Annotated in this window: 55 protein-coding genes (2 of these 55 cut by a window edge); 41 read left to right on the top strand and 14 right to left on the bottom strand. The window is 66.4% G+C overall.

Going from position 1 to position 55,667, the window contains the following annotated elements:
* The 3 genes from AC1ZV1_RS04550 to AC1ZV1_RS04540 form a co-directional block, all read right to left on the bottom strand.
* Positions 1 to 104: the start of a PA4780 family RIO1-like protein kinase gene (locus tag AC1ZV1_RS04550; protein ID WP_484295696.1), read on the bottom strand. 793 nt of this gene lie to the left of the window's left edge; 104 of the gene's 897 nt are visible here — the first part of the coding sequence; its start codon is at positions 102 to 104; its stop codon lies beyond the left edge, outside the window.
* Between the two features lie 72 nt (positions 105 to 176).
* A complete protein-coding gene (locus AC1ZV1_RS04545; protein ID WP_484295695.1) occupies positions 177 to 1,358 on the bottom strand; it encodes a response regulator in 1,182 nt (393 codons plus the stop codon).
* A gap of 98 nt (positions 1,359 to 1,456) precedes the next feature.
* On the bottom strand, positions 1,457 to 3,808 hold the full coding sequence (locus tag AC1ZV1_RS04540; RefSeq protein WP_484295694.1) for an ATP-binding protein: 2,352 nt from the start codon (positions 3,806 to 3,808) through the stop codon (positions 1,457 to 1,459).
* A 136-nt stretch (positions 3,809 to 3,944) separates the two neighbouring features.
* Here AC1ZV1_RS04540 and ada point away from each other — a divergent pair, with 136 nt between their 5' ends.
* Complete coding sequence (gene ada, locus AC1ZV1_RS04535) at positions 3,945 to 5,033, top strand: bifunctional DNA-binding transcriptional regulator/O6-methylguanine-DNA methyltransferase Ada (protein ID WP_484295693.1); 1,089 nt, start codon at positions 3,945 to 3,947, stop codon at positions 5,031 to 5,033.
* On the opposite strand, the gene AC1ZV1_RS04530 is transcribed toward ada, so the two are convergent.
* Positions 4,977 to 5,570 carry an MFS transporter permease gene (locus AC1ZV1_RS04530; protein WP_484295692.1) on the bottom strand — a complete coding sequence of 198 codons (594 nt, stop codon included), beginning with the start codon at positions 5,568 to 5,570 and terminating at the stop codon, positions 4,977 to 4,979. The genes ada and AC1ZV1_RS04530 overlap by 57 nt on opposite strands.
* Before the next feature lie 160 nt (positions 5,571 to 5,730).
* On the opposite strand from AC1ZV1_RS04530, the gene AC1ZV1_RS04525 reads away from it, so the two are divergent.
* The 9 genes from AC1ZV1_RS04525 (at position 5,731) to AC1ZV1_RS04485 (ending at position 14,294) form a co-directional block, all read left to right on the top strand.
* The gene (locus tag AC1ZV1_RS04525; RefSeq protein ID WP_484295691.1) at positions 5,731 to 6,345 is read left to right on the top strand and encodes a phosphatase PAP2 family protein; all 615 of its coding nucleotides are present in this window, start codon (positions 5,731 to 5,733) and stop codon (positions 6,343 to 6,345) included.
* 240 nt (positions 6,346 to 6,585) lie between these two features.
* A complete protein-coding gene (locus AC1ZV1_RS04520) occupies positions 6,586 to 7,494 on the top strand; it encodes a glutamate/aspartate ABC transporter substrate-binding protein (RefSeq protein ID WP_017521677.1) in 909 nt (302 codons plus the stop codon).
* A 194-nt stretch (positions 7,495 to 7,688) separates the two neighbouring features.
* Positions 7,689 to 8,435, top strand: a complete 747-nt coding sequence (locus AC1ZV1_RS04515) for an amino acid ABC transporter permease (RefSeq protein WP_484295690.1) — start codon at positions 7,689 to 7,691, stop codon at positions 8,433 to 8,435.
* The gene (locus AC1ZV1_RS04510; RefSeq protein WP_484295689.1) at positions 8,432 to 9,100 is read left to right on the top strand and encodes an amino acid ABC transporter permease; all 669 of its coding nucleotides are present in this window, start codon (positions 8,432 to 8,434) and stop codon (positions 9,098 to 9,100) included. Before AC1ZV1_RS04515 ends, AC1ZV1_RS04510 begins: the two co-directional genes overlap by 4 nt.
* Complete coding sequence (locus AC1ZV1_RS04505; protein WP_484295688.1) at positions 9,097 to 9,831, top strand: amino acid ABC transporter ATP-binding protein; 735 nt, start codon at positions 9,097 to 9,099, stop codon at positions 9,829 to 9,831. The genes AC1ZV1_RS04510 and AC1ZV1_RS04505 overlap by 4 nt, the downstream gene beginning before the upstream one ends.
* A gap of 81 nt (positions 9,832 to 9,912) precedes the next feature.
* Positions 9,913 to 11,811, top strand: a complete 1,899-nt coding sequence (locus AC1ZV1_RS04500) for a sensor histidine kinase (protein WP_484295687.1) — start codon at positions 9,913 to 9,915, stop codon at positions 11,809 to 11,811.
* Positions 11,808 to 13,133 (top strand): two-component response regulator AauR, encoded by a 1,326-nt coding sequence (gene aauR, locus AC1ZV1_RS04495; protein ID WP_484295686.1) that lies wholly within the window; start codon positions 11,808 to 11,810, stop codon positions 13,131 to 13,133. The genes AC1ZV1_RS04500 and aauR overlap by 4 nt, the downstream gene beginning before the upstream one ends.
* 48 nt (positions 13,134 to 13,181) lie before the next feature.
* Complete coding sequence (locus tag AC1ZV1_RS04490) at positions 13,182 to 13,721, top strand: hypothetical protein (protein ID WP_484295685.1); 540 nt, start codon at positions 13,182 to 13,184, stop codon at positions 13,719 to 13,721.
* A 123-nt stretch (positions 13,722 to 13,844) separates the two neighbouring features.
* Complete coding sequence (locus AC1ZV1_RS04485; protein WP_484295684.1) at positions 13,845 to 14,294, top strand: hypothetical protein; 450 nt, start codon at positions 13,845 to 13,847, stop codon at positions 14,292 to 14,294.
* Positions 14,295 to 14,342: 48 nt separating this feature from the next.
* Here AC1ZV1_RS04485 and AC1ZV1_RS04480 read toward each other — a convergent pair whose 3' ends face one another.
* Positions 14,343 to 15,314: an AraC family transcriptional regulator gene (locus AC1ZV1_RS04480; protein WP_484295683.1), complete on the bottom strand. Its 972-nt coding sequence runs from the start codon at positions 15,312 to 15,314 to the stop codon at positions 14,343 to 14,345.
* Positions 15,315 to 15,482: 168 nt separating this feature from the next.
* On the opposite strand from AC1ZV1_RS04480, the gene AC1ZV1_RS04475 reads away from it, so the two are divergent.
* From AC1ZV1_RS04475 to AC1ZV1_RS04465, 3 genes are all read left to right on the top strand, one after another.
* Positions 15,483 to 16,376: an NmrA family NAD(P)-binding protein gene (locus AC1ZV1_RS04475; protein ID WP_484295682.1), complete on the top strand. Its 894-nt coding sequence runs from the start codon at positions 15,483 to 15,485 to the stop codon at positions 16,374 to 16,376.
* Positions 16,377 to 16,494: 118 nt separating this feature from the next.
* Entirely contained in the window at positions 16,495 to 16,737 is a 243-nt protein-coding gene (locus AC1ZV1_RS04470) for a hypothetical protein (protein ID WP_484295681.1), read from the top strand.
* Between the two features lie 108 nt (positions 16,738 to 16,845).
* Positions 16,846 to 17,103, top strand: coding sequence for a hypothetical protein (locus AC1ZV1_RS04465; protein ID WP_484295680.1), 258 nt, complete (start codon positions 16,846 to 16,848; stop codon positions 17,101 to 17,103).
* Here the strand turns inward: AC1ZV1_RS04465 and AC1ZV1_RS04460 are convergent.
* Positions 17,082 to 17,693 carry a class I SAM-dependent methyltransferase gene (locus AC1ZV1_RS04460; protein ID WP_484295679.1) on the bottom strand — a complete coding sequence of 204 codons (612 nt, stop codon included), beginning with the start codon at positions 17,691 to 17,693 and terminating at the stop codon, positions 17,082 to 17,084. The two genes, AC1ZV1_RS04465 and AC1ZV1_RS04460, sit on opposite strands and share 22 nt — an antisense overlap.
* A 231-nt stretch (positions 17,694 to 17,924) precedes the next feature.
* On the opposite strand from AC1ZV1_RS04460, the gene AC1ZV1_RS04455 reads away from it, so the two are divergent.
* The 5 genes from AC1ZV1_RS04455 (at position 17,925) to prpF (ending at position 24,916) form a co-directional block, all read left to right on the top strand.
* Positions 17,925 to 18,647, top strand: coding sequence for a GntR family transcriptional regulator (locus AC1ZV1_RS04455; RefSeq protein ID WP_081517269.1), 723 nt, complete (start codon positions 17,925 to 17,927; stop codon positions 18,645 to 18,647).
* Positions 18,644 to 19,531 (top strand): methylisocitrate lyase, encoded by an 888-nt coding sequence (gene prpB, locus AC1ZV1_RS04450; RefSeq protein WP_416745912.1) that lies wholly within the window; start codon positions 18,644 to 18,646, stop codon positions 19,529 to 19,531. The genes AC1ZV1_RS04455 and prpB overlap by 4 nt, the downstream gene beginning before the upstream one ends.
* A gap of 193 nt (positions 19,532 to 19,724) precedes the next feature.
* The gene (gene prpC / locus AC1ZV1_RS04445) at positions 19,725 to 20,885 is read left to right on the top strand and encodes a bifunctional 2-methylcitrate synthase/citrate synthase (RefSeq protein ID WP_484295678.1); all 1,161 of its coding nucleotides are present in this window, start codon (positions 19,725 to 19,727) and stop codon (positions 20,883 to 20,885) included.
* A 29-nt stretch (positions 20,886 to 20,914) separates the two neighbouring features.
* Positions 20,915 to 23,524, top strand: coding sequence for a Fe/S-dependent 2-methylisocitrate dehydratase AcnD (gene acnD / locus AC1ZV1_RS04440; RefSeq protein ID WP_484295677.1), 2,610 nt, complete (start codon positions 20,915 to 20,917; stop codon positions 23,522 to 23,524).
* Between the two features lie 204 nt (positions 23,525 to 23,728).
* Positions 23,729 to 24,916 (top strand): 2-methylaconitate cis-trans isomerase PrpF, encoded by a 1,188-nt coding sequence (gene prpF, locus AC1ZV1_RS04435; protein ID WP_484295676.1) that lies wholly within the window; start codon positions 23,729 to 23,731, stop codon positions 24,914 to 24,916.
* A 112-nt stretch (positions 24,917 to 25,028) separates the two neighbouring features.
* Here prpF and AC1ZV1_RS04430 read toward each other — a convergent pair whose 3' ends face one another.
* Genes AC1ZV1_RS04430 through AC1ZV1_RS04420 form a run of 3 tightly spaced genes read right to left on the bottom strand, consistent with a single transcriptional unit; the run spans position 25,029 to position 26,714 of the window.
* Complete coding sequence (locus tag AC1ZV1_RS04430) at positions 25,029 to 25,619, bottom strand: LON peptidase substrate-binding domain-containing protein (protein ID WP_484295675.1); 591 nt, start codon at positions 25,617 to 25,619, stop codon at positions 25,029 to 25,031.
* A 19-nt stretch (positions 25,620 to 25,638) separates the two neighbouring features.
* Positions 25,639 to 26,352, bottom strand: coding sequence for an LrgB family protein (locus AC1ZV1_RS04425; protein ID WP_484295674.1), 714 nt, complete (start codon positions 26,350 to 26,352; stop codon positions 25,639 to 25,641).
* Positions 26,352 to 26,714, bottom strand: a complete 363-nt coding sequence (locus tag AC1ZV1_RS04420) for a CidA/LrgA family protein (RefSeq protein WP_447753499.1) — start codon at positions 26,712 to 26,714, stop codon at positions 26,352 to 26,354. The genes AC1ZV1_RS04425 and AC1ZV1_RS04420 overlap by 1 nt, the downstream gene beginning before the upstream one ends.
* Positions 26,715 to 26,892: 178 nt before the next feature.
* On the opposite strand from AC1ZV1_RS04420, the gene AC1ZV1_RS04415 reads away from it, so the two are divergent.
* The 3 genes from AC1ZV1_RS04415 to AC1ZV1_RS04405 all read left to right on the top strand — a co-directional run bounded on the left by AC1ZV1_RS04415 (position 26,893) and on the right by AC1ZV1_RS04405 (position 29,855).
* Entirely contained in the window at positions 26,893 to 27,348 is a 456-nt protein-coding gene (locus tag AC1ZV1_RS04415) for a MaoC family dehydratase (RefSeq protein ID WP_045217066.1), read from the top strand.
* Positions 27,349 to 27,452: 104 nt separating this feature from the next.
* On the top strand, positions 27,453 to 29,183 hold the full coding sequence (locus AC1ZV1_RS04410; protein ID WP_484295673.1) for a C13 family peptidase: 1,731 nt from the start codon (positions 27,453 to 27,455) through the stop codon (positions 29,181 to 29,183).
* Between the two features lie 30 nt (positions 29,184 to 29,213).
* Positions 29,214 to 29,855, top strand: coding sequence for an oxidoreductase (locus AC1ZV1_RS04405; RefSeq protein WP_484295672.1), 642 nt, complete (start codon positions 29,214 to 29,216; stop codon positions 29,853 to 29,855).
* 154 nt (positions 29,856 to 30,009) lie between these two features.
* On the opposite strand, the gene AC1ZV1_RS04400 is transcribed toward AC1ZV1_RS04405, so the two are convergent.
* From AC1ZV1_RS04400 to AC1ZV1_RS04385, 4 genes are all read right to left on the bottom strand, one after another.
* On the bottom strand, positions 30,010 to 30,297 hold the full coding sequence (locus AC1ZV1_RS04400; RefSeq protein ID WP_484295671.1) for a YceK/YidQ family lipoprotein: 288 nt from the start codon (positions 30,295 to 30,297) through the stop codon (positions 30,010 to 30,012).
* On the bottom strand, positions 30,287 to 30,916 hold the full coding sequence (ubiX, locus tag AC1ZV1_RS04395; protein ID WP_484295670.1) for a flavin prenyltransferase UbiX: 630 nt from the start codon (positions 30,914 to 30,916) through the stop codon (positions 30,287 to 30,289). The genes AC1ZV1_RS04400 and ubiX overlap by 11 nt, the downstream gene beginning before the upstream one ends.
* Positions 30,917 to 30,918: 2 nt before the next feature.
* Positions 30,919 to 32,271, bottom strand: coding sequence for a UDP-N-acetylmuramate:L-alanyl-gamma-D-glutamyl-meso-diaminopimelate ligase (gene mpl, locus AC1ZV1_RS04390; RefSeq protein WP_484295669.1), 1,353 nt, complete (start codon positions 32,269 to 32,271; stop codon positions 30,919 to 30,921).
* Positions 32,272 to 32,406: 135 nt separating this feature from the next.
* Positions 32,407 to 34,329, bottom strand: coding sequence for a sigma-54-dependent Fis family transcriptional regulator (locus AC1ZV1_RS04385; RefSeq protein ID WP_484295668.1), 1,923 nt, complete (start codon positions 34,327 to 34,329; stop codon positions 32,407 to 32,409).
* A gap of 324 nt (positions 34,330 to 34,653) precedes the next feature.
* On the opposite strand from AC1ZV1_RS04385, the gene exaC reads away from it, so the two are divergent.
* On the top strand, positions 34,654 to 36,174 hold the full coding sequence (gene exaC / locus AC1ZV1_RS04380; protein ID WP_045217053.1) for an acetaldehyde dehydrogenase ExaC: 1,521 nt from the start codon (positions 34,654 to 34,656) through the stop codon (positions 36,172 to 36,174).
* 294 nt (positions 36,175 to 36,468) lie between these two features.
* On the opposite strand, the gene qhpR is transcribed toward exaC, so the two are convergent.
* Positions 36,469 to 37,521 (bottom strand): AraC-like transcriptional regulator QhpR, encoded by a 1,053-nt coding sequence (qhpR, locus tag AC1ZV1_RS04375; RefSeq protein WP_484295667.1) that lies wholly within the window; start codon positions 37,519 to 37,521, stop codon positions 36,469 to 36,471.
* Positions 37,522 to 37,858: 337 nt separating this feature from the next.
* Here qhpR and eat point away from each other — a divergent pair, with 337 nt between their 5' ends.
* The 19 genes from eat to AC1ZV1_RS04280 all read left to right on the top strand — a co-directional run.
* Positions 37,859 to 39,223 carry an ethanolamine permease gene (gene eat, locus AC1ZV1_RS04370; protein ID WP_484295666.1) on the top strand — a complete coding sequence of 455 codons (1,365 nt, stop codon included), beginning with the start codon at positions 37,859 to 37,861 and terminating at the stop codon, positions 39,221 to 39,223.
* An 11-nt stretch (positions 39,224 to 39,234) separates the two neighbouring features.
* The gene (locus tag AC1ZV1_RS04365) at positions 39,235 to 40,629 is read left to right on the top strand and encodes an ethanolamine ammonia-lyase subunit EutB (protein ID WP_484295665.1); all 1,395 of its coding nucleotides are present in this window, start codon (positions 39,235 to 39,237) and stop codon (positions 40,627 to 40,629) included.
* A 15-nt stretch (positions 40,630 to 40,644) separates the two neighbouring features.
* Positions 40,645 to 41,451, top strand: a complete 807-nt coding sequence (eutC, locus tag AC1ZV1_RS04360; protein WP_484295664.1) for an ethanolamine ammonia-lyase subunit EutC — start codon at positions 40,645 to 40,647, stop codon at positions 41,449 to 41,451.
* Between the two features lie 198 nt (positions 41,452 to 41,649).
* Entirely contained in the window at positions 41,650 to 42,168 is a 519-nt protein-coding gene (locus AC1ZV1_RS04355) for a GspH/FimT family pseudopilin (protein WP_484295663.1), read from the top strand.
* On the top strand, positions 42,159 to 42,764 hold the full coding sequence (pilV, locus tag AC1ZV1_RS04350) for a type IV pilus modification protein PilV (protein ID WP_484295662.1): 606 nt from the start codon (positions 42,159 to 42,161) through the stop codon (positions 42,762 to 42,764). Before AC1ZV1_RS04355 ends, pilV begins: the two co-directional genes overlap by 10 nt.
* On the top strand, positions 42,761 to 43,507 hold the full coding sequence (locus tag AC1ZV1_RS04345) for a PilW family protein (RefSeq protein WP_484295661.1): 747 nt from the start codon (positions 42,761 to 42,763) through the stop codon (positions 43,505 to 43,507). Before pilV ends, AC1ZV1_RS04345 begins: the two co-directional genes overlap by 4 nt.
* Positions 43,504 to 44,049 (top strand): hypothetical protein, encoded by a 546-nt coding sequence (locus AC1ZV1_RS04340; RefSeq protein WP_484295660.1) that lies wholly within the window; start codon positions 43,504 to 43,506, stop codon positions 44,047 to 44,049. Before AC1ZV1_RS04345 ends, AC1ZV1_RS04340 begins: the two co-directional genes overlap by 4 nt.
* Complete coding sequence (locus tag AC1ZV1_RS04335) at positions 44,036 to 47,473, top strand: pilus assembly protein (RefSeq protein WP_484295659.1); 3,438 nt, start codon at positions 44,036 to 44,038, stop codon at positions 47,471 to 47,473. Before AC1ZV1_RS04340 ends, AC1ZV1_RS04335 begins: the two co-directional genes overlap by 14 nt.
* Positions 47,470 to 47,931, top strand: a complete 462-nt coding sequence (locus AC1ZV1_RS04330) for a type IV pilin protein (protein ID WP_484295658.1) — start codon at positions 47,470 to 47,472, stop codon at positions 47,929 to 47,931. The genes AC1ZV1_RS04335 and AC1ZV1_RS04330 overlap by 4 nt, the downstream gene beginning before the upstream one ends.
* 122 nt (positions 47,932 to 48,053) lie before the next feature.
* On the top strand, positions 48,054 to 48,518 hold the full coding sequence (locus tag AC1ZV1_RS04325; protein ID WP_081517245.1) for a GNAT family N-acetyltransferase: 465 nt from the start codon (positions 48,054 to 48,056) through the stop codon (positions 48,516 to 48,518).
* Positions 48,519 to 48,619: 101 nt separating this feature from the next.
* On the top strand, positions 48,620 to 49,504 hold the full coding sequence (locus AC1ZV1_RS04320; RefSeq protein ID WP_484295657.1) for a substrate-binding periplasmic protein: 885 nt from the start codon (positions 48,620 to 48,622) through the stop codon (positions 49,502 to 49,504).
* Between the two features lie 198 nt (positions 49,505 to 49,702).
* Positions 49,703 to 50,362, top strand: a complete 660-nt coding sequence (locus AC1ZV1_RS04315) for a DedA family protein (protein WP_484295656.1) — start codon at positions 49,703 to 49,705, stop codon at positions 50,360 to 50,362.
* Between the two features lie 7 nt (positions 50,363 to 50,369).
* The gene (locus AC1ZV1_RS04310) at positions 50,370 to 51,188 is read left to right on the top strand and encodes a M90 family metallopeptidase (RefSeq protein ID WP_484295655.1); all 819 of its coding nucleotides are present in this window, start codon (positions 50,370 to 50,372) and stop codon (positions 51,186 to 51,188) included.
* An 80-nt stretch (positions 51,189 to 51,268) separates the two neighbouring features.
* The gene (gene ppa, locus AC1ZV1_RS04305) at positions 51,269 to 51,799 is read left to right on the top strand and encodes an inorganic diphosphatase (RefSeq protein WP_484295654.1); all 531 of its coding nucleotides are present in this window, start codon (positions 51,269 to 51,271) and stop codon (positions 51,797 to 51,799) included.
* A 323-nt stretch (positions 51,800 to 52,122) separates the two neighbouring features.
* Entirely contained in the window at positions 52,123 to 52,752 is a 630-nt protein-coding gene (locus AC1ZV1_RS04300) for an START domain-containing protein (protein WP_484295653.1), read from the top strand.
* Between the two features lie 127 nt (positions 52,753 to 52,879).
* Positions 52,880 to 53,125 carry an exodeoxyribonuclease VII small subunit gene (locus AC1ZV1_RS04295; protein ID WP_024764669.1) on the top strand — a complete coding sequence of 82 codons (246 nt, stop codon included), beginning with the start codon at positions 52,880 to 52,882 and terminating at the stop codon, positions 53,123 to 53,125.
* Positions 53,122 to 54,009 (top strand): (2E,6E)-farnesyl diphosphate synthase, encoded by an 888-nt coding sequence (ispA, locus tag AC1ZV1_RS04290; RefSeq protein ID WP_484295652.1) that lies wholly within the window; start codon positions 53,122 to 53,124, stop codon positions 54,007 to 54,009. Before AC1ZV1_RS04295 ends, ispA begins: the two co-directional genes overlap by 4 nt.
* A gap of 130 nt (positions 54,010 to 54,139) precedes the next feature.
* Positions 54,140 to 54,814 (top strand): GntR family transcriptional regulator, encoded by a 675-nt coding sequence (locus tag AC1ZV1_RS04285; protein WP_169942045.1) that lies wholly within the window; start codon positions 54,140 to 54,142, stop codon positions 54,812 to 54,814.
* Positions 54,815 to 55,178: 364 nt separating this feature from the next.
* Positions 55,179 to 55,667 carry the 5' portion of a 4-hydroxyproline epimerase gene (locus AC1ZV1_RS04280; RefSeq protein WP_484295651.1) on the top strand. Its footprint extends 456 nt past the window's final position, so the window shows 489 of its 945 coding nt (coding positions 1-489); it begins with the start codon at positions 55,179 to 55,181; the stop codon falls past the right edge of the window.

Raw genomic sequence — 55,667 nt, 5'->3', positions numbered from 1 at the left:
CGCACCACATAGACCGCTGCTTCCTTGCCGCTCATCAGCGGACGCAATACTTCATCGATCAGGCCGTCTTCGATCAACGGCTCCAGGCGTTTCGGGGTTTTCATCAGGCTTCCTGGCGTACCTCTCTGGGGCGCTGCGCTCCTTATACGGCAATCCTCGACAACCGCCCAGCGCGATCAGGGTTCAGGGGGAGTCAGCTCGATACTTTCCACCACGGCATCCTCCAGCCGCTGCAGCTCCAGCCCCAGCGCCTCGTCGCTGTCGGCGTAGCGCTGGGCGATGTTGGCGAAGCCCTCGGCGACTTCGGTGAAGGCTTCCACCACGCGCGGATCGAACTGGTAGCCGGCACCGGCCTTGATACGTTCGGCGGCCTCGGCCGGGGTCAGCGAGGAGCGGTAGGCGTGGCGGCAGGTGAGTTCGTCGTAGCCGTCGATCAGCGACAGCATCCGTGCGCCCAGGGGAATCTGCTCACCAGCCAGGCCCGCGGGGAAGCCGCTGCCATCCCAGTGTTCGTGATGGCTGTAGGCGATTTCCTTGGCGAAGCGCAGGAACTCTGCCGGAGAGCCCAGCTTGCGCTCGGCCGCCGCCAGCGCATCGCGACCGACCGTGGTGTGGCTTTCCAGGATCAACCGGTCGGCTTCTTCCAGTTGCCCGGGGCTGTGCAGGATGCGGTCGGGCACGGCGACCTTGCCGATGTCGTGCAGTTGCGCCGAGCGCACCAGCAGCTCGATGTTCTCCACCGACAGCTCGGCGGCGAATTCGTCGTGCAGCGACAGCGCGCTGCCCAGCAGGCGCATGTAGTGCTCGATGCGCACCAGGTGGTTGCTGTGGGGGTTGTCGCGCAGGTCGCAGAGCGTCGCCATGGCTTCCAGGGTGGCGTCCTGGATGGCCTGCAGCTCGCGGGCGCGGCGGCGCACCTCCAGTTCCAGGTATTCGCTCTTGTCGCGCAGGAAGTCGGCGTTGGCTTTCAGGTTCAGGTGGGCGCGGATGCGCGCCAGGGTCACCGGCGGGCTGATCGGCTTGGTCAGGTAGTCCACGGCGCCCAGGTCCAGGCCCTTCTGCTCATCCGCGGCGCTGACCATGCCGGTGAGGAAGATCACGGGGATGTCCCGGGTCAGCGGGTCGGCCTTGAGCTGGCGGCAGACTTCGTAGCCGTCCATCTCCGGCATCATGATGTCGAGCAATACCAGGTCAGGGCGCGGGTCGCTCTGCATCAGGCGCAGCGCCTTCGGCCCGCTGGACGCCACGCGCACCTGATAGCGGTCCATGAGCAGTTCACTCATGAGCATCAGGTTGTCGGGCTGATCGTCCACCACCAGGATCATTTCCTGTTCCGGCCGGTCCAGCATGCTGTCCATCGCAACTCCTCGCATCGGTCAGATTCGTGACATGTCATGGGGGATCGGACCACCGCCCTGTCCGCGTGTTCCTGCGCCGCGTTTCTCCATCCGCCCCTTCACATCCGGATATCGCGCTCCCTCGCGAGATTCACCAGGCTTTCCAGGGCGCGCTCGAATTCGAAGCGCCGCACGCTCGTGGCAATGCCCTCGTACCCCTCATTGAAGACGCTGCGCAGCAGGCCTGCACGTTCACCGAGCAATCGCCCGGCGCGCGGGTCGTCCGCCGCCAGCAGATGCGCCAGGCGCCGGCAGACCTGCTCGACCTCGGCGACGTTGCCGTTCTCCAGCAGCGCTGGCGCGCTCGCGGCGGTCGGCAGCAGCGGCACGGGCAGCGGTTCGTGGCTGATGGCCTGCAGGCGCAGGCTCGCCGAGTCGTCCACCCGGCCCAGCGGCAGCCGGCACCAGAACAGGCTGCCGCGGTTGGGCTCGCTTTCCACCCCGACGCGACCGCCCATTGCCTCGGCCAGCTTCTTGCAGATCGCCAGCCCCAGGCCGGAACCGCCGTAACGGCGGGTGATGGAGCTGTCCGCCTGCTGGAAGGATTCGAACAGGCGCTCCTGCTGCGCCTCGGCGATGCCGATGCCGGTATCACGGAAGGCGAAGTAGAGCTGCAGGCTGTCTTCGTCCTCGTCTTCCAGGCGGACGATCAGCACCACTTCGCCCTGCTCGGTGAATTTCAGCGCGTTGTTGCCGTAGTTCATCAGTATCTGCCGCAGGCGCAGCGAATCACCCACCACCTGGGCGGGAACCCGTGGGTCGATTTCGCAACGCACCGTCAGTCCCTTGCTCGCCGCGCGGATGTTGAACAGGTCGAAAAGTTCGCCAAGCAGGCGCTCCAGGTCGAAGCCGATGCGCTCGAACTCCAGCTTGCCGGCCTCGACGCGGGACAGGTCGAGGATGTCGCTGATCAGTTCCAGCAAGTACTGGCCCGAGCCCTGGATCTTGCCGAGGTAGTCCACCTGCTGCGGGTCCAGGGTGGTCTCCTGGAGCAGGTGCGCGAGGCCGATGATGATGTTCAGCGGCGTGCGGATCTCGTGGCTCATGTTGGCGAGGAAGTCGCTCTTGAGCTGCGCGGCCTCTTCGGCCAGGTCGCGGGCCTCGGCCAGCGCCAGTTCGGTGGACTTGCGCGCGGTGACGTCACGGCTGACGCCCACCAGGCCGAGCAGCCGGCCGTGGTCGTCGTGGAAGGCGCTGCGCAGGGTATCGAAGAGCACCCGCCGGCCATCGGGATAGACCACCCAGCCTTCACTGGCATAGGGCTCGCTCGCGGTCAGCGCCTGGCGGTCACGCTCCTGCCGGCCATCTCCCGCCGCGCGGCTGAACATCTGCTGGTCGCTGCGCCCGACGATGTCGTCCGGCGCGCGCCCCAGGCAGTCGGCGAAGGCCTGGTTGACGCCCAGGTAGCGACCTTGCGTGTCCTTGAACCAGATGGGATCGGGAATCGAGTTGATCAGCGCCAGCAGGGTGCTGCGCTGGCGGCGCTCCTCCGCTTCGGCGCGGGCGCGCTCGGCCACCTGGATCGACAGCCGGCGGTTCCATACCAGCACGAAAGTCAGCAGGGCGAGGAAGCCCACCACCCAGGGCCAGGCGATTTGCAGCAGGTTCATCCAGTCGAAGACATCCAGCGACGGCAGCCAGCGCGCCTGAATCGCCTCCTGCTCACTGCGGGTGATGTTGCCCAGGGCGCGGTCCAGCAGCGGAATCAGCGGCTCCAGCGCCTTGCGCGTGGCGAAGCGTACCTGGCTGTTGCCCAGGCCACTGTCGCCACGCACCTCCATGTTGGAAAGGCCGAGTTGCTCGATCAGGAAGGTGGTGGTGATCAGGTTGCCCACGTAGGCATCGGCGCGCCCCGTGGAGACGGCCTTGAGCGCGCTGGGGGAGTCTTCCACCCGCACGAAGTCGACTCCCGGCACCGCCTTGCTCAGCAGCTCATGGACGGCGTAGCCCTGCTCCACCGCGACCCGCCGACCGGACAGGTCGTCCAGTGTTCGGATGGTGCTGTCGCGCCGGGCGAAGATCAGGCTGCTGGTGGTGACGTAGGGCTGCGTGAAGCTCAGGAAGCGCTGGCGTTCTTCGGTGGCCGCCATGGAAGGCAGCAGGTCGACCTCGCCGGCCTTTACCGCCGCGAGCACATCTTCCCAGGTGTTGTAGAGCACCGGCTGGACCTTCATGCCCAGGCGCTCGGACAGCAATTGCAGGTAATCGGCGCTGATACCGTGGAACTGGTCGAATTCGTCGATCACCTCGAACGGCGGCCAGCCGGCGCGGAACAGGCCGACACGGATCGGCTCGTGGGCCGTGATGAAGGCCCGCTCCTGATCGCTCAGCGCCAGGCTCGCGGCACGGGTCTCGCCGCTGAGCGCGAGGAGCAGCAGAAGGCAGCACAGGCAGAATCGGCGCAAGGGCATGGGGTCTTCTTCAGGGAATACCCAGCAAGCGTAGCCCCTGCCGCCGCGCTTCGAGTTTGAAAACGCGATGCGGATTGCTGCGCGTGGTGTCGGGACGGAGAATCGCTCCAACAGCCATTGCCCCCGGAGAGCTGCCATGACGACCACCCCACTTGACCCCGAGCGCTGCTGGCGAGCGGTCTGCGAGCGCGATGCGCGCTATGAAGGGCGTTTCGTCTTCAGCGTGCGCTCCACGGGCGTCTACTGCCGGCCGAACTGCCCGGCGCGCCGGCCGTCACGGGAAAACGTGGCGTTCTACAACGCCCCCGAAGCGGCCGAAGCCGCCGGTTTCCGCCCCTGCAAGCGCTGCTCGCCGCATGGCCCGAGCCCGCGAGAACAGCTCGATGCACTGGTTGCCGCGGCCTGCGAGCTGCTCGACAAGGCCGAAAAGCCCTTGACCCTGGAGGAACTCGCCGGGCGTATCGGCCTGTCCGCCTCGCACCTGGCCCGCGCCTTCAAGGCCCGTACCGGCCTCACGCCGAGAGCGTGGGCGGAATCCCGCCGCGAACAACGGCTGGCTGCCGCCCTGCCGCAATCGCGCTCGGTGCTCGACGCCGCGCTGGAGGCTGGCTACTCCGGCACCCGCGCCCTGTATGAAAACGCTACGCCGCTGAGCCCCGCGCAGCGCCGGCAGAAAGGCGCCGGCGAACGCCTGCGCTATGCCATCGCGCCCTGTCCGCTCGGACTGATCCTGCTGGCGGCCACCGACAAGGGCGTCTGCGCCCTGCTCTTCTCCGATGACGCCGCCGAACTGGAGCGCCAGTTGGCCGAGCGCTTCGCCGCGGCCGAGCGCGTCCGTGACGACGAAGGTATGGGCGACTGGCTGCGCGAGGTGATCACCCAGCTGGAAGAGCCCGAGCAGGCCACTCACCTGCCGCTCGACCTGCACGGCAGCGCCTTCCAGCTACGCGTCTGGCGTGCGCTCACACGCATTCCGAGCGGCGAGACACGGCGCTACGGCGAGCTGGCCGAACAGCTGGGCACCCATCCGCGCGCCATTGCCCGCGCCTGCGCGAGCAATCACGTCGGCCTGCTGGTGCCCTGCCACCGGGTGGTCGGCAGCACGGGCGAAGGCGGCTATCGCTGGGGACTGCCGCGCAAGCGTGAATTGCTGCGGCGCGAAGGCGGCTCAGGCGACGCCCGCGAACTCCGCCACCGAGCCGATCACGATCAGCACCCAGAGTAGGCCGCCGAGGATCAGGAACGGCACGTTGTAGCGGGTGATCGAGGCATTGCCCTGTCCCTGCGGGTCGCCACTGGCCTCGTTGGCGCGGCGCTGGATGTTCGTCAGCGGGATGAGCGGCACCAGGCCGAGAACGATGAACGGCAGGCTGTAGTGGCTCAGTTCGGGAACGTGGCTGGTGAGCTTGTCGGCGACGTTGGAGACGATCAACAGCACGACCGCCCAGGTGGCCTCGCTGCTGTAGCGCCAGGCCCGGCGCTGATCGTCGGGCAACGCTTCGTGCACGCGGCGGGCAAGGGAATGGATGTAGAAGATCATGAACAGGCTGCGCAGCGGCGGGTTGATCTTGCCCGGCATGTGCGGCTTCTGGATCGACCAGTGCTTGTACATCCAGTAGAGGTTGAACAGGCCCAGCGTCGCCACGTACAGCACGGTCATCTTGGTGATGGAGATGACGAAGAACCGATTGGCCTGTTCGGCGCCGGCACGCGCCTCCACCAACGGGGCTTCCGGGGCGCGATAGGGGTTTTCCATTTCCATGACAGGCACTCCTTGGGGCTGAAGGCGCCATTGTCGTCCAGGCCCGGCGCCCGGGCCAAGCGGTCCACAGCGCGCAGGGGTCGCATCCTGTCGCATGGGCCGTCGGATAGCCGCGCGCTGTGCTAGCGTTGGCAACTTTCGTCGTCTGCTCCGAATGCCCATGACCTTCTGGCCCCTGATCACCCGACTGGGCGACAGCTCGCTGCTGGCGCCGGCCGCCGTATTGGTGTTCTGCTGGCTGCTATACCGCGGCGAGTCGGCCAAGGCCGGGCTGTGGCTGGTGCTGTTCGGATTCTCGACTGCCCTGGTGGTGAGCTCGAAGCTGGCCTTCATGGGCTGGGGGATCGGGATTCCGAACCTGAACTTCACCGGCATTTCCGGCCACAGCATGATGGCCGGTGCCGTGCTGCCGACCCTCGCCGCACAGCTCTTCACCTCGCGGCGCGCCAGCCTGGCCACTGCCGCATTGGCGGCGGCGATCGCCGTGCTGGTGGGCTTCTCGCGACTGGCGATCAACGTGCATTCACCGGCGGAGGTCTATGCCGGCCTGGCGTTGGGCCTGGGCACCAGCGCGGCGTTCCTCGGCGTCACTCGCATCAGCCTGCCGGTTTTCCAGCCAGCCCTCCTGCTGCTGGTCCTCGCGCTGGGCCTGGGCCAGGCGCTCTCCGGCGTGCGTGCCCCGACACACCACGTGCTGGAACGCATCGCCGCGCATCTGGCCGACCGCGACCAGCCCTTCCAGCGCGGCCAGTGGGCCGGCCAGCCGGACGTCTGAGCCTGGCATTTCGTTCGGATTTCCGAACGAAGAATCCGCAAGGAATCCGGATTGCCGAACACAGCCCGTCCCCATCACTCACACGAGATTAAAATTAATTCTTCAGATTCAATAAGTTAGAAAATATAGCAAGCTTTGGCACGGAGCCTGCTCTGCTCCTCCTCGAACATGCGACCGGCCTGGAGTGAGCCTCGCCGGCGCAGGACTGAATAACAAACACAACCAGTCGAGGTAGTCTCCATGCGTTTCGCACCCCGTGCGTTGGGCGTCGCCATTGTCGCGGCCCTGCTCGCCACTCCCGTCGTCGCCGAAGAACTGACCGGTACCCTGAAGAAGATCAAGGACTCCGGCACCATCGTCCTCGGCCACCGTGACGCCTCCATCCCCTTCTCCTACCTCGGCAGCGATCCGCGTCAACCGGAAGGTTACTCCCACGACCTGCAGATCAAGGTCGTCGAAGCCCTGAAGAAAGAGCTGAACGCTCCCGACCTGAAGGTTCGCTACAACCTGGTGACCTCCCAGACCCGTATCCCGCTGGTGCAGAACGGCACCGTGGACATCGAGTGCGGCTCCACCACCAACAACCTCGAGCGCCAGAAGCAGGTCGACTTCTCCGTCGGCATCTTCGAGGTCGGCACCCGCCTGCTGACCAAGACCAGTTCAGGCATCAACGACTTCCCGGACCTCAAGGGCAAGAACGTGGTGACCACTGCCGGCACCACCTCCGAGCGTCTGCTCAAGCAGATGAACGCCGACCAGAAGATGGGCATGAACATCATCTCGGCCAAGGACCACGGCGAGTCCTTCCTGATGCTCGAGTCCGGCCGCGCCGTGGCCTTCATGATGGACGACGCGCTGCTCTACGGCGAAATGGCCAAGGCCAAGAAGCCCGACGACTGGCACGTGGTCGGCAAGCCGCAATCCTTCGAGATCTACGCGTGCATGGTTCGCAAGGGCGACGCACCGTTCAAGAAGGTGGTCGACAAGGCCATCTCCGATACCTTCGCCTCGGGTGAGGTCAACAAGATCTACGACAAGTGGTTCATGCAGCCCATCCCGCCGAAGAACCTGAACCTCAACTTCCCGATGAGTGATGAGCTCAAGAAGCTGATCGCCAATCCGACCGACAAGTCTGCCGAGCAGATGTAACGGTCGCGCGCGGCTGCGCCCACAAGGCGTAGCCACGCGGGGGATCGGGAGCGCACGCCATGCGCTCCCGGCCCACCTTTCCTGATGACGATGCCGGAACACCCGCTACCCGCGGGTGGCGGGACGCCTTGCGCCCGCGTCCGGCACCGTGCCGTTCCAAGCAACCGTGAAACGCAATCGAGGGGAAACCCGTCATGGATTACAACTGGGACTGGGGCGTGTTCTTCAAGTCCACCGGGATCGGCGACGAGCGCTACCTGGACTGGTACATCACCGGCCTGGGCTGGACCATCGCCGTGTCGCTCGCAGCCTGGGTCATCGCCCTGGCGCTCGGCTCGCTGCTGGGCGTGATGCGTACCCTGCCCAACCGCTGGCTGTCGGGCATCGCCACGGCCTATGTGGAGCTGTTCCGCAATGTGCCGCTGCTGGTGCAGCTGTTCCTCTGGTACTTCTTCGTGCCGGACTACCTGCCGCAGCCGATCCAGGACTGGTTCAAGCTGGGCATCGCCCCGGAAACCTCGGCCTTCATCAGCGTCGTCGTGTGCCTGGGCCTGTTCACCGCCGCGCGGGTCTGCGAGCAGGTGCGCACCGGCATCCAGGCACTGCCCAAGGGCCAACTGGCCGCCGCCAGCGCCGTGGGCTTCCGCCTCCCGGCGATCTACCGCCACGTGCTGCTGCCGCAAGCCTTCCGGATCATCATTCCACCGCTGACCTCGGAATTTCTCAACGTCTTCAAGAACTCTTCGGTGGCCTCGCTGATCGGCCTCATGGAGCTGCTGGCGCAGACCAAGCAGACCGCCGAATTCAGCGCCAACCTGTTCGAGGCCTTCACCCTCGCCACGGCGATCTACTTCACCCTGAACATGAGCCTGATGCTGATCATGCGCTTCGTCGAGCGCAAGGTAGCGGTGCCCGGTCTGATCTCCGTGGGAGGTAAATGATGGACTTCAGCCAGATCGTCCCCGCCCTCCCCGGCCTGTGGGAAGGCATGCTCACCACCCTGCAGCTGATGGCGCTGGGTGTATTGGGCGGCGTGGTGCTGGGCACCCTCCTCGCGCTGATGCGGCTGTCCAACAGCAAGCTGCTGTCGAACATCGCCGGCTTCTACGTGAACTACTTCCGCTCGATTCCGCTGCTGCTGGTGATCACCTGGTTCTACTTCGCGGTGCCGTTCATCCTGCGCTGGATCACCGGCCAGGACACCCCCGTGGGCGCGTTCACCTCGTGCCTGGTGGCCTTCATGATGTTCGAGGCGGCGTACTACTGCGAAATCGTCCGCGCCGGCATCCAGGCCATCCCGAAGGGGCAGATCGGCGCGTCCTACGCGCTGGGCATGACCTACGGCCAGTCCATGCGCCTGATCATCCTGCCCCAGGCGTTCCGCAAGATGACCCCGCTGCTGCTGCAGCAGAGCATCATCCTGTTCCAGGACACCTCGCTGGTCTACAGCGTCGGCCTGATGGACTTCCTCAACGCCGCCCGCTCGCGTGGCGACATCATCGGCCAGCCCCATGAGTTCCTGATCTTCGCCGGTCTCGTCTACTTCGTCATCAGCTTCGCCGCGTCCCTGGGCGTGAAGCGCCTGCAGAAAAGGTTAACCGTATGATCTCCATCGATAACGTCAGCAAATGGTATGGCGACTTCCAGGTGCTCACCGACTGCAACACCCAGGTCGCCAAGGGTGAGGTGGTGGTGGTCTGCGGGCCGTCCGGCTCGGGCAAGTCGACCCTGATCAAGTGCGTCAACGCGCTGGAGCCCTTCCAGAAGGGCGACATCACCGTCGACGGCACCTCCATCGCCAACCCGAAGACCGACCTGCCGAAATTGCGCTCGCGCGTCGGCATGGTGTTCCAGCACTTCGAGCTGTTCCCGCACCTGACCATCACCGAGAACCTCACCATCGCCCAGCGCAAGGTGCTGGGGCGGAGCAAGGACGAGGCGATGGACAAGGGCCTGGCGCTGCTCGACCGCGTCGGCCTCAAGGCCCATGCGCACAAGCACCCCGGCCAGCTTTCCGGCGGCCAGCAGCAGCGCGTCGCCATTGCCCGCGCCCTGGCCATGGACCCGATCGTCATGCTGTTCGACGAACCGACCTCGGCGCTCGACCCGGAGATGGTCAACGAGGTGCTCGACGTGATGGTCCAGCTCGCCCACGAAGGCATGACCATGATGTGCGTGACCCACGAGATGGGCTTTGCACGCAAGGTCGCCGACCGGGTGATTTTCATGGACCGCGGACAGATCGTCGAAGACTGTCCGAAGGAAGAGTTCTTCGGCGACCTGCAGAACCGCGCCGAGCGAACCCAGCAGTTCCTCGCCAAGATCCTCCCGCACTAAACCGGGGGACGGCGCACCGTGTGGTACCCGAGCCAGTCCCTCGTCGCCCCCCGGCGTTGGGCTGGTTCGGCCCGGACGACTGTGCTGCAATGCGCTTCCAGCCCATTGCCGTCGCCGCTCACCGTGAAGCCACGCCTCGTGCGCAACTACCTGCTGCCCCTCCTGCTGCTCCTGCTCACGCTGGGCTTCGGCTATGGCGGCTACCTGATCAGCGAAGGCGCCGGCACCCGCAGCCTGATCGAGACCGGCGAACGCCAGCTCGAACTGCACGCCCGCGGCGTGGAAAGCGAGATCAGCCGCTACACCTACCTGCCCAGCCTGCTGGAACTCGAAGGCAGTGTCAGCCGCCTGCTGGTCGACCCGACACCGCTGCACCGCGACCGCGTCAACCACTACCTCGAAGGCCTCAACCGCCGCGCCGGCAGCCGTGCCGTGTACCTGCTGGACACCGCCGGTCGCGTGCAGGCCACCAGCAACTGGCAGGACGCCGACAGCTACCTGGGCGAAGACCTGTCCTTCCGCGCCTATTTCCAGGAAGCGGTGAACGGCCGCCCCGGCCGCTTCTACGGCATCGGCAGCACCACCGGCGAGCCCGGCTACTACCTCGCCCACGGGCTGGTCCACGGCGGCAGGATCGTCGGCGTGGCCGTGGTGAAGGTACGCATGGAGTCCCTTGAAGAGCGCTGGGAGAAGGCACGCCTGCAGGCCTTCGTCAGTGACGAGAACGGCATCATCATCCTCTCCAGCGACCCGTCCCTGCGCCTGAAAGCGGTGCGCCCGCTCAGCGAGCAGGACAAGGAACGCCTCGCCCGCAGCCTGCAGTACTACTGGTGGGCGCTCAACGAATGGCAGCCGCTGTCGCGCCACCCGCTCGGCGACGGCGTCGAGGAGATCAGCTTCCCCACGCAGACCGGCGACGGCCGCGCCGACAGCCACAAGCCGCTCGGCTACCTGATGCAGACGCGCCAGCTCAGCGACACTTCGTGGAACTTCACACTGCTCACGCCGCTGGCCGACCTGCGCCGCGAAGCCATGATCCACGGCATGCTCGCCGCCCTGGGCTTCGCCCTGTTCGCCTTCCTGCTGATCGCCTGGAACGAGCGGCGCAAGGTCATCGCGACCCGCCTCGCCGCCCGCGAGGCGCTGGAGCAGGCCAACAACGCCCTGGAGCGGCGTATCGCCGACCGTACCGCCGACTTGCGCGCCAGCAACCAGCACCTGCGCGAGCAGATCCGCGAACGTCGCCAGGCCGAAGACACCCTGCGCAAGGCCCAGGACCGCCTGGTGCAGGCCGGCAAGCTGGCGGTGATCGGGCAGATGTCCACCAGCATCGCCCACGAACTCAACCAGCCGCTGGCGGCGCTGCGCACCCTGTCGAGCAACAGCGTGCGCTTCCTCGAGCGCGGCAAGCTGGACATCGCCAGCAGCAACCTCGAAGCCATCGCCGAGATGGTCGACCGCATGGGCCGTATCACCGCCAGCCTGCGGGCCTTCGCCCGGCGCGCCGACGACCACGGCCAGGCGACCCTGAGCAAAGCGGTGGACGCCGCGGTGATGGTGCTGCAGGTCCGCCTGGCCGCCGTCCCGGTGACCCTGCACCGCGACTATGCAGACGCCCAGCTGGCTATCGACCAGACACGCCTGGAACAGATCCTGGTCAACCTGATCGCCAACGCCCTCGACGCCATGGGCCCGCAGGACGACCGCCAGCTCTGGCTGGAAGGCCACAAGGAAGGCGACGCCTACCGCCTGGTGGTCCGCGACAACGGCCCGGGCATCCCGCAGGACCAGCGCCAGCACCTGTTCGAACCTTTCTTCACCACCAAGCCCGGCGAACTCGGCCTGGGCCTGGGCCTGACCCTCTCGGCCAGCCTTGCCACCGCCGCCGGCGGCAGCCTCGGTGTGGCCTACCCGGAGGCCGGCGGCACCGCCTTCGAGTTGCACCTGCCGCTGCTACCCGCCATGGAGACACCCGCATGAGCGACCCATCCCTGCGCGTCCTGATCGTCGAGGACGACCCTCACGTCCGTCTCGGCTGCCAGCAGGCGCTGGCCCTGGAAGACATCGAGACCGACAGCGTGGGCAGCGCCGAGGAAGCGCTGAAGAAGGTCGGTGCCGACTTCCCCGGCATCGTCGTCAGCGACATCCGCATGCCCGGCATGGACGGCCTGCAACTGCTGGAGAAACTCAAGGCGCTCGATCCCAGCCTGCCGGTGGTGCTGATCACCGGCCACGGCGACATCGCCATGGCGGTCAAGGCCATGCGCGACGGCGCCTATGACTTCATGGAAAAACCCTTCTCCCCCGAGAAGCTGGTGGACACCGCGCGCCGCGCCCTGGCCCAGCGCGCCCTGACCCGCGAAGTCAGCCAGTTGCGTCGCCAGCTCGCCGGCAAGCAGGCCCTGGAAAGCCGCCTGATCGGCCGCTCACCGGCCATGCAAGCGCTACGCGAACTGATCGCCAATGTTGCCGACACCTCCGCCAACGTGCTCATCGAAGGCGAGACCGGCACCGGCAAGGAACTGGTTGCGCGTTGCCTGCACGACTACAGCCGGCGCCAGCCCAAGCCCTTCGTCGCACTCAATTGCGGCGGCCTGCCGGAGAGCCTGATCGACAGCGAGATCTTCGGCCACGAAGCCCATGCCTTCACCGGCGCCGGCAAGCGCCGGATCGGCAAGATCGAGCACGCCGACGGCGGCAGCCTGTTCCTCGACGAGATCGAGAGCATGCCGCTGAACCTGCAGATCAAGCTGCTGCGCGTGCTGCAGGAACAGCAGCTGGAACGCCTGGGCTCCAACGAACTGATCCGCGTCGATTGCCGGGTGATCGCCGCGACCAAGTCCGACCTCGCCGCCATGGGCCGTGAGGGCACCTTCCGCAGCGACCTCTATTACCGCCTCAACGTCATCACCCTGAACCTGCCGCCGCTGCGCGAGCGACGCGAAGATATCCTGATGCTCTTCGAGCACTTCCTGCAGCAATCCTCGCTACGCTTCGACCGCCCGGCACCGGCCATCGACAACGCCACCGCCGCCACCCTGATGGCCCACGACTGGCCGGGCAACGTGCGCGAGCTGCGCAACGTCGCCGAACGCTTCGCCCTTGGCCTGCCGGTGCTGGCCGGCGGCAACCTCGGCCCGGACGCTGGCGAGCCACGCTTCGCCGAGGCCGTGGAAGCCTTCGAGAAGAGCCTGTTGTCCACCGCCCTCGAACGCCACGCCGGCAACCTCAGCCAGGCCGCGCACGCACTGGGCATGGCCAAGACCACGCTGTTCGACAAGGTGAAGAAGTACGGCCTGTAGCGACAAGCTTCCCCCTGCCCCTGACAGTCACTCGGAAAAGGATTGGCAATGACTGAAGACGCTCTGCTGAAAGACATCTGGAAGATTCTCGAGCCCGTCCAGATCGAACACTTCGAGGTGGTGGCCGGCAAGGGCGAACCGGCTGCCCTGGAACGCTACGAACAGGAACTGGGTTTCGCCCTGCCGGAGATATTCCGCCTGCTGACGCTGTCGAAACTGGGCGGCCTCTACATCACCGCCCGCGACGAGTTCTGGCCGCCCGCCAAGGCCTATGACGTGGGCCCTGCCTGGACCTTCTGGCGCGGGCTGCTGGTGTTCGGGTTGGCCGAGGATATCCCCGACTGGCTGAGCCTGAGCCTGCAGCTCGCCGAAGTCCGCAGCCAGGGTATCGACGACTTCGCCCCGGTGCTCAAGGTCGAGAGCGATCCCCAGCGCTACGGCTTTCGCGCCGACGGCAGCCTCGCGCTGTTCGACGGCTACGAGGTGGTCGACTGTGAAGCAACCGACTTCCTCGACCTCCTCAAGCAACAGGTCGACAGCCTGATCGAGCGCATGGAGCAGATGCGCGCCCGCATCAGCGCGCGCTGAGCGGATCGCCAGGCGTCAGCGCGGCCGCGGCACCGCCGGTCACGCTGACGCAGGTCGTTGATCTCTGCGGCAGCCTCCCGGACACTATCGCCCTTCGAACCGACCGCACGAGCGGGAGCCATCATGTCCACCCAAGCCGAAACCCTCTGGAACCAGCTCTGCGCCGACGCTGGCGTCGATCCGCAGCAGCGCATGGCCTCCCGCCAGGCCATCCTCGCCGACAGCCACGCGCTGGACGCCACCGTCTACCGCCCGGACGACAATGACCCGGACGCCGAAGAACTGGACATGGGCGACGCCAAGATCCTCTTCCTCGGCCCGTTCGAAGCACCGGTCGAATGGGACGCCGCCGAACGCGAGGACTTCTTCGACGACGCCGACCCGGCGCTGTTCTTCAGCGTCCGCATCGAGTGCGAAGCCCAGCCGGGCAGCTCGGGCTTCTTCGTCCCCGAAGTGGGCGACTACCTGGCGGTGATGGACGGCGGCAAGATCCAGATGTACTTCCTCCACGACTGGCGCGAAGACGAAGACGGCTGCACCTGCGTACTGATCCGCGACGACATCCAGCTCTGAACCTGGCCGGCTTCCGCAATCCTGGGGCCGGTTCTGCCACTTCCGCGTCTATGACAGGCTGCGCCGCACGCTGCCCGGCGACACACCGATACAACGCTTGAACGCCCGGCTGAACGCCGCCTCGGACTGGTAGCCGAGGCGCTCGGCCAGCTCGGCGACGGTGATCTCCCGCTCCTGCAGCCAGCTCAGCGCCACGTGCATGCGCCAGCGGGTGACGTAGTGCATGGCCGGCATGCCGACCTTTTCGGCGAAGCGCGCTGCGAACGCGGAACGCGACATGGCCGCCGCGCCGGCCAGCGAAGCCAGGCTCCAGTCCCGCGCCGGGTCGCGGTGGATCAGGCTCAGTGCACGCCCCAGTTGACGGTCCTGCAGCGCACCGAGCCAACCGCTCTGGGCTGCCGGGTCCTGCTCGATCCAGGCGCGGATGGCCTGGATCACCAGGATGTCGGCCAACCGGGTGATCACCGTTTCGCCGCCGGGGCGCATGGCCCGTGCCTCGCTCTCCATCAACCGCAGGGTACTCATCAGCCACTCGCGCTGGCCGGGGTCGCGCACCTGCGCCTCCAGCACACGGGGTAGCAATCGCACCAGTTGCAACGCCGCCGGATGATCAAAGCGCACCGCGCCGCAGATCATCGCTGTCGACTCGCCAGCACCGCCCTGGCGCAGCACTTCGTAGCGGTCACTGGCGTAGGCGCGTGGCAGATCGAACAACCCCGCCGCCGACTCACCCGGCGCACTCACCAGCCGGTGGCCCTCGCCGTGGGGCACCAGCACCAGGTCGCCCGGCGCCAGGCGACGTGGCTCGTCACCCGCGGCTTCCAGCCAGCACTCGCCGACGGTCAGCACATGGAACATCAGGCACTGCGGCATGGCCGGCAGGTCCAGCCCCCAAGGTGCGGTGAACTCCGAACGGCAATAGAAGGTGCCGCTCATGCGCAAGAAATGCAGGGCCTCGCCCAGGGGATCGGTGGAAGCCCAGGCATCGGTCAGGTCCGGCGTGGCGGCAGGCGCGTTCATGGACTCGAGACTGCTCCGGCCGTGCGCCAACGTCCAGCACCTCTGGACGAATGAGCATGAAGTCTCGACTTGCAGGCATTAACCGTCCAGCCATTCAGCGAGAGACTGAATCCAGGCCAACGAATCCACGGCGGGCGCCGCGGGACGGCCAGCAGCGAGGACACCGTCATGATCACCGTAATGGGAGCCACCGGCCGTACCGGTTCGAGAATCTGCCAGAGCCTGCTGAACGCGGGCATCCCCGTCCGCGCCCTCGGGCGCAGCGCCGAACGCCTGGCGCCGCTGGCCACTGCCGGTGCACAGGTTGCCGTGGGTGAGCCGCATGACGCCGCCTTTCTCAGCGAGGCCTTCCGGGGCGCGGAAGCGGTCTACACCCTGCTCGCCTACGGCCCTGACACCGAGGACTACCGGCACCAGCAGGCCGCTCAGGGCGAGGCGATCCTCGCCGCGATCCGCGGCAGCGGCGTGCGCCGGGTGGTGTTCCTGAGCAGCGTCGGCGCGGAGGTTCCCTCCGGCACCGGGCCGATCATCAGCATGCACGACCAGGAACAGCGTCTTCGCCAGCTGCCACCGGAGGTAAGCCTGCTGATGCTGCGTTCCGGCGCACTGTTCGAGAACCTGTACGGCGCGCTGGAGATCGTCCGCACCTACGACTGCTACAGCGATGCCGTGGCGCCGGATGTACCGGTGCCGATGGTCGCCACCCGGGATGTCGCCGACGCCGCCACACGCGCCCTGCTGGACCGCGACTGGCAAGGCGTGGTGACCCGCGAAGTGCTCGGCCAGCGTGATATCAGCTACGCCGAGGCAACCCGGCTGCTGGGAGCGGCCATTGGCCGTCCGGACCTGCCTTACGTGCCGGTAACCCCGCAGGAACTGGCCGCCGCACTCCAGGAAGCCGGCTACTCCGCGAGCGTCGCCACCTGCTATGCGGAGCTGGGCGAGGCGATCAGCAGCGGGCGGGTTCATGCTCAGGAGGTGCGCTCGCCGCTGAACACCACGGCGACGCGCTTCGAAGACTTCGCCCAGACCTGGGCGGAGGCTTACCGGGCCCTGCCGTGAGGGACTGTTCCAGCCAGCCAACAGAACGTCGTACACATATCCCGGGAGCTGCTGGTGAACTTGGCGTGGGTCCGCTGTCTAGAGTACTCACTCATTTCCAAACGGCCGGACCACCGCCATGAGCCACGCTCCCGACAATCTCTGGGTCGATGTGGAGACCTGGTCTCCCTATCACCCGCAACGCATTCTCCATGGTCGCATCAGCCGCGCGGACTACCTCGCCCTGTGCGCCGGCCGCGCGCCCTTCGAGGTGCGTCTGGGCGACTGCCAGAGTCGCCACTGCCCTGCCGGTCCGGTGCTGGACCTGTTTCTCAGCGGCTCGCACATCCTCAATGTCACCGTGGCCGAGCAGGTGGCCTGACGTTCAACGGGATAGTCGCACAGGCCATTCAGAGGAACCTGACAGAGCCTGGGAAGAACGGACGCTAAGGTTCGCCACCTCTTCTCACCTCAGTCAGGCGACGTGGCAATGGACAGACATCTCAAGGTCGAAGTCGTGGTTCGAGCGCACCACCGCGAATCCTCCGTGCTCCAGGGCTGGATCAGCAGCGGCGATTACATCGCCCTGCGCGACGGCCCTGCGCCCGCGATCGTGCGCCTGAACGACTGTCAGTCCGACTCAGGGCTGGTTCAGCATCCGGAGGATCTGTTCCTGCGCAGCGCCTACATCCTCAGCATCGAGGTGATCGACCGCCTGCCCACACCTCAGTCGGCCATGCCGCGGTAGACATAAGTCATCGGTCGCGGGCCCGGCAGGTAGTCCTGGATCAGTTCGCGAAGGTGGAAACCGCCGGACTCGATCAGCGCCGGCATATCGCGATCCAGGTGGCAGCCGCCGGCCAGCGGTCTCCACACCGGTGTCAGCCGGTGTTGCCAGGCGCGCACGCCGGCATCCGGCGCCAGCCCGTGCTCACAGAAGAGGAATTCCCCGCCGGGCTTGAGTACCCGGCGCATTTCCTTCAGCGCCGAAACCGCATCGGGAATGCTGCAGAGGGTGAAGGTGCAGACGATGCTGTCGAAGCTGCCGGCATCGGCGCGGATCTGTCCCAGCTCCAGCGCCACCATGTCCACCGGGATACCGATTGCCTCGGCACGGCTGCGGGCAAGCTTCTGCATCTGCGCCGCCGGGTCGACGCCGACGATTGTCGACACTTTCGCCGGATCGTAGAACGACAGGTTCAGGCCGGTCCCCATGCCGATCTCCAGTACTCGCCCCCGCGCGCGAGGGACCAGCAGCGAGCGCTGCTTCATTACATCACCCATGCCGCAGGCGAAATCGATCAGTCGGGGCAGCACATAGCGGTCATAGAGTTGCATGGGCGATTCTTCCGTGGTTTCCGCCGATCCTAGCGGGCCTGCAGCGCGCCGGCACAGAGGCCGACAAGGGGATATCGGCCATTCTCGCGCACTGCCGGGTTGATCAACCTTCCCGCTCAGGCATAACTGCGGGGGCCCATTAGACGATTGTCGACAATTCATCAGATCTTGATTGACCAAAGGCTTTTCGGGGGGTAGCTTTCGCCGCACATCAAGAAGATTGTCGACACCATGAGCGATAGCCTGATTCTGCCCACCCCTGCCAGCGACGACGGCGAGACCCTGTCGGAACACGTGTTCCGCAAGATCCAGTCGGCCATCGTCAAGGGCGAAATAGCCCCCGGCAGCAAGATTTCCGAGCCGGAGCTGGCGCGCACCTATGGCATCAGCCGTGGCCCGCTGCGCGAGGCAATCCACCGCCTGGAGGGCCAGAAACTGCTGGTGCGCGTCCCGCACGTCGGCGCGCGGGTCGTCTCGCTCAGCCATGAAGAGCTGCTGGAACTCTACGAGATCCGCGAATCCCTCGAAGGCATGGCCTGCCGCCTGGCCGCCGAGCGCATGAGCCAGGCCGAGATCGACGAGCTGCGCCGGGTGCTCGACACCCACGAGCGCGACGAAGCGTTCCAGGCCGGACGCGGCTACTACCAGCAGGAAGGCGACTACGACTTCCACTACCGGATCATCCAGGGCAGCGGCAACCGCACCCTCACCCGCATGCTCTGCGGCGAGCTGTACCAGCTCGTGCGCATGTACCGCCTGCAGTTCTCGGCGACGCCCAACCGCCCGCGCCAGGCTTTCTCCGAGCATCACCGGATTCTCGATGCCATCGCCGACCGTGACGGCGAACTGGCCGAGTTGCTGATGCGCCGTCACATCGGCGCCTCGAAACGCAATATGGAACGTCACTACCTGGACGCCCAAGCCAAGACAGCCAACGAACGAGGTGAACAATGAGCTACAAGACCGCCGGCCAACGTTTCCGTGAAGCCCTTGCCGAAGAAAAGCCGCTGCAGGTGATCGGCGCGATCAACGCCAACCACGCGCTGCTGGCCAAGCGCGCCGGCTTCAAGGCCATCTACCTCTCCGGTGGCGGCGTGGCAGCGGGCTCCCTCGGCCTGCCGGACCTGGGCATCAACACCCTGGACGACGTGCTCACCGACGTTCGCCGCATCACCGACGTCTGCGACCTGCCGCTACTGGTCGACATCGACACCGGCTTCGGCCCCAGCGCCTTCAACATCGAGCGCACCGTGAAAAGCCTGATCAAGGCCGGTGCCGCTGCTGCCCACATCGAGGACCAGGTGGGCGCCAAGCGCTGCGGTCACCGTCCGGGCAAGGAAATCGTCTCCGTGGACGAAATGGCTGACCGCGTGAAAGCCGCCGCCGACGCCAAGACCGACCCGAACTTCTTCCTGATCGCCCGCACCGACGCCATCCAGGCCGAGGGCGTGGACGCCGCCATCGAGCGCTGCCTGCGCTACGTCGAGGCCGGCGCCGATGCGATCTTCGCCGAAGCCGCCTACGACCTGCCGACCTACAAGCGCTTCGTCGATGCGCTGAACGTGCCGATCCTGGCCAACATCACCGAGTTCGGCGCCACCCCGCTGTTCACCCGTGACGAGCTGGCCTCGGTCGGCGTGGCCATCCAGCTGTATCCGCTGTCCGCCTTCCGCGCTGCCAACAAGGCCGCCGAAGCCGTGTACACCGCGATCCGCCAGGAAGGCCACCAGCAGAACGTGATCGAACTGATGCAGACCCGTGCCGAGCTGTACGACCGCATCGGCTACCACGCCTTCGAGCAGAAACTCGACGCGCTGTTCGCTGCCGGCAAGAAGTAATGAACGAGCTCGTTCGGGCCGCGCGGCCCGAACGATCCGCAGGGTACGAATCGTCTCGAAGGTGACTCACCCTGCAGCAGAAGCACCCCAGGTAATCCGACGCCAAGGCGTCGGCCGCCGACCAGATTCGAACCGATATCCCGGCCGCGCCGGGAACAAGAACAAGCAACCGGATTTGATGAGGAGACACGCGATGAGCGCTACCGCAGAAACCACCACCGGCTTCAAGCCGAAGAAGTCCGTGGCCCTGAGTGGCACCGCCGCTGGCAACACCGCCCTGTGCACCGTCGGCCGCACCGGGAACGACCTGCACTACCGCGGCTACGACGTCCTGGACTTCGCCAACCGCTGCGACTTCGAGGAAATCGCCCACCTGCTGGTCCACGGCAAGCTGCCCAATGTTGCCGAACTGGCCGGCTACAAGGCCAAGCTGAAAGCCCTGCGCGGGCTGCCGGCCGGCGTGAAAGCCGCCCTGGAAACCCTGCCGCCCTCGGCCCACCCGATGGACGTGATGCGCACCGCCGTGTCCGTGCTCGGCTGCCTGTCGCCGGAGAAGGACGACCACAACCACCCGGGCGCCCGTGACATCGCCGACAAGCTGATGGCTTCGCTGGGCTCGGCCCTGCTGTATTGGTATCACTTCAGCCACAACGGCAAGCGCATCGACGTCGAGACCGACGACGACTCCATCGGCGGCCACTTCCTGCACCTGCTGCATGGGCAGAAGCCCCGCGAGTCCTGGGTGCGCGCCATGCACACCTCGCTCAACCTGTACGCCGAGCACGAGTTCAACGCCTCCACCTTCACCTCTCGCGTGATCGCCGGCACCGGTTCGGACATGTACTCCTGCATCGCCGGCGCCATCGGCGCCCTGCGCGGCCCGAAACACGGCGGCGCCAACGAGGTCGCCTTCGAGATCCAGAAGCGCTACGACAACCCGGACGAAGCCGAGGCCGACATCCGCGCCCGCGTCGAGCGCAAGGAAGTGGTGATCGGTTTCGGCCACCCGGTCTACACCGTGTCCGACCCGCGCAACAAGGTGATCAAGGAAGTCGCCCAGCAGCTGTCGAACGAGCAGTCGAACACCAAGATGTATGACATCGCCGAGCGCCTGGAAACCATCATGTGGGACATCAAGAAGATGTTCCCCAACCTCGATTGGTTCAGCGCCGTGAGCTACCACATGATGGGCGTGCCCACCGCGATGTTCACCCCGCTGTTCGTCATCGCCCGCACCGCCGGCTGGTCCGCCCACGTCATCGAGCAACGGATCGACGGCAAGATCATCCGCCCGAGCGCCAACTATACCGGTCCCGAAGACCTGAAGTTCGTGCCGCTCAAGGACCGTAAATAGCCTTCGTGGATAAAAAAATGACTTCCTCCGTGAACAGCCAATTCCGCAAACGCCTGCCCGGCACCGCGCTGGATTACTTCGACGCCCGCGAAGCGGTCGAAGCGATCCAGGTCGGCGCCTGGGACAAGCTCCCCTATACCTCCCGCGTGCTGGCCGAACAGCTGGTGCGCCGCTGCGAACCGGCCGACCTGACCGCCTCGCTGGAGCAACTGGTCTACCGCAAGCGCGACCTCGACTTCCCCTGGTACCCGGCCCGCGTGGTCTGCCACGACATCCTCGGCCAGACCGCGCTGGTCGACCTCGCCGGCCTGCGTGACGCCATCGCCGAGAAAGGCGGCGACCCGTCCAAGGTCAACCCGGTGGTGCCGACCCAGCTGATCGTCGACCACTCGCTGGCCGTCGAAGCCGCGGGCTTCGACCCGGACGCCTTCGAGAAGAACCGCGCCATCGAAGATCGCCGCAACGAGGATCGCTTCCACTTCATCGACTGGACCAGGACCGCGTTCAAGAACGTCGACGTGATCCCGGCCGGCAACGGCATCATGCACCAGATCAACCTGGAGAAAATGAGCCCGGTGATCCAGGCGCGCGGCGGCATCGCGTTCCCCGACACCTGCGTCGGCACCGACTCGCACACCCCGCACGTGGACGCCCTGGGCGTGATCGCCATCGGCGTCGGCGGCCTCGAAGCCGAGACCGTGATGCTCGGCCACCCGTCGATGATGCGCCTGCCCGACATCGTCGGCGTGAAGCTCACCGGCAAGCGCAAGCCGGGCATCACCGCCACCGACATCGTCCTGGCGATCACCGAGTTCCTGCGCAAGGAACGTGTGGTCGGCGCCTACGTCGAGTTCTTCGGCGAGGGTGCGGACAGCCTGTCCATCGGCGACCGCGCAACCATCTCCAACATGTGCCCGGAATACGGCGCCACCGCCTCGATGTTCTACATCGACGGCCAGACCATCGACTACCTCAAGCTCACCGGCCGCGAGCCCGAGCAGGTGGAGCTGGTGGAGAACTACGCGAAGACCCTCGGCCTGTGGAGCACCGCGCTGGAAACCGCCGAGTACGAACGCGTGCTGGAGTTCGACCTGGGCAGCGTCGTCCGTAACATGGCCGGCCCGTCCAACCCGCACCGTCGCCTGCCGACCTCGGCGCTGGCCGAGCGCGGCATCGCCGACGAAGCCAAGCTGCAGGAAGGCAAAGGGGAAGAAGCCCAGGGCCTGATGCCCGACGGCGCGGTGATCATCGCCGCCATCACCAGCTGCACCAACACCTCCAACCCGCGCAACGTCATCGCCGCCGGCCTGGTGGCGAAGAAAGCCAACGCGCTGGGCATGGTCCGCAAGCCGTGGGTGAAGACCTCCTTCGCGCCGGGCTCGAAGGTCGCCAAGCTGTACCTGGAAGAAGCCGGCCTGCTGCCGGAGCTGGAGAAGCTCGGCTTCGGCATCGTCGCCTATGCCTGCACCACCTGCAACGGCATGTCCGGCGCGCTGGACCCGGTGATCCAGAAAGAGATCATCGACCGCGACCTGTACGCCACCGCCGTGCTCTCGGGCAACCGCAACTTCGACGGCCGCATCCACCCCTATGCCAAGCAGGCCTTCCTCGCCTCGCCGCCGCTGGTGGTCGCCTACGCCATCGCCGGCACCGTGCGCTTCGACATCGAGCAGGACCCGCTGGGCACCGACAGTCAAGGCAACCCGGTCACCCTGAAGGACCTCTGGCCGTCCGACGAAGAGATCGACGCCATCGTCGCGGCGAGCGTGAAGCCCGAGCAGTTCAAGCAGGTCTACATCCCGATGTTCGACCTGGGCAGCGTGCAGGAAGCGGAAAGCCCGCTGTACGACTGGCGCCCGATGTCCACCTACATCCGCCGTCCACCGTACTGGGAAGGCGCGCTGGCCGGCGAGCGCACGCTCAAGGGCATGCGTCCGCTGGCGATCCTGCCGGACAACATCACCACCGATCACCTGTCGCCGTCCAACGCCATCCTGGCGGACTCGGCTGCCGGCGAGTACCTGGCGAAAATGGGCCTGCCGGAGGAGGACTTCAACTCCTACGCCACCCACCGCGGCGACCACCTGACCGCCCAGCGCGCCACCTTCGCCAATCCGCAACTGGTCAACGAAATGGCCGTGGTCAACGGGGAAGTGAAGAAGGGTTCGCTGGCCCGCGTGGAGCCCGAAGGCCAGGTGATGCGCATGTGGGAAGCCATCGAAACCTACATGAACCGCAAGCAGAACCTGATCATCGTGGCCGGCGCCGACTACGGCCAGGGTTCGTCCCGCGATTGGGCAGCCAAGGGCGTTCGCCTGGCGGGCGTGGAAGTGATCGTGGCCGAAGGCTTCGAGCGCATCCACCGCACCAACCTGGTGGGCATGGGCGTGCTGCCGGTGGAGTTCAAGCCGGGCACCACCCGCCTGACCCTCGGCCTGGACGGCACCGAGACCTACGACATCAAGGGCGACATCTCGCCGCGCAGCGACCTGACCCTGGTGGTCCATCGCCGCAACGGTGACGTGCTCGAAGTGCCGGTCACCTGCCGCCTGGACACCGCCGCCGAAGTGAAGGTGTACAACGCCGGCGGCGTACTGCAGCGCTTCGCCAAGGACTTCCTCGAGTCGTCCGTGGCGTGATGTAACGGCTCCGGCCTGCCTAGTGCGGGCCGGGTTGAAAGCCCCTCTCCCTAACCCTGGCTACGCGCCCCGCTCCGAAGGGAGAGGGGACCGTTCGGTGCAGGATGACACCACTGCGTCAGCCGGTACGGTCAGCGCCCTCTCCCTTCAGGGAGAGGGCGGGGGAGAGGGCAGCCCACCACCGAATTCCCAGGGACCCGACCCATGCCCCACGTACCCCAAGTGAAGATCCCCGCCACCTACATCCGCGGCGGCACCAGCAAGGGCGTGTTCTTCCGCCTGCAGGACCTGCCCGAGCGCTGCCAGGTGCCCGGCGAAGCACGCGACAAGCTGTTCATGCGCGTGATCGGCAGCCCCGATCCGTACAGCGCGCACATCGACGGCATGGGCGGCGCGACCTCCAGCACCAGCAAGTGCGTGATCCTGTCGAAAAGCACCCAGCCGGACCACGACGTCGACTACCTCTACGGGCAGATTTCCATCGACAAGGCTTTCGTCGACTGGAGCGGCAACTGCGGCAACCTCTCCACCGCCGCCGGCTCCTTCGCCATCCACGCCGGCCTGGTCGATCCGTCGCGCATCCCGGACAACGGCACCTGCGTGGTGCGCATCTGGCAGGCCAACATCCAGAAGACCATCATCGCCCACGTACCGGTCACCAACGGCCAGGTCCAGGAAACCGGCGACTTCGAACTGGACGGCGTGACTTTCCCCGCCGCCGAGATCGTGCTGGAGTTCCTCGATCCGTCCGACGACGGTGAAGACGGCGGCGCCATGTTCCCCACCGGCAACCTGGTGGACGACCTGGAAGTCCCCGGCATCGGCACCTTCAAGGCAACCATGATCACCGCCGGCATCCCGACCATCTTCGTCAACGCCGAGGACATCGGCTACACCGGCACCGAACTGCGCGAAGCGATCAATGGAGACCCCGAACAACTGGCGCGCTTCGAGAAATTCCGCATTGCCGGCGCCCTGCGCATGGGCCTGATCAAGACCCCGGAAGAAGCCGCCACTCGCCAGCACACGCCGAAGATCGCCTTCGTCGCGCCGGCGAAGAACTACGTCACCGCCAGCGGCAAGGAAGTCCAGGCCGGCGACGTCGACCTGCTGGTGCGCGCGCTGTCCATGGGCAAGCTGCACCACGCCATGATGGGCACCGCCGCCGTGGCCATCGGCACCGCGGCTGCCATTCCCGGTACCCTGGTGAACCTCGCCGCCGGCGGTGGCGAGCGCAGTGCCGTGCGCTTCGGCCACCCCTCCGGCACCCTGCGCGTGGGTGCCGAGGCCAGGCAGGTGAACGGCGAATGGACCGTGACCAAGGCCATCATGAGCCGCAGTTCGCGCATTCTCATGGAAGGTTGGGTACGAGTGCCGGGGGATTCGTTCTGAGCGCTCGCCGCCCGTAACCGCACAAGGCCCGCATTCGCGGGCCTTGTCGTTTTTCATGGGCAGATCATGTCTCGGCTCTCCCCCAGCGGACCAACCAGCATGAATCGGCGTGTCAGGCGACAAAGTCGCCCTGCAGCTGCTCCAGCAATACCTGGATGCGCGCCAGGCGCACGGTCGGGTCGTCCATCTCCAGCAGCACCTGCTTCTGGTCGCGTTCGAAGGGCAGCAGGTAGGCGAGCTGGCAAGCCAGTGCCTGCTGGCCGTTGACTTCCCCGCCCATCTCCAGCGCGGAAACCATCGGGTGCATGGACAGCGCTTCGAGCAGAGCGGCGAGGTCGTCGTGCTCCTTGGTCAGCGGCTGGTCGGGTTGCTCGTCCAGCCACTCCACATCGGCCACCGTCAGCTGGTCCGTCTGCACGTTGGCGGAGAGCACGCGGAAGCGCCGGCCGCCTTCGACACGGATACCCAGCAGGCCGTTGGACTGCTGCTTCCAGTCCTTGATGTGCGCTTCGCAGCCGACCAGGCTGTAGCGCTCCGGCGCCTCGCCGACTTCCTCGCCCTCGACGATGGCCACCACACCGAATCCGCCGCCCTGCTTCATGCAGCGGCCGATCATGTCCAGGTAGCGCGCCTCGAAGATCTGCAGGTCGAGGCGGCAACCGGGGAACAGCACAGTATTGAGGGGGAACAGCGGAAAACTCATGGTTACTCCATTGGGCAATTCAGGCGATCAGCGCTACCGCCAACGGTAGCAGCACCGCGGTAGCCACGCCCATCAGGCTCATCGCCAGGGCGGCGAAGGCACCGCACTCCTCGCCCTCCTGCAGAGCGCGGGAAGTGCCCACGGCGTGGGCGGTCATGCCCAGCGCCATGCCCTGCGCAGCCGGGTGATGCACACCGAAGCGGCGCAGCAGTTCCGGGCCGAGGATGGCGCCGAGCACACCGGTGATCAGCACGAACACCGCCGCCAGCGCGGCCACGCCGCCGATCTGGCTGGCCACCAGCATGGCGATGGGCGAGGTCACCGACTTGGGCGCCAGGCTCATGAGCATTTCGTGGTCAACGCCGAACAGCCAGCCCAGGCCGATGCCCAGGGCCGTAGCAAAGAGCCCGGCCACCACCAGGGTGATCAACGTCGGCCAGAACAGTTGGCGGATGCGTTTCAGGTTGAGGAACAGCGGCACCGCCAGCGCCACGGTGGCGGGGCCCAGGAGGATGGTCAGCACCTTGGCGCTGTTGCTGTATTCCGTGTAGTCGATGCCGCAGGCCAGCAGCACCGCGATGACGATCAGCATCGACACCAGCACCGGCTGCAGGAACACCCAGCGCGTGCGCTCGTAGGCGGCCAGCGCCAGCTGGTAGGCACCCAGGGTGACGCCGACGCAGAACAGCGGGTGGTGGATGACGGCGTTCACCGCGCCTTGCCAGTCGAACATCACGCCCCCTCCTTCTGCTTGCGCTGGCGATCGATGAGCTTCTGCATCAGCCAGCCGGCGAACACGAAGGACACCAGCAGCGAAAGCGCCAGCGCCCCGACGATGGCCCAGAAGTCCGCGGCGATCTGCCGGGCGTAGGCCATCACGCCTACCGCCGCCGGCACCAGCAGCAACGGCAGGTAGCGCAGCAGCGAGGCGGCCGCCTCGTTCACCGGCTTGCTCACCTCGCCATTCCACACCAGGAAGGCGAACAGCAGCACCAGCCCAATGATCGGGCCGGGAATCATGTGCAGGATGAGAGCATTCAGGCCCGTGCCGAGCAGTTGGAACAGCACCAGCCAGGTCAGGCCTCGTAACAACATCAGGGGCATCTCCAGCGCAACGAGGCGCCATTATGCCCGCCCGGCGCCCGCTATGGCTCGGCATTCGCCCAAAGCATGAATGCCGCTGCGGCTTGACCGGTCGCGGACCCCATGCTGATCTGTTGGCGGACTCTTACGCAGGCCGCACTAGAAGAACAACGAAATCCCCGGAGGAAACATGGCATTCGTACCCGTAAGCGCACTGAAGGATTACATCGGCAAGGACCTGGGCCATTCGCAGTGGATCACCGTCGATCAACAGCGCATCAACCAGTTCGCCGAGTGCACCGAGGACCACCAGTTCATCCACGTCGACCCGGAGAAGGCGAAGAAGACGCCCTTCGGCGGCACCATCGCCCACGGCTTCCTGTCGCTGTCGCTGATCCCCAAGCTCTGCGAGGGCCTCCTGGTCCTGCCGGAGAACCCCAAGATGGTGGTCAACTACGGGCTGGACAGCGTGCGCTTCATCCAGCCGGTGCCGGTGGATTCGCGCGTTCGACTGCAGGTGACCATCACCGACATCACCGAGAAGAACCCCGGTCAGTGGCTGATCAAGGCGCGCTGCACCCTGGAGATCGAAGGCCTGCCCAAGCCGGCCTACATCGCCGAATCCCTGAGCCTGTGCTTCGTCTGACAGCTCGTCATCGGCGTGCAATGCACGTCTGAGAAAAAAGCCCGCGTCCGCGGGCTTTTTTACGTCACACTCAATCAGCGTCCCACCGTCGATTCGAGAACCCCATGCCACGCCGCCTCCTGCCCCTGAGCCTCGCCCTGCTCCTCGCCGCCTGTGGCGAAGGCGAGCCGCTGACGCCCCCGGACTCCCGCCTGCCCGACGGCGCGCGCTACCGTGGCGAGCTGGTGAACGGTCAACTGCAGGGTCCGGGCCGGCTCGACTACAGCAACGGTGCCTGGTACGAGGGCAACTTCGACAAAGGCCTGCAGAGCGGCCAGGGCACCTGGAGCGACGGCAACGGCACGCGCTACGAAGGCGAGTTCCGCGACGGTCTGTTCGACGGCCGCGGACGCCTGCAGTACGCCGACGGCAGCCTCTACGAGGGCCAGTTCAAGCGCGGCGAGTTCGACGGCGAGGGCCGTCTTTCCCAGGGCGGCACCACCTACAGCGGTGGCTTCCGCAAGGGTCGCTACGAGGGCCTTGGCAGCCTCGAACAGGCCGACGGCACCCGCCACCAAGGCGCCTTCGCCAGGGGCGAGGCCAATGGTGAAGGCGCCCGCCGGGACAGCCTGGGCAACCAGTACAGCGGCCCGTTCAAGAACGGCGTGCTCGAAGGCAAGGGCATTTTCCGCGACGACGCGGGCGACCAGTACAGCGGCGAATTCCGCAACGACCAGTTCGACGGTACCGGGCGCTTCCAGAATGCCGACGGCGACGTCTGGTTCGGCCGCTTCAAGGCCGGCTCGCTCAGCGGCCCCGGAGAGTTCATCGGGGCCGACGGCAGCCGCTACAAAGGCGAATTCCGCTTCTGGCGCTTCGACGGCAAAGGCACGCTGACCCGTGCCGATGGCCAGGCCTACACCGGCGGCTTTGCCCGTGGCGAGTATTCGGGAGAAGGCACCCTCACCCACCGCGACGGCAGTGTGCAGAAAGGCACCTGGAGTGCCGGCCAATTGCGCCAGGATGCCACCGGCAAGCGGCTGCCCAATCCCCTGGAAGTGGGCCTGCTGGAGCAAGGCGCGCTGCTGGACAAGGCGCTGTCGGCCATTCCCGCGTCCACGCCGGCGATCGAGCTCTACGGCGTCAGCCTGGGCGGTGATGGCAAGCAGAGCGTGTTCCTGCGCGAGGCCGACTACGTCGCCAACCTGCTCGGTGATCGCTTCGGCGCGCGTGGCGTGGTGCGCCTGGTCAACCACCGCGACCACCTCACCGACCGCCCCATGGCGACCCGCGAAACACTCGCCCGCACCCTGCGCACCCTCGCCGAACGCAGCGGCCCGGAAGACCTGGTGTTCATCTACCTGACCAGCCACGGTTCCCACGATCACCAACTGGTGCTGGACATGCCCGGCCTGAAGCTCGACGACCTGCCGGCCAGCGAACTGGCCACCCTGCTCGCCCCCCTCAAGGACCGCTACAAGGTACTGGTGATTTCCGCCTGCTACAGCGGCGGTTTCATCCCCGCGCTCAAGGACGACAAGACCCTGATCATGACCGCCGCGCGCAGCGACCGGGTATCCTTCGGCTGCTCCGAGGAAGCCGACTTCACCTACTTCGGCGATGCACTGTTCGCCAAGGCCTTCCAGCAGACTGACGACCTCAAGCTGGCATTCGCACGGGCCAGCGCGACGGTCGCCAAGCGCGAGAAGGAAGAAGAGTTCGAACCGTCGGAGCCGCAACTCTGGGCGCCTGAAGCGGTCATTACTCGCTGGCAGGCCCTGCGTGCGCAACAGACGCACGGCGCCTTGGCGCTCGGCAGCAACGATGCGCAGGCAAAAGGACAGGGCGACAACTAAGCTGGAACGTGTGTCAGAGGGGAAACACAGATGTACTCGAAACCGACGAATATCCTGCTGGCTGGCGCCACCGGCCTGACCGGTGAGCACCTGCTCGACCGCATGCTCAACGAGCCCACGGTCCAGCGCGTCATTGCTCCGGCCCGAAGAAAGCTGGCGGAACACCCGCGCCTGGAAAACCCGATCGGCCCGCTGGCCGAGCTCATCCCGCACCTGACCAAACCGGTGGACACCGTATTCTGCTGCCTGGGCACCACGATCAAGGAAGCCGGCTCCGAGGAGGCCTTCCGCAGCGTCGATTTCGACCTGCCGCTGGCCCTCGGCGAGCGCGGCCTGGCCCTGGGCGCCCGGCACTACATCGTCGTCAGCGCCCTGGGCGCCGACAGCAAATCGTCGATCTTCTACAGCCGGACCAAGGGTGAGCTGGAAGATGCCCTGCGCCAGCAAGGCTGGCCGCAACTGACCATCGCGCGGCCGTCGCTGCTGCTGGGGCAGCGCGAGGAAGTCCGCCTGGCCGAACTGCTCGCCGCGCCGTTCTCGCGCATCCTGCCGGGCAAGCTCCACGGCATCGAAGCCATCGCCCTGGCCCGCGCCCTCTGGCGCCTGGCCCTGGAGACAGGCAAGGGCGTCCGCATCGTCGAATCGGACGAGTTGCGCAAGCTCGGCAAATAGCGCCCGACAGATACCAGCCGAATGCTCTTGTAGGATGGGTGAAGCGCAGCGATACCCGTGCGGTCATTGCCGCAATTGATGGGTATCGCTTCGCTCCGTGCCATTCGACGCAGGGGCTCCCTGCCTGTTCGTCAGGGTGGTCAGCAGAGACGGATCAGTTGCCGCCCCACACCTGCAGGCCGACGCCCAGCTCCGCGGCAATCGAGAGCGGTAGCAGCAGCGTATCCAGCAGCGCGCTGCCGGGCAGATCGAGGCCGGGATAGGCCGGCGCTTCGGTGCCGAAGTGATCCTTCGGGCAGCAGCCGCCATTGAGCGAATACCAGTCCAGCCGGGTGCCGGCATAGATCAGCGGATCGCCCGGTCGACTGTCGTTGAGCGTCTTCACGGTGGCGCAGCCGCCCAGTTGCAGCGCCAGCAGGGCGGCGAGGAGTTTATTCGTCACTGACAAGATGGTGTTCGCCCCAGCGCGGCAGCATGTCCTGGGGAATACCCAGTTGATTGAGGATGCGCGCCACGACGAAGTCGATCAGGTCGTCGACCGTCTGCGGCTGGTGATAGAAGCCCGGAGCGGCCGGCAGGATCACCGCGCCCAGGTTGGACAGCTTGAGCATGTTCTCCAGGTGGATGCTGGAGAACGGCGCCTCGCGCGGCACCAGGATCAACTGGCGACGCTCCTTCAGTGCCACGTCGGCGGCACGTTCGATCAGGTTGTTGCAGGCGCCGGTGGCAATCGCCGAGAGCGTCCCCGTCGAGCAGGGCACCACCACCATCGCACTCGGCGCCCCGGAGCCGGACGCCACCGGGGCCATCCAGTCTTCCTTGCCGTAGACACGAATCTGCCCCGGCGCGGCGCCGGTGTATTCGCTGAGGAACGCCTGTATCGCCTGCGGCTTGCCTGGCAGGGTCACGTCGGTCTCGGTGGCCACCACCAGTTGCGCAGCCTTGGAGATCAGGAAGTGCACCTCGCGGTCTTCCTGTACCAGGCAGTCGAGCAGGCGCAGGCCGTACTGGGCGCCCGAGGCGCCGGTCATGGCGAGGGTGACGCGTTCGGCTCCGGCCATGTTCAGCCCTCCAGCGCCTTGGCCAGCTTGCCGTGCAGGCCGCCGAATCCGCCGTTGCTCATGATCACCACCTGGGTGCCTGGCGTGGCGATGGCCTTCACGCCCTCGATGATGGCCTCCAGCGAATCGCACACCTGGGTCGGCACGGTGGAGCTGGCGACGGTGGCGGCCAGGTCCCAGCCGAGGTTCGGCGGCGCGTACCAGAACACGTTGTCGGCCTGCACCACGGACTCCGGCAGGCCATCGCGGTGGGCACCAAGCTTCATGGAGTTGGAGCGCGGCTCGACCACGGCGATCACCTTGGCGTCGCCGACGCGCTTGCGCAGGCCGTCGAGGGTGGTGGCGATGGCGGTCGGGTGGTGGGCGAAGTCATCGTAGAGGGTCACGCCGTTGACCTCGGCGACCTTCTCCATGCGCCGCTTGACGCTCTTGAAGGCCGACAGTGCGGCGCACCCCAGCTCCGGCACCACGCCGACATGGCGGGCCGCCGCAAGGCAGGCCAGGGCGTTGGCGACGTTGTGCTGGCCGGTCAGTTCCCACTCCACGGTGCCCTGGGCTTTGCCATCGAACAGCACCTCGAAGTGCGAGCCGTCCTCGCTGAGCAGGCGCGCCTGCCACTGGCCGCCTTCGCCGGTGGTCTGCACCGGCGTCCAGCAGCCCATGTCGATCACGCGCTTGAGTGCGGTCTCGGACGTGGGATGGATGACCAGGCCTTCGCCGGGAATGGTCCGCACCAGATGGTGGAACTGCCGCTCGATGGCCGCGAGGTCGGGGAAGATGTCCGCATGGTCGAATTCCAGGTTGTTCAGGATCGCCGTGCGCGGGTGGTAGTGGACGAACTTCGAGCGCTTGTCGAAGAAGGCGCTGTCGTACTCGTCGGCCTCGACCACGAAGAACGGGGTGCCGCCCAGGCGCGCGGAGACACCAAAGTTCTGCGGCACGCCGCCGATCAGAAAGCCCGGGCTCATGCCGGCGTGCTCCAAGACCCAGGCCAGCATGCTGCTGGTGGTGGTCTTGCCATGGGTACCGGCGGCCGCCAGGACCCAGCGGCCCTGCAGCACGTGGTCGGCCAGCCACTGCGGACCGGAGACGTAGGGCAGGCCCTTGTTCAGCACGTATTCCACTGCCGGGTTGCCACGCGACAGCGCGTTGCCGACCACCACCAGGTCCGGTGCGGGCTCCAGGTGCGCGGGATCGTACCCTTGCATCAGCTCGATACCCTGGGCTTGCAGCTGGGTGCTCATGGGCGGGTAGACGTTGGCATCGGAGCCGGTCACGCGGTGGCCCAGCTCCTTGGCCAGGACGGCCAGCGACCCCATGAAGGTGCCGCAGATGCCGAGGATGTGGATATGCATGCAGACTCCTGCAATCAAGCCTTTCCAGGCGCTTCGAATGGGCGGCAGAGTAGCACAGGGCGCCCCCGCGCGGCCCGCCGCCGGGGCATCAGACGACGAGGTGGGAAGGCGGTTCCCGGTGCGCAGCGAAAGCCATCACAGGCGAGAAAGCGTTTGCCGGCGCAGGCCGTGGCGGTTGAGCTTGCGGTACAGCGTGTTGCGGCTGATCCCCAGCTGCTGCGCCGTGCGGCTGATGTGCCAGCGCTGCGCTTCGAGCACCTCCAGCAGCGCATTGCGTTCGGCCGCGCCGAGGGTGTCGCCGCCGTCCTCGGCCACGGCGGCCGGCGCGGCAACGGGAGCCGGCGCGCGGCGCAGGTCCGGCGGCAGGTCGGCCATCTGAATGCGGCCGTCGTCGCACAGCGCACAGAGCGTGCGCAGCACGTTGCGCAACTGGCGCACGTTGCCCGGCCAGGGGAAGTCCAGCAGGTGCCGGCGCACGTCGACGTCCAGGCGCACGCTGCGACCCTTGCTCTCCTCGGCCAGCAAATGGTCGAGCAGCGCCCCGCGGTCTTCGCGCTCGCGCAGCGGCGGCAGCGCCACGACCAGGCCGTTGAGGCGGTAGTAGAGGTCTTCGCGGAACTGCCCGGCGGCCACCAGCGCCTCCAGGTCACGGTGGCTGGCGCTGATCAGGCGGATGTCCACATCCTGCGGCTCACCGCCGATGGGCACCACCTGGCGCTCCTCCAGCACACGCAGCAGTCGCGTTTGCAGCGCCAGCGGCATGTCGCCGATCTCGTCGAGGAACAACGTGCCACCGTCGGCCTGCTGCAGCTTGCCGCGCATGCCTTCCTTGCGCGCGCCGGTGAAGCTGCCGCCGCGATAGCCAAACAGCTCGCTTTCGATCAGGGTCTCGGGAATCGCCGCGCAGTTCAGCGCGACGAAGCTCTTGCCGGCGCGCTCGCCACCCAGGTGCACGGCGCGGGCAAAGGCTTCCTTGCCGGTGCCGGTCTCGCCCTGCAGCAGCAGCGGCACGTCGTGGGCGTAGACCTTCAGCGCACGGCGGAAATCATGGGCCAGCTGCGGGTCGTCGATGCACAGCCCCTTCGCCAGCGGTGCGCGCGGCAGCACCGGCGCGGCGGTAATGGGCCGCTTCCCGCGCAACAGCGCATACAGGGTGCGTCCAGCGTGTGTGCGCAACGGCCAACTGGCATTGGGATGCGGGTCGGCGCGGCTGAACAGGTCGTCCAGCCGGCAATCGAAGAACTGCTCCAGCGAGCGGCCGATCAGGCTGTCCCGACGGCTGCCGAGCAGGTTGATGGCGCTCTGGTTCGCCGCACGGATGCGCCCGTCGCCACCGAAGGCCAGCATGCCTTCGCTGAACAGCCCGAGGCCGTCGGGTTGCAGGTGGAAACGCAGCAGCCACTGGTCTTCGAAATGACGCAGGAAGTAGCAGCTTTCGATGGCCTTGGCGGACAGGTTGACCAGCGCCATGGTGTGGAACTGGCTCTGCCGCGACACGTCGCGGCGCGCGGAGGACACATCAAGCACCGCCAGTAGTTCGCCCTGCGGGTCGAATACCGGGCTGGCCGAGCAGGTCAGCCCGGTGTGGCGGCTGCGGAAGTGTTCGTCCTGATGGATGGTCAGCGCCTGGCGCTCCACCAGGCAGGTGCCGATGCCATTGGTGCCTTCGCGGGCTTCGCTCCAGTCGGCGCCGAGCCACAGCCCGGCCTGCTCGAAGGTGCGCCGCTCGGCGGCTTCGCTGACGCAATTGAGGATGACCCCGCGGGAATCGGTGAGCAGCACCGCATGGCCGGCGCCGGAGAGCTGCTGGTGCAGGCTGTTCATCTCGCCGCTGGCGATCTCCAGCACCTGGCGGTGCCGCTCGCGGACTTCGAGCATGCGCGCGTGTTCCAACACGGCCGGCGCCATGGGCTGCGCCGGGTCGAGGTGGTACTGCTCCAGGCAGCGCAGCCAGGAGCGGGCGATCGACGGGTCCGCGCCGGGGGCACCGGCGGGGGCCTTGCCCTCGGCCACGGTCATGACCTGGCGGGCGTGGCGGCTCAAATCGTTGGCGCGCATTCTTGTTGTTCTCCGCTTGGGGGACGGGGAGGCAGCCCCGGGTTCCGGCGACGTCTTGTCAGACAATTCGTCAGAACGCAGGACAGCATCCCCCACGCGCCAGCCCAATGCAACGCCTGGCCGACCGTCAGGTCACGACTGTCACGAATACGGGACAAAGTGTCACGAGACAGTGTGCCAGCGGCGTCACAACGCACTTTCCGGCTCATCGCCGGCAAACCGTCCAGCCCACGCGCGGCGCGCCTTTCACTGGCATGGCCCGGCCCTTGCTCTACGCTTGATCAACGTCCTCCCCAACAAGCACAAGACCCAGGAGATTCGACCATGCGTTATGCCCATCCCGGTAGCGAAGGCGCCATCGTTTCGTTCAAGGCGCGCTACGGCAACTACATCGGCGGCGAATTCGTCCCGCCGGTGAAGGGTCAGTACTTCACCAACACCTCGCCGGTGAATGGCCAGCCCATCGCCGAGTTCCCCCGCTCCACCGCCGAAGACATCGACAAGGCGCTGGACGCTGCCCACGCCGCCGCCGATGCCTGGGGCCGCACCTCGGTGCAGGACCGCTCGCTGGTGCTGCTGAAGATCGCCGACCGCATCGAACAGAACCTGGAACTGCTGGCCGTCACCGAGACCTGGGACAACGGCAAGCCGGTCCGCGAAACCCTCAACGCCGACATCCCGCTGGCTGCCGACCACTTCCGCTACTTCGCCGGCTGCATCCGCGCGCAGGAAGGTAGTGCCGCCGAGATCAACGACAGCACCGTCGCGTACCACATCCACGAGCCGCTGGGCGTCGTCGGGCAGATCATCCCGTGGAACTTCCCGCTGCTGATGGCTGCGTGGAAACTGGCCCCGGCCCTGGCCGCCGGCAACTGCATCGTGCTCAAGCCGGCCGAACAGACCCCGCTGGGCATCTGCGTGCTGATGGAGCTGATCGGCGACCTGCTGCCAAAGGGCGTGCTCAACGTCGTCCAGGGCTTCGGCAAGGAGGCCGGTGAAGCGCTGGCCACCAGCAAGCGCATCGCCAAAATCGCTTTCACCGGCTCCACGCCGGTGGGCTCGCACATCCTCAAGTGCGCCGCCGAGAACATCATTCCGTCGACCGTGGAACTGGGCGGCAAGAGCCCGAACATCTACTTCGAAGACATCATGCAGGCCGAGCCGACCTTCATCGAGAAGGCCGCCGAAGGCCTGGTGCTGGCCTTCTTCAACCAAGGCGAGGTGTGCACCTGCCCGTCCCGCGCACTGGTACAGGAATCCATCTATCCGCAGTTCATGGACGTGGTGATGAAGAAGGTGAAGGCCATCAAGCGTGGCGACCCGCTGGACACCGACACCATGGTTGGCGCCCAGGCCTCGCAACAGCAGTACGAGAAGATCCTCTCCTACCTCGACATCGCCCAGCAGGAAGGCGCGCAGATCCTGGTCGGCGGCTCGGTCGAGAAGCTCGACGGCAACCTGTCCACCGGCTATTACATCCAGCCGACGCTGCTCAAGGGCAGCAACAAGATGCGTGTGTTCCAGGAAGAAATCTTCGGGCCGGTGGTGGGCGTCACCACCTTCAAGGATGAAGCCGAGGCGCTGGCGATCGCCAACGACACCGAATACGGCCTGGGCGCTGGCGTCTGGACCCGCGACATCAACCGCGCCTACCGCATGGGTCGGGGCATCAAGGCCGGCCGCGTGTGGACCAACTGCTACCACCTGTACCCGGCGCACGCCGCCTTCGGCGGCTACAAGAAATCCGGCGTGGGCCGCGAGACCCACAAGATGATGCTCGATCACTACCAGCAGACCAAGAACCTGCTGGTCAGCTACGACATCAACCCGCTGGGCTTCTTCTGAGTTTGCTCTGAGCCACCCGCCCGGCACGAGCCGGGCACCTCCTCACATCGATCCTTGCGCGGCCCTCGGGCCGCGCTTTTTTATGCCTTGGGAAAACTGGCCTCTCATGAAAGCGCGCGCCGGGGCTTCCCCTCTCCCCCGCCCTCTCCCTGAAGGGAGAGGGAGCAGATCGTGCCAGCTGACGATATGGCTTCACCCTGCGCCGAACAGTCCCCTCTCCCTTCAGGGAGAGGGTTAGGGAGAGGGCAGCCTCTCGCGCAGGGCTTCATGTAGCGGACCACACGATGGAAAGACTCAGCTGGCGTCGCTACGCCACTGCCGCGGACTCACGCCGAACCAGCGGCGGAAGGCACGGGAGAAGGCGCTGGTCTCGGAGTACCCCAGCAACGGCGCCAGCTCGGAGATCGGCCGCTGCGGCTGGCGCAGGTAATGCAGCGCCAGCTCGCGACGGGTGTTTTCCACCAGTTGGCTGAAACTCAGCCCGGCCTCGCGCAGGCGCCGTTGCAGGCCGGCAGTGGTGAGCTCCAGTTGCTCGGCGATGAGCTCCAGCGACGGCTCGCCATCAACCAGCGCCAGGCGGATCTGGGTGCCGGCGTCCTCCACCAGATTGGGCGCACCGCCCTGCTCGCCCAGGCGACGGATCACATCCTGCACCAGGAACAGCAGGTTGGCATCGCGCTCGGGCATCTGCCGGCCGTAGAGGTCACGCTTGGGAATCAGCATCGAATTGCAGCCGCGCTGGAACAACACCGGCGCGTCGAACACCCGGCCATGCTCCTGCCAGCCTTCCGGCCGCACGTGTTCGAAGCTCACCGCGCGCGGTGCCCAGTCGGAGCCGAGCACGTGGCGCATCAGGTTCAGCGCCATCCCCAGGGTCAGCTCGGCATCCTGGCGGCGGTCGAGGATCGCGCCGTGGCGCACCTGGTAGTCGAAGCGATAGCACTCGCCGCAATCCACCAGGCGGATCAGGGTGTCGTGCTGGTGATAGGGGAAGGCTGCGGCGAAGTTCTTCAGCGCCTCTTCCAGCGTCTCCGAACAGAGTCCGACGTAGCCCAGCAGACCCAACTCGCGGGGGCGGAACTGCTCGCCGTAGCGCAGCCCGAAATTGTCGCAGCCCGACTGTCGCGCGGCCTCTTCCAGCACCTGGCAGTAATTGGTCAGCGCCAGGCTCAGGGTCGGATGCAGCAGGCGCTCCGGGTCGATGCCGGCACGGCCGAAGACGCGATCGATGTCGCCGCCCTGGTCGCCGATGAAGCGACCCAGGCCGCTGGCCGCGGCAGACAGCACGCCGATGTTGCTGGCCAGGGGCAGGCTCAGTCCGGACGGAGAAAATAGTGGCTGGCTCATGACGGTTACCGATCTTGTTATGAGGCACTTCGAACCGATAAACAAAGCAAATCCCGTGCCTCGCCCAGCATCGGCCCATCAGGCCGGAGAGGGCGCCGCCCGTGGCTTGCAGCTGCCACAACACGAAGCATTCGAACGCGACCGAGCACCAGAACCGAGCACCGCGCGCAGGGTGGGGCAATGGGTAACAACCAGTTGACCCTGCACGGCGAAAGCCGGTTCCAGCGGTCAAGTCTTGCGCGGCAGTGCGCCACTACCATCGGGTCTCAGGTATCCGTCCACGCCCCTGCGGCCCGCCCCTTGCGGCTCACTCCTTGAGAGAAGAGGAATAACAACAATGAGCGCATCACAACTCAAACCGACGCTTGGCACCCTGCACCTCTGGGGGCTCGCCGTGGGCCTGGTGATCTCCGGTGAGTACTTCGGCTGGAGCTACGGCTGGGCCGCCGCAGGCACCCTGGGCTTTCTCGTCACCACGCTGATCGTCGCGGTGATGTACACCTGCTTCATCTTCAGCTACACCGAGCTGACCACCGCCATCCCCCACGCCGGCGGTCCCTTCGCCTACAGCCTGCGGGCATTCGGCAAGACCGGCGGGATGATCGCCGGCATCGCCACCCTGATCGAATTCGTCTTCGCCCCGCCGGCCATCGCCATGGCCATCGGCGCCTACCTCAACGTGCAGTTCCCCGGCCTCGATCCGAAGTGGGCGGCCACCGGCGCCTACGTGATCTTCATGACCCTGAACATCCTCGGCGTGAGCATCGCCGCCACCTTCGAACTGGTGGTGACCGTGCTGGCGGTGGCCGAGCTGCTGGTGTTCATGGGCGTGGTCGCACCGGGCTTCAGCTTCAGCAACTTCGTGCTCAACGGCTGGGCCGGCTCGGACGTGTTCGGCTCCACCGCCATGGCCGGCATCTTCGCCGCGATCCCGTTCGCCATCTGGTTCTTCCTCGCCATCGAGGGTGCGGCCATGGCCGCCGAGGAAGCCAAGGACCCGAAACGCACCATCCCGCGCGCCTACATCGCCGGCATCCTGACCCTGGTCTCGCTGGCCATCGCCGTGATGATCTTCGCCGGCGGTGTCGGCGACTGGCGTGCCCTGTCGAACATCAATGACCCGCTGCCGCAGGCCATGAAAGCCGTGGTGGGCAACAACTCCACCTGGATGCACATGCTGGTGTGGATCGGCCTGTTCGGCCTCGTGGCGAGCTTCCACGGCATCATCCTGGGGTACTCGCGGCAGTTCTTCGCGCTGGCCCGCGCAGGCTTCCTGCCGCGCGGCCTGGCCAAGCTGTCGCGCTTCCAGACGCCGCACCGCGCCATCCTCGCAGGCGGCGCTGTGGGCATCGCGGCCATCTTCAGCGACGGCCTGATCAGCCTGCAGGGCATGACACTGACCGCGGCGATGATCACCATGAGCGTGTTCGGCGCGATCGTCATGTACATCATGAGCATGTTCAGCCTGTTCAAGCTGCGCCGCAGCGAGCCGAACCTGGAGCGCAGCTTCCGTGCGCCGGGGTACCCGGTGGTGCCGGCCATCGCGCTGGTCCTGGCGCTGGTCTGCCTGGCCGCCATGCTCTGGTTCAACAGCGTCATCGCGTCGGTGTTCCTGGTGCTGATGATCGGAGGCTGCTCCTGCTGCAGCATCGTCATCAGCCTGAATCGCGGCACCGATGCCTCGTTCGCCAGCCAGGGCTGAGGAGGAGCGCCATGTCCGGATTCGTCCACAGCGTCGGTGGCCAGACCTGGCGTTTCGACAGCCTGCGCGAGGTGATGGCCAAGGCCAGCCCGGCACGCTCCGGCGACCGCCTTGCCGGAGTTGCCGCCGGCAGCGACGCCGAGCGCGTCGCCGCGCAGATGGCGCTGGCCGACATCCCGCTCAAGCGTTTTCTCGACGAAGCGCTGATCCCCTACGAGAGCGACGAAGTCACCCGGCTGATCATCGACACCCACGACCTCCAGGCCTTCGCGCCGGTCAGCCACCTCACGGTGGGTGGCCTGCGCGACTGGCTGCTCGGCGATGCGGCCGACGAAGCGAGCCTGCGCGCCCTGGCGCCCGGACTGACGCCGGAAATGGCGGCGGCGGTATCGAAGATCATGCGCGTGCAGGATCTGGTGCTGGTCGCGCAGAAAATCCGCGTGGTCACCCGTTTCCGCAACACCCTGGGGCTGCGCGGCCGCATGTCCACGCGGCTGCAACCCAACCATCCCACGGATGACCCGGCCGGCATCGCCGCCAGCGTGCTCGACGGCCTGCTCTACGGCAACGGCGACGCCATGCTCGGCATCAACCCGGCCACTGACAGCCTGCAATCGATCTGCACCCTGCTGGAGATGCTCGACGCGATCATCCAGCGCTACGAAATCCCCACCCAGTCCTGCGTGCTCACCCACGTCACCAGCTCCATCGAGGCGATCAACCGCGGCGCGCCGCTGGACCTGGTGTTCCAGTCCATCGCCGGCACCGAGGCGGCCAACGCCAGCTTCGGCGTGAGCCTGTCGATCCTCCAGGAAGGCTACGAGGCCGGGTTGTCACAGAAGCGCGGGACGCTCGGGGACAACCTCATGTACTTCGAGACCGGCCAGGGCAGCGCGCTGTCGGCCAACGCCCACCACGGCGTCGACCAGCAGACCTGCGAGACCCGCGCCTACGCGGTGGCGCGGCACTTCAAGCCGTTCCTGGTGAACACCGTGGTCGGCTTCATCGGTCCGGAGTACCTGTACAACGGCAAGCAGATCATCCGCGCCGGGCTCGAAGACCACTTCTGCGCCAAGCTGCTCGGCGTGCCCATGGGTTGCGACATCTGCTACACCAACCACGCCGAGGCCGACCAGGACGACATGGACATGCTCCTGACCCTGCTGGGCGTGGCCGGCATCAACTTCATCATGGGCATCCCTGGCTCCGACGACGTGATGCTCAACTACCAGACCACCTCCTTCCACGATGCGCTCTACGCGCGGCAGACGCTGGGCCTTCGGCCGGCGCCGGAGTTCGAGGCGTGGCTTGCGCGCATGGACATCCTCCGCCAGCAGGACGGCCGCGTGCACATGGCCAGCCAGCTTCCCGGCGCCTTCCGCCATGCGCTCGCACAACTGTCCTGAGTTGAGGAGTCTTCGATGAGCGACAGCTTCACCCCCAACCCCTGGCAGGAACTGCGTCGGCTGACCGCCGCGCGCATCGCCCTGGGTCGTGCCGGCACCAGCCTGCCGACCCACGCACAGCTGGACTTCCAGTTCGCCCACGCCCAGGCGCGCGACGCCGTGCACCTGCCTTTCGACCGCGACGGGCTCGCCACGCAACTGGCCGAACGAGGCCGCGACACCCTGCTGCTGCACAGCGCCGCCGCCGACCGCGACACCTACCTGCAACGCCCCGATCTCGGCCGCCGGCTGAATGAAGAATCGGCCGATATTCTGCGCCGCCACGCAGACCGCCATCCCCAGGGCTACGACCTCGCCGTGGTGATCGCCGATGGTCTCTCCTCGTTGGCCGTGCAACGCCACAGCCTGCCCTTCCTCGAGCGTATGGAAGAGCAGGCGCGCAACGAGGGCTGGAGCCTGTCGCCGGTTGCGCTGGTGCAGCAGGGTCGGGTTGCCGTGGCCGACGAAGTCGCCGAACTGCTGCGGGCGAAGATGGTGGTGATCCTGATCGGCGAGCGCCCCGGCCTGTCCTCACCCGACAGCCTGGGCCTGTACTTCACCTGGGCGCCGAAGGTTGGCCTGAATGACGCCTACCGCAACTGCATCTCCAACGTCCGGCTGGAAGGCCTGAGCTACGGCCTCGCTACCCACCGGCTGCTCTACCTGATGCGCGAAGCCTGCCGCCGGCAGCTCTCGGGCGTGAACCTGAAGGACGAGGCGGAGCTTCCGGCACTGGAGGGCGAGAACACCAGCACGCAGGGCAACTTTCTTGTCAGTGGCTGACGCAACGGCGACCGAGCCGACAGCCCGGATCATCCATCGCGTGAGCGCGACCACATGCCGCGCAGCGGGTCGCTGTCTTTAAGAATCGTCTTAAATCGCCGCCACCGTCCGTCACGATAAAAACCACGCCATCAATGACCGTGCCCCGGGCACGAAAGGAAGCGCCAGTACACGGCGCTTCATGTCGATGGCGAGACGATGGATTCACCCAAGACTCAGTTGCACGCCCCAGCCCGCCACCTGCGGGCTCAGCAGGGTTTCACCCTGATCGAAGCGATGGTGACCATCGCGATCCTGGCGATCCTGCTGGGCATCGCGGTGCCCTCCTTCGACATGCTGATCAATCGCAACCGCGCCCAGAGCACCGGCAAGCAACTGGTCGCGGTATTGCAGTACGCCCGCGCCCAGGCGCAGATCGGCCGACAGCCGGTACGGGTGACGCCGCAGAGCAGCGGCGACTGGAGCTCCGCACTGAGCGTCGGACGACTGCGCGGCGGCGACCTGGAGGGCCACCGGGAGATCGAGTTGCGCAGGACCCGTCTCGACGATTCCGGCAAGGTACTCATCACTCAGGAACAGGCCGGCCCGCTGGAGTTCGACGGTAACGGCATCGCCACCGGCAGCGGCAGCTTCCCGCGGGTCTTCACCCTGACGGCCGGCCGCTACTCGAGCAAGGTCTGCCTGCAGCGCGGCGGAGCGGTGGCCCCATGCGACTGACGCATCGATTCCGCCAGGCCCAGCGGGGCTTCTACCTGATCGAAGTCATGGTCGCGGTGATGCTCACCAGCGTCGCCCTGCTCGGCATGCTGGCCCTGCAGAGTCGCAGCATCGCCTACAGCCACGACAGCCAGCAGCGGCAGAACGCCCTGCTGCTCGCCGCCGACCTCGCCCGCAGCATCCAGGCCAACCGCGAGGCACTGGTCAGCAAGGGCAAGCTCAGTACCGACGCGGCCTACCTGGTCCCGGCCGGCACCGGTTTTCCCACCCTTGGCAGCGGCCAGAGTTGCGCCACCAGCGGCCTGGGCAAGGCGGATCGGGCCCACCGCGAGCTGGCCTGCTGGGCCGAGCAACTGCGCCTGAAGCTCAACACCGACGAGGCGCTGATGAGCGACAACACCTTCATCTGCCCCAGCCGCGACGGCAAGACCTGCGACGCCGGTTCGCGCCAGCCGCTGCTGCTGATCCAGCTCGCGTGGCACAGCCGCAATTGCCAGGCCGGCAGCCCGACCACCGCCGACGATGACGACGCGGCCTGCCTCTCCGGCAGCGATAGCGGCGGCATCGAACGCTACCGCCTGAGCATCCAGCCATGACCGCGCATCGCCAGACCGGCCTGTCCCTGATCGAACTCATGGTCGCCATCGCGCTGGGTGTGATGGTGCTGTTTGGGGTACTGCAGATCTACCTGTCAGGCAGTGATCATGCTGCCTTCAACCACGCCCAGCAGCAGAACCAGGCCAACGCCCGCTTCATCCTCGACCTGCTGCAGCGCGAGAGTGGGCAGGCCGGCTACAGCGCCTGGGTACGCCACGCGACCGCTGCCGATGACCAGCAGTACGACTTCGTCATCGACCGCGAGGGCCCCTTCCCTGCCCTGACCGACACAGCCACCGGCTGCACCTTCGGAGCCGGCAAGATCGCCAGCCCGGATGCCGGCGGCCGCGGCCTGTGCCTGCGCTACCAGCGCCCTCAACGCAGCGATGCGCAAGTGCATCAGGACTGCACGGGCGCCGCGCTCTACAGCGATGACGATGCAGGCAACCCGCCGGTACTGGTCAGCCACCTGCGTCTGGTCGACGGCGAGTTGCGGTGCAAGACCAACAACGCCTTGTCCACCGGCGAGGTCGCCCTTGCCAGCGGCATCCACGACCTGATGTTCGCAGTCGGCTCGACCAACCAGCTCCGCGCCGGCCTGGTGCTCACCTCCACCCGCGCACTGCTGCCCGAGAACTGCACCTACCAGGACCCGCTGAACGCCGCGACAACGCAAAGCACCGGTGCGCGCGGCCTGTGCAACGCCTTCACGCAGACGCTCTACCTGAGGAACCAGCCATGAACCGGCAACGTGGCCAGACCCTGCTGATCGCCCTGCTCCTGTTGCTGGCGCTGAGCATCCTGACCCTGGGCAACCTGCGCAGTGGCCTGCTGCTGGACAACAGCCTGGCCGAGTCACGGGACTATCAGGCCGCGCTGGGCGGCGCCGCCTCGGCGATCGGTGAGGCACTCGACCGGACCCGCTACAGCCCGTCGATGGCCGTCGGCGAGGCCGACACCTGCATCAGTACCGCGCAGAACCAGCAAGAGGTGCTGCTCTGCGACAGGCTCTGGCTCGAACCGGAGAACGCCGCCAGCAGCGCACTGCTGACCCGGGCACGCACCTACCGGGGCAACGACCTGGCCACGCCCGACCAACTGGCTGAACTGAGCAGCGCGCCACGCTGGTACGTCGCTGCGCAATGCGAGAGCCGCTCTTCCAGCGGCATGTCCGACTGCCTGGCGGGGAGCGGCACCTTGCTGCTGCAGATGAACGCCCTCTCGACCGGAATCACCGACCAGGCCCTGGTCCGACTTCAGGAGTACGCCCGTGTCCAGCGCTGACTCGTTCCACGCGCCGTTTCGCCTCGCCGCGCTGGCCAGCCTGGCACTGCTGCTCGCCTGCACCGGGGCTCGCGCCGCAACCCCCAGCCAGGCGCCGCTGTTCCTGGTGGAAGGCGTCTCGCCCAACCTGATCGTCACCCTCGACGACTCCGGCAGCATGACCAGCGCCTACACCCCGGATGGCATGAGTTCCTACAGCATCGCCAACCGTTCCACCGCCTACAACCCGATGTACTACAACCCGGACATCACCTACGAAGTGCCGTGGAAGGTCACCTTCAGCGGCGGCCGGATCGTCAGCGAGCGCTACACCACCAGCTTCGACAAGGCCTATTACGACGGTTTCCTCACCAACCAGACCAGCACCGTCGACCTGAACAAGAACACCGGCAACGGCTATAGCCAGAACGCAACCCAGGCGGTCAACAGCACCGACAGTTACCAGCGCTACGCCCATTACTACCAGTTCAATGCGTCCTGCCCGCACGCGCGCAATGTAGCTACCAGCAGCCTCAGCGCCGTGCAGAACTGCGCGGCGGACTCATCGTTCACCAGCGCCAGCGCCTGCACCCGGACCTGCTTCACCCCGCACTGGGTCACCACCGCAGAGGAGAAGCAGAACTACGCCAACTGGTTTTCCTTCTACCGCACCCGCCAGCTTGCCACGCGTACCGCCGCCAACCTGGCGCTGTTCGACCTGCCCGAGCACATCCGGGTGACCTGGCAGGCGCTGAACAGCTGCTACAACACCAACTTCAGCATGAGTTCCACGGCCTGCGGCAACCAGACGCTCGCGGCCTTCGCCGGCCAGCACAAGGCCGACTTCTTCAACTTCACCAGCCGCCTGGCCGCCAGCGGCGGCACACCGCTGGGTACGGCGCAGAACCGGGTCAACACCTACCTGGGCAACACCACCGCCTACAACCCCTATGCCCGTGTGCCGGGCAGCGCCCGCGACGTGAAGACCGAATATGCCTGCCGGCCCAGCTACCACCTGCTGATGACCGATGGCTTCGGCGATGGCTCCGGCGGCAGCAATGCCGACGGCACCGCGCGTACCCTGCCCGACGGTACGGCATTCCCCCTCAAGTCGCCCTACCAGGACAAATGGTCGAACACCCTGGCCGACAACATCTTCCTCGGCTGGGCGACCGATGCCCGCCCCGACCTGGACAACAAGGTGCCGCCGCGTTTTCGCGACGGCAACGACTACTGGAACCCGAAGAACGACCCGGCCACCTGGCAACACGTGGTCACCTACACCGTCGGCCTGGGGCTCGGCCCGACGCTGAAGTACCTGCAATGGGACGGCGACACCTATTCCGGCTCCTATCCGCAGTTGCTCGATGGCACCAGGAGCTGGCCGAACCCCAGCGCCAGCACCAGCCTCGACGGCATGACCGTTACCGCCAACGAAGGCAAGGTGGCTGCGCTCTGGCACGGCGCGCTGAATTCCCGCGGCGAGTTCTTCAGCGCCGACTCCACCACCGAACTGGTCAAGGCCTTCCAGGCGATCGTCAGCAGCATCTCCAGCAACCAACTGGCGGTGGCCGCCGCGGGCGCCAGCTCCACATCCCTGAACACCAATACCCACCTCTACCGCGCCAGCTATCAGCCTACCGACTGGAGCGGCGACATCCTGCAATACCGCCTGGATGCCAACGGCACTGCCCAGGCGAACTCCGCGCTGTCGTTCCGCAATCAGCTCAACCTGCGCACGCCGGACACCCGCAACATCTACACCAACACCGCGCCGGACAGTGCCAGGGGCAGCCTGCAGGCCTTCACCTGGAGCAACCTCGCGGCCGAGCAGCAGCAAATGCTCGACCGCGCACCGGGTACCCAGCGCGAAGACAAGCTGGGAGCAAAGCGCGTCGCCTGGTTGCGCGGTGATCGCAGCGACGAAGGTGACACCTTCCGCGCCCGCAACCACCTGCTGGGCGACATCATCTACTCCTCGCCCGTGGTTGTCGGCGCGCCATCCTCCGTCACCTACTACCTGGAGAAGGCCGCCGGCGCGACCGGCTATGACGCCTTCCGGCAAGCCAACGCCGATCGCGAGAGTCGTCTCTACGTCGGCGCCAACGACGGCATGCTGCACGCCTTCGACGAGACCGGCCGGGAACGCTGGGCCTTCATCCCCGCCGCCGTGTACGGACAGCTCAACTACCTCTCCGACACCAACTACGCCGCACGCTCGGAAGAGGAAAACACCAACAGCCTGCACCGCTTCTACGTCGACGGGAGTGCGGTCACCCGCGATGTGCATTTCGACGGCAGCTGGCACACGGTACTGGTCATGGCGCCCGGACGCGGTGGACGGGGTCTGTTCGCCCTGGACATTACCGACGCCGACGAGCCACGCCTGCTCTGGGAACATGCCGGCAGCGCCAGCAGCGAGAACGGCAAGGACATCGACTTCGGCTACATACTTGACCGACCGGTGATCACGGTCTCGGGCGGCGTTGCCTATGTACTCACTGGCAACGGTTACGACACCGCCAAGGGCTACTCCCTGTCGATCCGCCTGGAAGACGGGCGTATCAGCGCCGCCAGCGAGTCCGCCGCCGGCGACGGCGAGGTGGGCAGCACCGTCGCCTGGACTCGCGCCGCCAGTCCCGGCGAACTCGCTCAGCGCTATTACGGCAGCCTGCAGGGCCAGCTCTACCGGCAGGCCGGCCTCGACGCTGCGTCCAGCCTGCTCGCCAGCATCCCTGCCAGCCGCAGCCAGCCACTGAGCGCTGCCGCCGAGGTCACCCAGCATCCACGCGGCGGACAACTGGTGATCGCCGGCACCGGCAAGTACTTCGAGGGGGGCGACAAGGAAGGCGCGGTCAGCCGCCAGTCCCTTTACGGCTTCTGGGACCAGACCGACTACCTCGCCCACGTCGATGGCGCCGGAGCCCCTGCCCCACTGACCAGACTTGCCGACCTGCAGGCCCAGACGCTGAGCAGGGAAACCGTCACCCACAGTGCCGGCACCAGCGAGGTCCGCCAGCTGAGCAATACCGCCGTGGCCTGGGACAGCAGCGGCAAGCGCGGCGTCGGCATCCGTGGCTGGTACGTCGACCTCGCCGATGGCGAGATGGTCCTCGACCAGCCCTTCATGCTCGGCGACGTGCTGTTCGTCACCGTCGGCCAGCCCAATGCCGATCCCTGCAGCGCGGGCATCACCTACTGGCTACTGGCGGTGAATCCGAAGACCGGTGGCGCACTGGACTTCAACGTGTTCGACCTGGTGGGCGACGGCTCCTTCAGCGAGACCGCCAGCGGCGTGCGCATCGACGGCCCGGTGACCCGCGTCGGCGACAGCCTCTACACGCCGGACGGCAGCCGTCTCCCCGTGCAGCTGTTCAACCCGGTGAACCAGGGCCGCTTCAACTGGCGGATCATGAACTACAACCTGCCCGTGAGTTACCCATGAAAGCCCTGCCCCTGGCACCTGCGCCGCGCCTCACGAAAGCCGGCGGATTCACCCTGGTCGAACTGATGGTGGTGGTTTCCATCCTGGCCCTGCTCGCCGGCATCGCCATTCCCAGCTACCGCCAGTTTGTCCTGCGCGCCAACCGCAGCGAGGCCCAGACCCTGCTGCGCGATGCCGCCGCCCAACAGGAGCGCTACCTCGCGCAATACAGCAAGTACACCGACGATCCCGCGAAGCTGGCATTCACCTACCCGCTCACGGCCGACGGCAAGCGCCTCTCGACGCACCAGCTGTACGAACTGGCCGCCGAGCACCCCGACGGCGACACCCGCCGCTACCGACTGACCGCCCAGCGAAGAGGCGCCCAGCTGCGCGATCCGGACTGTGGCGACTTCACCCTCGACGAGCGCGGCACCCGCGGCGTGAGCGCGGGAAGCGTCGACAGCTGCTGGCGTTGATCAAACGCTCGCTTGGATTGCGCTTTCCACAATTTCTGGTGCAGCATCGGACCGATGGCTATCCGCTGGCATAGCCCCTGCATTGCCATACCAGCCCATTCACCTCCCGCCGAGGCCCGCTTATGCGCATCGTGCAAGCCACGCTCGACCATCTCGACCTGCTCGCGCCGCTGTTCGTCAAATACCGCGAGTTCTACGGCATGCTCCCCTACCCCGAGTCCTCGCGGAAATTTCTCGAGAAGCGCCTGCGCCGCAAGGAATCGGTGATCTACCTGGCGCTGCCGGACGATGACGACAGCAAGCTGCTGGGCTTCTGCCAGCTCTACCCGAGCTACTCCTCGCTGTCGCTCAAGCGCGTGTGGATCCTCAACGACATCTACGTCGCCGAAGAGGCACGCCGCCAGCTGGTCGCCGACCACCTGCTGCAGACCGCCCGGCAGATGGCCCGCGAGACCCAGGCCGTGCGCATGCGCGTGTCCACCAGCGTCAACAACGAAGTGGCGCAGAAGGTCTACGAGTCCATCGGCTTCCGCGAGGACAGCGAGTTCAAGAACTACATCCTGCCGATCAGCGACGACCTGAACTGACGATCGGATTCGAGCTGCAGGCCCGTCCGCTGGCATCGGCGGGCCAGGCGCATTAAAGTGCCACTATCGGAATTGCTGCGGCCTCCGCATGAAGGGATCCCATGCGTATTTCCCTGCTTGTTCTGCGCACCGCCTGTCTTTGCGTCGCCTTCCTGAGCGCCATCGCCCAGGCCCAGACCCTTCGCGTCGCCACCCTGGAATGGGCGCCCTACGTCGGTAGCGACCTGCCAGGCAACGGGCTGGCCAGCCGCATCCTCAGCGAAGCCCTGGCGCTCAACGGCGACAAGGCCGAACTGGTCTTCCTGCCCTGGCAACGGGCCCTCAACGAAACCCGCGAAGGCCATTTCGACGCGCTGATGCCGGCCTACCTGTCGCCGGATCGCAGCCAGGATTTCTACACCTCGATGCCCCTGCTGGACTCCCAGCTCGGTTTCTTCCGCCGCCGCGATCGCGCCCTGCCGATCAACCCCCGCGACCTCGACACTCTGCGCCCTTACCGCATTGGCGTGGTACGCGGCTACGTCAATCAGGTCGGTTTCGATGCGGCCGACTTCCTTAACAAGGACGTGGTCAGCAGTGATTGGCAGAACCTCGAGAAGCTCCTGCGCGGGCGCATCGACCTCGCCGTAGTGGACCGCTACACCGGGTACCAGTTGCTCAACCAGAACGCCCCGGCGCTGCGCGAGCAACTGGAGTTCGTCGATCCGCCGCTGGAGGTCAAGCCGCTCTATGTCCTGGTGCCGAAGAAACGCGCCGAGGGCGAAGCCCTGGCCGCCAGCCTCGATCGAGGCCTGCGCACCCTGCGGCGCAGCGGGCGCCTGCAGCAGCTGATCGCCGAAGCGCGCCTGGAATCGGCCATGAACACCCGCGAAGTCGCCGCGTATCCTCTGGCCGAACAACCATCGGCAACTGATGAGCCACCCGGGTCTGCATCACTCCCCGCGTCGACGCCGGCCCTGCTGAGCTGGCAGGCCAGCCTGCTCTGAAGCGCCGGGCACGTCGCTGCGCCGGGCATTTGTCACAAGGCATTGCCGTGCCCACAGCGACATGATTTTCACGCAGAAGCTGTAATATCCTCCCGCAGGCCTTCGTCGCAGGATTCGACGGAGCGCGCCCCACGGCAGCCCCGACGCGCCCTATAATGCGCGCCCCGGCCGTACACCTCGTTGTCAGACAGGCTTCTCATGGATTTCAACCCGATCGACCTGATTCTCCACCTCGACACCTACCTGTCGCTGGCGGTAGCGAACTATGGCACCTGGATCTACGCCATCCTCTTCCTGGTGATCTTCTGCGAGACCGGCCTGGTGGTGACGCCCTTCCTGCCGGGCGACTCGCTGCTGTTCATCGCCGGCGCCATCTGCGCCACCGGCGGCATGGACCCGTGGATGCTCGGTGGTCTGCTGCTGATCGCGGCGATCAGCGGCGACAGCACCAACTACGTGATAGGTCGAACGCTGGGCAAACGCCTGTTCAGCAACCCGGACTCGAAGATCTTCCGCCGCGACTACCTGGACCAGACCCACGCCTTCTACGAACGCCATGGCGGCAAGACCGTGACCCTGGCGCGCTTCCTGCCCATTGTGCGCACCTTCGCCCCCTTCGTCGCCGGCATGGCCTACATGCCCTACGCGCGCTTCCTGTTCTTCAGCGTCGCCGGCAGCGTCGCCTGGGTCGGCGGCCTGGTCACTCTGGGCTTCTTCTTCGGCAACGTCCCGTTCATCAAGCAAAACCTCTCGGTGATGATCATCGGCATCATCGCCTTCTCGCTGCTGCCCATGGTGATCGGCTTCATCCGCCACAAACTGCGCCCCTCGGCCAAGGCCCAGCCCAACGAGCGCTGATCCGTCCATGTGGTCGTTCAGCGCCTGGCGCCGCCGGCGCTTCCTCGCCCGCCACCCGCTCGACGCGGCATTGTGGGCGCAGGTACGCCGGCACCTGCCGATCCTCGATGGCCTCAGCGAAGAGGAATTGCACCGGCTCGGCGAGCGGTCGCTACTGTTCCTGCGCGACAAGCGCCTCACGCCGCTGCCCGGCATCGAGCTGGACGACTACCGCCGCCTGCTGCTGGCCGTCCAGGCCGAGCTGCCCCTGCTGCACCTGCCGGATCTGAACTGGTACGGCGGCTTTCATGAGCTGGTGCTCTACCCCGATGACTTCGTCAGCCCGCAGAAGCATCGCGACCCGGCGGGCGTCATGCATGAGTTCGACGACGAGCGCGCCGGCGAAACCTCGCTGCAGGGGCCGGTAATCCTCGCCTGGCCCGGCGTGGAAAGCGGCGGAGGCTGGGATGCCTACAACCTGGTGATCCACGAGCTGGCGCACAAACTCGACATGCTCAATGGCGACGCCAACGGCCTGCCACCGCTGCACCGCGACATGCGCGTTACCGACTGGGCCGCTGCCATGCAGGCCGCCTACGACGACATGAACCGCCAGCTCGACCACAACCCGCAGGCGCACACCGCCATCGACCCGTACGCGGCCGAGAATCCTGCGGAGTTCTTCGCCGTCACCAGCGAGTACTTCTTTACCGCGCCCGACCTCCTTCAGGCGGCCTATCCCAAAGTCTATGAACAGCTTTCGCTGTTCTACCGGCAAGATCCGCTCTCGCGCCTGCACCGGCTGCAGGCCGAGCACCCCGAATATCAGGAAACTCGGGCGCACTAGGCGATGTCTGTGGCTTGGACACGGCAATCTGCCTATAATCCGCCGCACTTTTTCGGCCCGACCACTATCTGGAGTCGTCCATGAGCTACAGCAGCATCCCGGCTGGCAAAGACCTGCCGAACGACATTTACGTCGCCATCGAGATCCCGGCCAACCACGCGCCGATCAAGTACGAAATCGACAAGGACACCGACTGCCTGTTCGTCGACCGTTTCATGGCCACCCCGATGTTCTACCCGGCCAACTACGGCTTCATCCCTAACACCCTGGCGGACGACGGTGATCCCCTGGACGTGCTGGTCGTGACCCCGTACCCGGTCGCTCCGGGTTCCGTGATTCGCGCCCGTCCCGTTGGCGTGCTGAACATGAGCGACGAAGCCGGCGGTGACGCCAAGCTGATCGCCGTTCCGCACGACAAGCTGACCGTGCTGTACAAGGACGTGAAGGAATACACCGACCTGCCGGCCCTGCTGCTGGAGCAGATCAAGCACTTCTTCGAGAACTACAAGGATCTCGAGAAGGGCAAATGGGTGAAGGTCGAAGGCTGGGGCGACGCCGCCCAGGCGCACGACTACATCAACAAGGCCGTCGCCGCCTTCCAGGCCAAGTGATGGTCGCGCGGGCCGCCCGCGCCGTGAAAAGCCCCGCCCAGGCGGGGCTTTTTCATGACCGGGATTAGGCTTTTCGTCTCGACTTTGCTACCATCTGCGCCCCCGCACGCAGCTCGCTGCGCTGCCACAGAATCAAGGCGGTCCGCCCTACCAGAAGTAAGGTTGGACCACCCCCTGAAAGCCGGCCACAAGCCGGCTTTTTTAATGCCCACGATGTGCCACCGCGCAGCCCGCGCACTCCCCTGCCAGACCGCTCGCCGGCCAATGCGCCGCAACTAAGAGCCAGGCATAAGATCGGACTATTCCCTCGCCGGTCCGCTGTCATGAAACGCGCCTCGATCATTCTGCTCGCCCTCCTGCTGACCGCCCCCGCGATTGCCGTCGCGCAAGCCGCGAACTGGAAGCTCGCCAAGGACGAGGATGGCGTGCAGGTCTACCTGCGTCAGGTGCCGGGGTCGCGCTACAAGAGCTTCCGTGGCGTAACCCTGGTGAAGGCGGATGTAGCCACCCTCGGCCACCTGCAGGAAAACCTGCGCGTCTCCTGCGCCTGGCTCTACGCCTGCGCACAGATGCGCCTGCTCAAGTACAGCGAAGATGCCATCTGGGTCTACCTCGACACCAAGTTGCCCTGGCCCGCCGAGCCGCGCGACATGGTGCTCAAGGTGAGCACCGAGGAAACCCCGGACGGCGGCATGATCCGCCGCCTGCAGGCCACGCCTGACTACATCCCACCGGTCAAGGACCGCATCCGCGTGCCCAGCGTTTCCGGCACCTGGCGGATGGTGCCCAAAGGCCCGGAGCTCACCGAGGTCACCTACGAAATGCGCGGCGAGCCCGGCGGCAGCGTACCGTCGTGGCTGGCGAACCAGTTCGTTGTGGATGCACCCTTCGAGTCGCTGAGGATGCTCAAGCTGGTGGCGGAGCATCAGGGCGCACGGGACAACGGTGATTAGAAAGACTGCCCGATATTGCGGTGGCCGGTGCTTGTCCAGGCGCCCGCAACCTGACCGAAGATTTGCCCACACCCCCCCTCTCTGCTAGTGTCGGCAAGTTTCCGAATACCCCCGCCGAGATGTCCGCATGGCCCGCAAGAAAGCTTCCCTCGACTTCGAACAGTCCCTCGCCGAGCTGCAAACACTGGTGGAGCGCCTGGAAAGCGGCGAGTTGTCGCTGGAGGATTCGCTGGGTGCCTTCGAGCAGGGCATCCGCCTGACCCGCGACTGCCAGGCAGCGCTGACCCAGGCGGAGCAGAAGGTGCAGATCCTGCTGGAACGCGATGGCGAACTGAGCGAAGCGCCCTTCGATCCGGAAGGCGAAGACGCATGATCTCGGCCTACCAGGCGCGCTGCACGGCGCGTGTCGATGCTGCGCTGGAAAAACTCTTCGTTGCCCCCCGTGAAGAACTCACCCGCATCTACGCCGCCATGCGCTACAGCGTGGTCAACGGCGGCAAGCGCGTGCGTCCGCTGCTGGCCTACGCGGCCTGCGAAGCCCTCGGTGGCGAGGCGGAACGCGCCGATGGCGCGGCCTGCGCGGTGGAGCTGATCCACGCTTACTCCCTGGTGCACGACGACCTGCCCGCCATGGACGACGACGACCTGCGCCGCGGCCAGCCGACCACCCACATCGCTTTCGACGAAGCCTGCGCGATTCTCGCCGGCGACGGCCTGCAGGCGCTGGCATTCGAGGTGATCGGTAACGCACAGCTCAATCCGCAGGATGCCCAGACCCGTCTGGACATGCTGCTGGCCCTGACCCGCGCCGCCGGTTCCGCCGGCATGGTTGGCGGGCAGGCCATCGACCTGGAGTCCGTGGGCCGCAAGATCGATCAGGCAGCGCTGGAAACCATGCACCGGCACAAGACCGGCGCGCTGATCGAAGCCAGCGTGCAGCTGGGCGCCCTGGCCAGCGGCCACGCCACGGCCGAGGCGCTGGACGCCCTGCGCCGCTATGCCGAGGCCGTGGGCCTGGCGTTCCAGGTGCAGGACGACATCCTCGACGTGGAAAGCGACACCGCGACCCTCGGCAAGACCCAGGGCAAGGACCAGGCGCACGACAAGCCGACCTATCCCGCCCTGCTCGGTCTCGACGCCGCCAAGGCCTACGCCCTGGCCCTGCGCGATCAGGCGCTGGCCGCGCTGGAAGGTTTCGGCGACAACGCCGAGCCGCTGCGCGCCCTCGCCCGCTATATCGTCGACCGCCGCAACTGATCCCTCGGCACGCGCATTGCGCGTGCAACTCCGCTGATCCACGATTGCGATGACCGCTGGCCGGTGCTTCACTGCATCGCCGGGATTTCGTATACCATATCCTACACCAGCCACCTGACCGGACTGCATCGTGCCGCTACGCAACGCCCCCAACCTGGGAATCGTTCCCTCCGCCTCGGAGACCATCGCCAAGCATCTGCGCGAGGCGATCATCTCCGGCCAAATGGCGGAACACGAGCCGATCCGCCAGGACGACATCGCGCAGATCTTCAACGTCAGCAAGATCCCCGTGCGCGAGGCGCTCAAGCGCCTGGAGGCCGAGGGTCTGGTGGAGTTCCAGCGCAACAAGGGCGCGCTGGTGACGAAGATTTCCGAGCCGGAACTGGCGCAGATGTTCGAGGTGCGTGTCGTCCTAGAAGCCCAGGCGATCCGCCTCGCAGTACCCAACATGACCGCCGAGACGTTCGCGCGCGCCGAGCGCATCTGTGCCGAGTTCGTCGGCGAGGACGATGTCGGCCGCTGGGCGGAACTGAACTGGGAACTGCATGCCTGCCTCTATGAGCCGGCGCAGCGTCCCTACCTGGTCGGCCTGATCCGCTCGATCCACGACAAGCTGGAGCGCTACCTGCGCATGCAGATGAGCCTGTCCTCCGGCAAGGAACGCGCCGACCACGAACACCACGACATCCTCGACGCCTGCCGCGCCGGCGATGGCGAACTGGCGGCGCGCCTGCTGGAAGAGCACATCAACGGCGTTTGCCGCACGCTCTACGAGCACCTGCCGAATCGGCCGACACCGAGTTGAGCTTGGGGTCTGTTGATACTTTGTCACGGCCGCGACGGCACTGCATTTTGCGCAGGGTAGGGGTTAAAGGAAGTCAGTGCCGCCAGAGTGGAGTGAAGCGTTGCGCAAAATACAGAGCCATCCGTTTGGCTTGCACGGCAAATCGCGCCAGGCGTCGTTGCGGGACTAGACAAGGGGCGGCCATTGCCGTCGTCCCGCGTTTAGCCTGACGCGATTTGGCGCAGCAACGCGGCTCGCGCCAAAGCATCCACAGACCCCACCCCGCTGTGCCGATTTCATCATCGGCCCGGCGGAAAACCCTCAAGCTCCAATTCCCGCTCCGCGCCACCCTAGGGTCAATCACAAGACCACCTCAGGGGGCAGCATGAAACGCATCCAGGTTCTCGATTCCCACACCGGCGGCGAACCCACTCGCCTGGTGCTCGAAGGCTTCCCCGATCTGGGCAACGGCAGCATGGCCGAACGCCGCGCGCTACTGGCCGGGGAGCACGACAGCTGGCGCGCCGCGACCGTGCTGGAGCCGCGCGGTAGCGATGTGCTGGTCGGCGCGCTGCTCTGCGAGCCGGTCGACCCGAGTGCCTGTGCCGGGGTGATCTTCTTCAACAACACCGGCTACCTGGGCATGTGCGGCCACGGCACCATCGGCCTGGTGGTCTCGCTGGCGCACCTGGGGCGCATCGGCCCCGGCACGCACACGATCGAAACGCCGGTGGGCACTGTCGAAGCGACCCTGCACGACGACCGCTCGGTCAGCGTGCGCAACGTCCCCGCCTACCGCTACCGCAAGCAGGTGCCGGTGCAAGTGCCGGGCCATGGGCTGGTGCACGGCGACATTGCCTGGGGTGGCAACTGG

The sequence above is a fragment of the Pseudomonas sp. BB438 genome (genome assembly GCF_057180225.1).
The sequence above is the reverse complement of the archived record's forward strand: the minus strand, read 5'-3'. Positions and strand labels throughout refer to the sequence as shown.

Bases quoted from the DNA above. Each gene is read 5' to 3' on its own strand.
- AC1ZV1_RS04545 (WP_484295695.1), bottom strand. From the start codon at position 1,358: ATGGACAGCATGCTGGACCGGCCGGAACAGGAAATGATCCTGGTGGTG.
- AC1ZV1_RS04540 (WP_484295694.1), bottom strand. From the start codon at position 3,808: ATGCCCTTGCGCCGATTCTGCCTGTGCTGCCTTCTGCTGCTCCTCGCG.
- ada (WP_484295693.1), top strand. From the start codon at position 3,945: ATGACGACCACCCCACTTGACCCCGAGCGCTGCTGGCGAGCGGTCTGC.
- AC1ZV1_RS04530 (WP_484295692.1), bottom strand. From the start codon at position 5,570: ATGGAAATGGAAAACCCCTATCGCGCCCCGGAAGCCCCGTTGGTGGAG.
- AC1ZV1_RS04525 (WP_484295691.1), top strand. From the start codon at position 5,731: ATGACCTTCTGGCCCCTGATCACCCGACTGGGCGACAGCTCGCTGCTG.
- AC1ZV1_RS04520 (WP_017521677.1), top strand. From the start codon at position 6,586: ATGCGTTTCGCACCCCGTGCGTTGGGCGTCGCCATTGTCGCGGCCCTG.
- AC1ZV1_RS04515 (WP_484295690.1), top strand. From the start codon at position 7,689: ATGGATTACAACTGGGACTGGGGCGTGTTCTTCAAGTCCACCGGGATC.
- AC1ZV1_RS04510 (WP_484295689.1), top strand. From the start codon at position 8,432: ATGATGGACTTCAGCCAGATCGTCCCCGCCCTCCCCGGCCTGTGGGAA.
- AC1ZV1_RS04505 (WP_484295688.1), top strand. From the start codon at position 9,097: ATGATCTCCATCGATAACGTCAGCAAATGGTATGGCGACTTCCAGGTG.
- aauR (WP_484295686.1), top strand. From the start codon at position 11,808: ATGAGCGACCCATCCCTGCGCGTCCTGATCGTCGAGGACGACCCTCAC.
- AC1ZV1_RS04490 (WP_484295685.1), top strand. From the start codon at position 13,182: ATGACTGAAGACGCTCTGCTGAAAGACATCTGGAAGATTCTCGAGCCC.
- AC1ZV1_RS04485 (WP_484295684.1), top strand. From the start codon at position 13,845: ATGTCCACCCAAGCCGAAACCCTCTGGAACCAGCTCTGCGCCGACGCT.
- AC1ZV1_RS04480 (WP_484295683.1), bottom strand. From the start codon at position 15,314: ATGAACGCGCCTGCCGCCACGCCGGACCTGACCGATGCCTGGGCTTCC.
- AC1ZV1_RS04475 (WP_484295682.1), top strand. From the start codon at position 15,483: ATGATCACCGTAATGGGAGCCACCGGCCGTACCGGTTCGAGAATCTGC.
- AC1ZV1_RS04470 (WP_484295681.1), top strand. From the start codon at position 16,495: ATGAGCCACGCTCCCGACAATCTCTGGGTCGATGTGGAGACCTGGTCT.
- AC1ZV1_RS04465 (WP_484295680.1), top strand. From the start codon at position 16,846: ATGGACAGACATCTCAAGGTCGAAGTCGTGGTTCGAGCGCACCACCGC.
- AC1ZV1_RS04460 (WP_484295679.1), bottom strand. From the start codon at position 17,693: ATGCAACTCTATGACCGCTATGTGCTGCCCCGACTGATCGATTTCGCC.
- AC1ZV1_RS04455 (WP_081517269.1), top strand. From the start codon at position 17,925: ATGAGCGATAGCCTGATTCTGCCCACCCCTGCCAGCGACGACGGCGAG.
- prpB (WP_416745912.1), top strand. From the start codon at position 18,644: ATGAGCTACAAGACCGCCGGCCAACGTTTCCGTGAAGCCCTTGCCGAA.
- prpC (WP_484295678.1), top strand. From the start codon at position 19,725: ATGAGCGCTACCGCAGAAACCACCACCGGCTTCAAGCCGAAGAAGTCC.
- prpF (WP_484295676.1), top strand. From the start codon at position 23,729: ATGCCCCACGTACCCCAAGTGAAGATCCCCGCCACCTACATCCGCGGC.
- AC1ZV1_RS04430 (WP_484295675.1), bottom strand. From the start codon at position 25,619: ATGAGTTTTCCGCTGTTCCCCCTCAATACTGTGCTGTTCCCCGGTTGC.
- AC1ZV1_RS04425 (WP_484295674.1), bottom strand. From the start codon at position 26,352: ATGTTCGACTGGCAAGGCGCGGTGAACGCCGTCATCCACCACCCGCTG.
- AC1ZV1_RS04420 (WP_447753499.1), bottom strand. From the start codon at position 26,714: ATGTTGTTACGAGGCCTGACCTGGCTGGTGCTGTTCCAACTGCTCGGC.
- AC1ZV1_RS04415 (WP_045217066.1), top strand. From the start codon at position 26,893: ATGGCATTCGTACCCGTAAGCGCACTGAAGGATTACATCGGCAAGGAC.
- AC1ZV1_RS04410 (WP_484295673.1), top strand. From the start codon at position 27,453: ATGCCACGCCGCCTCCTGCCCCTGAGCCTCGCCCTGCTCCTCGCCGCC.
- AC1ZV1_RS04405 (WP_484295672.1), top strand. From the start codon at position 29,214: ATGTACTCGAAACCGACGAATATCCTGCTGGCTGGCGCCACCGGCCTG.
- ubiX (WP_484295670.1), bottom strand. From the start codon at position 30,916: ATGGCCGGAGCCGAACGCGTCACCCTCGCCATGACCGGCGCCTCGGGC.
- mpl (WP_484295669.1), bottom strand. From the start codon at position 32,271: ATGCATATCCACATCCTCGGCATCTGCGGCACCTTCATGGGGTCGCTG.
- AC1ZV1_RS04385 (WP_484295668.1), bottom strand. From the start codon at position 34,329: ATGCGCGCCAACGATTTGAGCCGCCACGCCCGCCAGGTCATGACCGTG.
- exaC (WP_045217053.1), top strand. From the start codon at position 34,654: ATGCGTTATGCCCATCCCGGTAGCGAAGGCGCCATCGTTTCGTTCAAG.
- qhpR (WP_484295667.1), bottom strand. From the start codon at position 37,521: ATGAGCCAGCCACTATTTTCTCCGTCCGGACTGAGCCTGCCCCTGGCC.
- eat (WP_484295666.1), top strand. From the start codon at position 37,859: ATGAGCGCATCACAACTCAAACCGACGCTTGGCACCCTGCACCTCTGG.
- AC1ZV1_RS04365 (WP_484295665.1), top strand. From the start codon at position 39,235: ATGTCCGGATTCGTCCACAGCGTCGGTGGCCAGACCTGGCGTTTCGAC.
- eutC (WP_484295664.1), top strand. From the start codon at position 40,645: ATGAGCGACAGCTTCACCCCCAACCCCTGGCAGGAACTGCGTCGGCTG.
- AC1ZV1_RS04355 (WP_484295663.1), top strand. From the start codon at position 41,650: ATGGATTCACCCAAGACTCAGTTGCACGCCCCAGCCCGCCACCTGCGG.
- pilV (WP_484295662.1), top strand. From the start codon at position 42,159: ATGCGACTGACGCATCGATTCCGCCAGGCCCAGCGGGGCTTCTACCTG.
- AC1ZV1_RS04345 (WP_484295661.1), top strand. From the start codon at position 42,761: ATGACCGCGCATCGCCAGACCGGCCTGTCCCTGATCGAACTCATGGTC.
- AC1ZV1_RS04340 (WP_484295660.1), top strand. From the start codon at position 43,504: ATGAACCGGCAACGTGGCCAGACCCTGCTGATCGCCCTGCTCCTGTTG.
- AC1ZV1_RS04330 (WP_484295658.1), top strand. From the start codon at position 47,470: ATGAAAGCCCTGCCCCTGGCACCTGCGCCGCGCCTCACGAAAGCCGGC.
- AC1ZV1_RS04325 (WP_081517245.1), top strand. From the start codon at position 48,054: ATGCGCATCGTGCAAGCCACGCTCGACCATCTCGACCTGCTCGCGCCG.
- AC1ZV1_RS04320 (WP_484295657.1), top strand. From the start codon at position 48,620: ATGCGTATTTCCCTGCTTGTTCTGCGCACCGCCTGTCTTTGCGTCGCC.
- AC1ZV1_RS04315 (WP_484295656.1), top strand. From the start codon at position 49,703: ATGGATTTCAACCCGATCGACCTGATTCTCCACCTCGACACCTACCTG.
- AC1ZV1_RS04310 (WP_484295655.1), top strand. From the start codon at position 50,370: ATGTGGTCGTTCAGCGCCTGGCGCCGCCGGCGCTTCCTCGCCCGCCAC.
- ppa (WP_484295654.1), top strand. From the start codon at position 51,269: ATGAGCTACAGCAGCATCCCGGCTGGCAAAGACCTGCCGAACGACATT.
- AC1ZV1_RS04300 (WP_484295653.1), top strand. From the start codon at position 52,123: ATGAAACGCGCCTCGATCATTCTGCTCGCCCTCCTGCTGACCGCCCCC.
- AC1ZV1_RS04295 (WP_024764669.1), top strand. From the start codon at position 52,880: ATGGCCCGCAAGAAAGCTTCCCTCGACTTCGAACAGTCCCTCGCCGAG.
- ispA (WP_484295652.1), top strand. From the start codon at position 53,122: ATGATCTCGGCCTACCAGGCGCGCTGCACGGCGCGTGTCGATGCTGCG.